Annotated in this window: 51 protein-coding genes and 1 other RNA gene (2 of these 52 running past the window's edge); 42 read left to right on the top strand and 10 right to left on the bottom strand. The window is 45.5% G+C overall.

The genetic code is table 11. The features are described from left to right. Both ACG3M1_RS11375 and ACG3M1_RS11380 read right to left on the bottom strand, forming a co-directional pair. On the bottom strand, positions 1-1068 hold the 5' portion of the coding sequence (locus ACG3M1_RS11375; RefSeq protein WP_008817383.1) for a glutamate synthase-related protein. Its footprint begins 438 nt before the window's first position; 1068 of the gene's 1506 nt are visible here — the first part of the coding sequence; the start codon lies at positions 1066-1068; its stop codon lies beyond the left edge, outside the window. Continuing rightward, a complete protein-coding gene (locus tag ACG3M1_RS11380; protein ID WP_008817382.1) occupies positions 1059-2162 on the bottom strand; it encodes a class II glutamine amidotransferase in 1104 nt (367 codons plus the stop codon). Before ACG3M1_RS11380 ends, ACG3M1_RS11375 begins: the two co-directional genes overlap by 10 nt. 303 nt (positions 2163-2465) lie before the next feature. Here ACG3M1_RS11380 and gdhA point away from each other — a divergent pair, with 303 nt between their 5' ends. The 11 genes from gdhA to sigK all read left to right on the top strand — a co-directional run bounded on the left by gdhA (position 2466) and on the right by sigK (position 15925). Continuing rightward, positions 2466-3800 carry an NADP-specific glutamate dehydrogenase gene (gdhA, locus tag ACG3M1_RS11385; protein ID WP_008817381.1) on the top strand — a complete coding sequence of 445 codons (1335 nt, stop codon included), beginning with the start codon at positions 2466-2468 and terminating at the stop codon, positions 3798-3800. A 114-nt stretch (positions 3801-3914) separates the two neighbouring features. Further along, the gene (locus ACG3M1_RS11390; protein ID WP_008817380.1) at positions 3915-6011 is read left to right on the top strand and encodes a glutamine synthetase III; all 2097 of its coding nucleotides are present in this window, start codon (positions 3915-3917) and stop codon (positions 6009-6011) included. Between the two features lie 14 nt (positions 6012-6025). Beyond that, a complete protein-coding gene (locus tag ACG3M1_RS11395; RefSeq protein WP_247230830.1) occupies positions 6026-7747 on the top strand; it encodes an ammonium transporter in 1722 nt (573 codons plus the stop codon). 268 nt (positions 7748-8015) lie between these two features. Next, complete coding sequence (gene asnB, locus ACG3M1_RS11400) at positions 8016-9596, top strand: asparagine synthase B (protein ID WP_008817378.1); 1581 nt, start codon at positions 8016-8018, stop codon at positions 9594-9596. Between the two features lie 47 nt (positions 9597-9643). After that, positions 9644-11071 (top strand): amidophosphoribosyltransferase, encoded by a 1428-nt coding sequence (gene purF, locus ACG3M1_RS11405; protein WP_008817377.1) that lies wholly within the window; start codon positions 9644-9646, stop codon positions 11069-11071. A 560-nt stretch (positions 11072-11631) separates the two neighbouring features. Next, the gene (locus ACG3M1_RS11410) at positions 11632-11949 is read left to right on the top strand and encodes an anti-sigma factor antagonist (protein ID WP_002608860.1); all 318 of its coding nucleotides are present in this window, start codon (positions 11632-11634) and stop codon (positions 11947-11949) included. Then, the gene (spoIIAB, locus tag ACG3M1_RS11415) at positions 11946-12383 is read left to right on the top strand and encodes an anti-sigma F factor (RefSeq protein WP_008817376.1); all 438 of its coding nucleotides are present in this window, start codon (positions 11946-11948) and stop codon (positions 12381-12383) included. The genes ACG3M1_RS11410 and spoIIAB overlap by 4 nt, the downstream gene beginning before the upstream one ends. Beyond that, a complete protein-coding gene (locus tag ACG3M1_RS11420) occupies positions 12361-13086 on the top strand; it encodes a SigB/SigF/SigG family RNA polymerase sigma factor (RefSeq protein ID WP_002608862.1) in 726 nt (241 codons plus the stop codon). The genes spoIIAB and ACG3M1_RS11420 overlap by 23 nt, the downstream gene beginning before the upstream one ends. 147 nt (positions 13087-13233) lie before the next feature. Next, entirely contained in the window at positions 13234-13887 is a 654-nt protein-coding gene (locus tag ACG3M1_RS11425; protein ID WP_008817375.1) for a GNAT family N-acetyltransferase, read from the top strand. Continuing rightward, positions 13880-14932 (top strand): hypothetical protein, encoded by a 1053-nt coding sequence (locus tag ACG3M1_RS11430; protein ID WP_008817374.1) that lies wholly within the window; start codon positions 13880-13882, stop codon positions 14930-14932. Before ACG3M1_RS11425 ends, ACG3M1_RS11430 begins: the two co-directional genes overlap by 8 nt. Before the next feature lie 264 nt (positions 14933-15196). Beyond that, positions 15197-15925, top strand: coding sequence for an RNA polymerase sporulation sigma factor SigK (gene sigK / locus ACG3M1_RS11435; RefSeq protein WP_002608865.1), 729 nt, complete (start codon positions 15197-15199; stop codon positions 15923-15925). Positions 15926-16128: 203 nt separating this feature from the next. Here the strand turns inward: sigK and ACG3M1_RS11440 are convergent, their stop codons facing one another. The 3 genes from ACG3M1_RS11440 to ACG3M1_RS11450 form a co-directional block, all read right to left on the bottom strand. After that, positions 16129-17169, bottom strand: a complete 1041-nt coding sequence (locus tag ACG3M1_RS11440; protein ID WP_008817372.1) for a M20/M25/M40 family metallo-hydrolase — start codon at positions 17167-17169, stop codon at positions 16129-16131. A gap of 21 nt (positions 17170-17190) precedes the next feature. Next, on the bottom strand, positions 17191-18447 hold the full coding sequence (locus ACG3M1_RS11445) for an MFS transporter (protein WP_008817371.1): 1257 nt from the start codon (positions 18445-18447) through the stop codon (positions 17191-17193). 65 nt (positions 18448-18512) lie between these two features. Next, positions 18513-19169: a TetR/AcrR family transcriptional regulator gene (locus tag ACG3M1_RS11450; RefSeq protein ID WP_008817370.1), complete on the bottom strand. Its 657-nt coding sequence runs from the start codon at positions 19167-19169 to the stop codon at positions 18513-18515. A 151-nt stretch (positions 19170-19320) separates the two neighbouring features. On the opposite strand from ACG3M1_RS11450, the gene ACG3M1_RS11455 reads away from it, so the two are divergent. The 10 genes from ACG3M1_RS11455 (at position 19321) to nth (ending at position 25802) form a co-directional block, all read left to right on the top strand. Next, positions 19321-19845, top strand: coding sequence for a YqeG family HAD IIIA-type phosphatase (locus ACG3M1_RS11455; RefSeq protein WP_002608869.1), 525 nt, complete (start codon positions 19321-19323; stop codon positions 19843-19845). Then, positions 19838-20920, top strand: coding sequence for a GTPase (locus tag ACG3M1_RS11460; protein WP_008817369.1), 1083 nt, complete (start codon positions 19838-19840; stop codon positions 20918-20920). Before ACG3M1_RS11455 ends, ACG3M1_RS11460 begins: the two co-directional genes overlap by 8 nt. Continuing rightward, positions 20920-21204 carry a ribosome assembly RNA-binding protein YhbY gene (gene yhbY, locus ACG3M1_RS11465; protein WP_002608871.1) on the top strand — a complete coding sequence of 95 codons (285 nt, stop codon included), beginning with the start codon at positions 20920-20922 and terminating at the stop codon, positions 21202-21204. The genes ACG3M1_RS11460 and yhbY overlap by 1 nt, the downstream gene beginning before the upstream one ends. A 3-nt stretch (positions 21205-21207) precedes the next feature. Next, complete coding sequence (gene nadD, locus ACG3M1_RS11470; RefSeq protein WP_008817368.1) at positions 21208-22236, top strand: nicotinate (nicotinamide) nucleotide adenylyltransferase; 1029 nt, start codon at positions 21208-21210, stop codon at positions 22234-22236. A 16-nt stretch (positions 22237-22252) separates the two neighbouring features. Further along, complete coding sequence (gene rsfS / locus ACG3M1_RS11475; RefSeq protein WP_008817367.1) at positions 22253-22591, top strand: ribosome silencing factor; 339 nt, start codon at positions 22253-22255, stop codon at positions 22589-22591. After that, positions 22588-23301: a class I SAM-dependent DNA methyltransferase gene (locus tag ACG3M1_RS11480; protein WP_008817366.1), complete on the top strand. Its 714-nt coding sequence runs from the start codon at positions 22588-22590 to the stop codon at positions 23299-23301. Before rsfS ends, ACG3M1_RS11480 begins: the two co-directional genes overlap by 4 nt. Beyond that, entirely contained in the window at positions 23298-23978 is a 681-nt protein-coding gene (locus ACG3M1_RS11485; RefSeq protein ID WP_008817365.1) for a 5'-methylthioadenosine/adenosylhomocysteine nucleosidase, read from the top strand. Before ACG3M1_RS11480 ends, ACG3M1_RS11485 begins: the two co-directional genes overlap by 4 nt. A gap of 180 nt (positions 23979-24158) precedes the next feature. Further along, positions 24159-24617, top strand: a complete 459-nt coding sequence (locus ACG3M1_RS11490; RefSeq protein WP_008817364.1) for a hypothetical protein — start codon at positions 24159-24161, stop codon at positions 24615-24617. A 1-nt stretch (position 24618) separates the two neighbouring features. After that, on the top strand, positions 24619-25155 hold the full coding sequence (locus ACG3M1_RS11495) for a DnaD domain-containing protein (protein ID WP_008817363.1): 537 nt from the start codon (positions 24619-24621) through the stop codon (positions 25153-25155). Continuing rightward, entirely contained in the window at positions 25155-25802 is a 648-nt protein-coding gene (nth, locus tag ACG3M1_RS11500) for an endonuclease III (RefSeq protein WP_009269183.1), read from the top strand. Before ACG3M1_RS11495 ends, nth begins: the two co-directional genes overlap by 1 nt. A gap of 223 nt (positions 25803-26025) precedes the next feature. Here nth and ACG3M1_RS11505 read toward each other — a convergent pair whose 3' ends face one another. The 4 genes from ACG3M1_RS11505 to ACG3M1_RS11520 all read right to left on the bottom strand — a co-directional run bounded on the left by ACG3M1_RS11505 (position 26026) and on the right by ACG3M1_RS11520 (position 32957). Continuing rightward, positions 26026-29589, bottom strand: a complete 3564-nt coding sequence (locus ACG3M1_RS11505; protein WP_022300707.1) for a transglycosylase domain-containing protein — start codon at positions 29587-29589, stop codon at positions 26026-26028. Then, the gene (gene recU, locus ACG3M1_RS11510) at positions 29558-30148 is read right to left on the bottom strand and encodes a Holliday junction resolvase RecU (protein ID WP_074748109.1); all 591 of its coding nucleotides are present in this window, start codon (positions 30146-30148) and stop codon (positions 29558-29560) included. Before recU ends, ACG3M1_RS11505 begins: the two co-directional genes overlap by 32 nt. A 158-nt stretch (positions 30149-30306) precedes the next feature. Beyond that, positions 30307-32601 (bottom strand): transglycosylase domain-containing protein, encoded by a 2295-nt coding sequence (locus ACG3M1_RS11515; RefSeq protein ID WP_395815450.1) that lies wholly within the window; start codon positions 32599-32601, stop codon positions 30307-30309. Continuing rightward, positions 32577-32957 (bottom strand): hypothetical protein, encoded by a 381-nt coding sequence (locus tag ACG3M1_RS11520; RefSeq protein WP_395814177.1) that lies wholly within the window; start codon positions 32955-32957, stop codon positions 32577-32579. The genes ACG3M1_RS11515 and ACG3M1_RS11520 overlap by 25 nt, the downstream gene beginning before the upstream one ends. A 312-nt stretch (positions 32958-33269) precedes the next feature. On the opposite strand from ACG3M1_RS11520, the gene ACG3M1_RS11525 reads away from it, so the two are divergent. The 19 genes from ACG3M1_RS11525 (at position 33270) to ACG3M1_RS11615 (ending at position 54095) form a co-directional block, all read left to right on the top strand. Next, positions 33270-33593, top strand: coding sequence for a DivIVA domain-containing protein (locus ACG3M1_RS11525; RefSeq protein WP_008817359.1), 324 nt, complete (start codon positions 33270-33272; stop codon positions 33591-33593). 7 nt (positions 33594-33600) lie between these two features. Then, an RNA gene (gene rnpB / locus ACG3M1_RS11530) (RNase P RNA component class B) lies at positions 33601-33943 on the top strand. 315 nt (positions 33944-34258) lie between these two features. Beyond that, positions 34259-35203, top strand: a complete 945-nt coding sequence (locus ACG3M1_RS11535; protein WP_008817358.1) for a helix-turn-helix domain-containing protein — start codon at positions 34259-34261, stop codon at positions 35201-35203. Further along, positions 35187-35777 carry a CDP-diacylglycerol--glycerol-3-phosphate 3-phosphatidyltransferase gene (gene pgsA, locus ACG3M1_RS11540; RefSeq protein WP_009589082.1) on the top strand — a complete coding sequence of 197 codons (591 nt, stop codon included), beginning with the start codon at positions 35187-35189 and terminating at the stop codon, positions 35775-35777. Before ACG3M1_RS11535 ends, pgsA begins: the two co-directional genes overlap by 17 nt. 2 nt (positions 35778-35779) lie before the next feature. Next, positions 35780-36241, top strand: coding sequence for a CinA family protein (locus tag ACG3M1_RS11545; RefSeq protein ID WP_009269180.1), 462 nt, complete (start codon positions 35780-35782; stop codon positions 36239-36241). A gap of 33 nt (positions 36242-36274) precedes the next feature. Next, positions 36275-37327, top strand: coding sequence for a recombinase RecA (recA, locus tag ACG3M1_RS11550; protein WP_008817355.1), 1053 nt, complete (start codon positions 36275-36277; stop codon positions 37325-37327). 152 nt (positions 37328-37479) lie between these two features. Continuing rightward, a complete protein-coding gene (gene rny / locus ACG3M1_RS11555) occupies positions 37480-39033 on the top strand; it encodes a ribonuclease Y (RefSeq protein WP_002608887.1) in 1554 nt (517 codons plus the stop codon). A gap of 1 nt (position 39034) precedes the next feature. Further along, positions 39035-39820 carry a TIGR00282 family metallophosphoesterase gene (locus ACG3M1_RS11560; RefSeq protein WP_002608888.1) on the top strand — a complete coding sequence of 262 codons (786 nt, stop codon included), beginning with the start codon at positions 39035-39037 and terminating at the stop codon, positions 39818-39820. Between the two features lie 149 nt (positions 39821-39969). Next, the gene (locus ACG3M1_RS11565; protein ID WP_002608889.1) at positions 39970-40143 is read left to right on the top strand and encodes a 4Fe-4S binding protein; all 174 of its coding nucleotides are present in this window, start codon (positions 39970-39972) and stop codon (positions 40141-40143) included. 73 nt (positions 40144-40216) lie between these two features. Further along, on the top strand, positions 40217-41653 hold the full coding sequence (miaB, locus tag ACG3M1_RS11570; RefSeq protein ID WP_008817353.1) for a tRNA (N6-isopentenyl adenosine(37)-C2)-methylthiotransferase MiaB: 1437 nt from the start codon (positions 40217-40219) through the stop codon (positions 41651-41653). 201 nt (positions 41654-41854) lie between these two features. Continuing rightward, the gene (locus ACG3M1_RS11575) at positions 41855-43513 is read left to right on the top strand and encodes a ribonuclease J (protein ID WP_008817352.1); all 1659 of its coding nucleotides are present in this window, start codon (positions 41855-41857) and stop codon (positions 43511-43513) included. A gap of 30 nt (positions 43514-43543) precedes the next feature. Continuing rightward, positions 43544-45904, top strand: coding sequence for a DNA translocase FtsK (locus ACG3M1_RS11580; RefSeq protein WP_074748744.1), 2361 nt, complete (start codon positions 43544-43546; stop codon positions 45902-45904). A 139-nt stretch (positions 45905-46043) separates the two neighbouring features. Continuing rightward, the gene (locus ACG3M1_RS11585; protein WP_008817350.1) at positions 46044-47147 is read left to right on the top strand and encodes a BMP family ABC transporter substrate-binding protein; all 1104 of its coding nucleotides are present in this window, start codon (positions 46044-46046) and stop codon (positions 47145-47147) included. Between the two features lie 213 nt (positions 47148-47360). After that, positions 47361-48902 (top strand): ABC transporter ATP-binding protein, encoded by a 1542-nt coding sequence (locus ACG3M1_RS11590; protein ID WP_009269178.1) that lies wholly within the window; start codon positions 47361-47363, stop codon positions 48900-48902. Further along, positions 48880-49977 carry an ABC transporter permease gene (locus tag ACG3M1_RS11595; protein WP_009269177.1) on the top strand — a complete coding sequence of 366 codons (1098 nt, stop codon included), beginning with the start codon at positions 48880-48882 and terminating at the stop codon, positions 49975-49977. Before ACG3M1_RS11590 ends, ACG3M1_RS11595 begins: the two co-directional genes overlap by 23 nt. A gap of 3 nt (positions 49978-49980) precedes the next feature. Continuing rightward, the gene (locus ACG3M1_RS11600; protein WP_008817347.1) at positions 49981-50934 is read left to right on the top strand and encodes an ABC transporter permease; all 954 of its coding nucleotides are present in this window, start codon (positions 49981-49983) and stop codon (positions 50932-50934) included. Positions 50935-51051: 117 nt separating this feature from the next. Next, a complete protein-coding gene (yfmF, locus tag ACG3M1_RS11605) occupies positions 51052-52308 on the top strand; it encodes an EF-P 5-aminopentanol modification-associated protein YfmF (RefSeq protein WP_008817346.1) in 1257 nt (418 codons plus the stop codon). Then, on the top strand, positions 52289-53572 hold the full coding sequence (yfmH, locus tag ACG3M1_RS11610; protein ID WP_395814180.1) for an EF-P 5-aminopentanol modification-associated protein YfmH: 1284 nt from the start codon (positions 52289-52291) through the stop codon (positions 53570-53572). Before yfmF ends, yfmH begins: the two co-directional genes overlap by 20 nt. A gap of 202 nt (positions 53573-53774) precedes the next feature. Next, entirely contained in the window at positions 53775-54095 is a 321-nt protein-coding gene (locus ACG3M1_RS11615; RefSeq protein WP_002608899.1) for a single-stranded DNA-binding protein, read from the top strand. Positions 54096-54184: 89 nt separating this feature from the next. Here the strand turns inward: ACG3M1_RS11615 and rpsD are convergent, their stop codons facing one another. Continuing rightward, entirely contained in the window at positions 54185-54787 is a 603-nt protein-coding gene (gene rpsD, locus ACG3M1_RS11620; RefSeq protein WP_002608900.1) for a 30S ribosomal protein S4, read from the bottom strand. A gap of 535 nt (positions 54788-55322) precedes the next feature. On the opposite strand from rpsD, the gene ACG3M1_RS11625 reads away from it, so the two are divergent. Continuing rightward, the gene (locus ACG3M1_RS11625; RefSeq protein ID WP_008817344.1) at positions 55323-57077 is read left to right on the top strand and encodes a septation ring formation regulator EzrA; all 1755 of its coding nucleotides are present in this window, start codon (positions 55323-55325) and stop codon (positions 57075-57077) included. A gap of 1 nt (position 57078) precedes the next feature. Further along, on the top strand, positions 57079-57671 hold the 5' portion of the coding sequence (locus tag ACG3M1_RS11630; protein WP_009269175.1) for a cysteine desulfurase family protein. Its footprint extends 538 nt past the window's final position; 593 of the gene's 1131 nt are visible here — the first part of the coding sequence; its start codon is at positions 57079-57081; its stop codon lies beyond the right edge, outside the window.

Consider the following 57671-nt stretch of genomic DNA (forward strand, 5'->3'; position numbering starts at 1 on the left):
GATTGGAATACCTACACTGTCACGTACTCTGGTTGGAGCGGCACCTGTACCGCCACGGAATCCGTCAATGGCAATGATATCTGCACCACTACGGGCAATACCACTGGCAATAGCGGCAATATTATGCACAGCAGCTACTTTAACGATAATAGGTTTTTTATACGCTGTGGCTTCTTTTAGGGAAAAAACAAGTTGTCTTAAATCTTCAATTGAGTAGATGTCATGGTGGGGAGCCGGAGAAATGGCATCAGAGCCTTCAGGTATCATTCGAGTACGAGATACATCACCGACAATTTTGGTTCCAGGCAAATGTCCACCGATTCCCGGTTTAGCACCCTGTCCCATTTTAATTTCAATTGCAGCTCCTGTATTCAGAAATTGTTCGTGTACACCAAAACGTCCGGATGCCACTTGGACAATTGTATGCTCGCCATAGCAATAAAAATCTTCATGCAAACCACCTTCTCCGGTATTATATAAAATGCCAAGCTCTGTAGCAGCAAGAGCAAGTGATTTATGAGCATTGTAGCTGATGGAGCCATAACTCATTGCAGAAAACAGTAACGGCATGGATAGCTCTAGTTGCGGCGGTAATTTACAAGAGAGCTTGCCATTTGAAAGACGCTTGATCTTTTCCGGCTTTTTACCAAGATAAACCCGTGTCTCCATTGGTTCACGCAGAGGGTCAATGGAGGGGTTTGTGACTTGAGAAGCGTTCATAAGTATATTGTCCCAAAAAACAGGAAGTGGCTTTGGATTACCCATGGAGGACAGAAGAACACCTCCGCTATTTGCTTGTTTGTAAATTTCTTTTATAACATCATTTTGCCAGTTGGCGTTTTCACGTAAAGTACAATTGGTTTTTACAATTTTTAAAGCTCTAGTAGGGCAGAGGCTAACACAGCGCTGGCAATTTACGCAATTCGTGTCATCACATTTCATCATGCTTTTTTCTTCGTCAAAATAGTGAACCTCATTCGCACATTGTTGTTCACATATACGGCAATGGGTACATCTGGTTTCATCTCTGACAACTTCAAATTCAGGATATATAAATTCTAAGCCCATTCATTTGCACCTTCCTTCACTTTAACGATAACTGGTTCTCCGCCATCAGGTGCCCAAATGTTTTCTGCATGGGGCTCCATCATGCGTATTGCTGCCTCCTCACTGGCAATCAACACTTTATCGTCTTTTTCGCCAACAACCATCGAGCGTAGTTTAAGACGATCATTAAGAGCCATCAATCCTCCGTTAAAACCGAAAACAATAGAAAACGGACCTGTTATCAAGAGACTGGAAAAGATGGTTCTCAGGTATTTTAATTTATCACGTAGTTCTAAGTTGCTTTCAGTAAAAATGGTGCTCCAAAAAGGTGCTGCAATCACATTGGCAACCTCTTCTAAAGTAAGTTCCTGTACGCGAAGAAGATAATCCATCATATATGTAATCACTTCTGTATCTGTCTGTAAGGTACATTTATATCCGAACATTTCAATAAAACGTCTATTTGCATCATAAGAGGATATTTCACCATTATGAACAATAGAATAATCAAGCAGAGTAAAGGGGTGTGCTCCTCCCCACCATCCAGGTGTATTTGTAGGATAGCGCCCATGAGCAATCCAGGAATATCCTTCATATTCTTCTAATTTATAAAACACACCCACATCTTCGGGAAAGCCGACAGCCTTAAATGTTCCCATATTTTTACCACTGGAAAAAACATGGGCACCGGGCATATCTGTATTGATTTTCATAACAGTTCTGGCTACGAATTCCTTCTCGTCTAATTGCATGGTTGTCATAACGGATTTCAGAGGATCAACAAAATATCGCCAAATAATAGGTTCATCTGTAATGGTAGGAATCTTACATGTGGGAATCAGTTCAGAATGAATAATTTCAAAGTGTTCCTTCAGAAAAGATTCACATTTTTTTCTCGTGGTTCTGCAGTCATAAAACATATGGAATGCATAAAAATCCTTATACTGAGGATAAATACCGTATCCGGTAAAACCGCCTCCTAACCCATTTGAACGCTCATGCATGGGTTTCATGGAATCTATAATCATTTCTCCGGACATTCTGTTTCCTTCTTTGGAAATGACAGCAGCAATAGCACATCCGGACGGGATTCGTATTTGACCTTCTTTCTTCATAGAACTACATCCTTCCTTTCAAATATAACAAAAAAACAAAGACGCTCATTTAAACAGAAACTTACCTGTTCTTTAAATGAACGCCTTTGCTCACTTAAAAAATTTATACACCTGTTTACAGTTTTTGTCAACAAAAAGATTTGTTTTCAGAAAATGAATGAAAAAAGGTGATTGACAAATGAAAAAAACGGGTGTATAGTCTGTAAGCGTAAAGGCAATGGTGTCTTTGAGGAATATACCTTGAAGAATCTTTGCCTTTTTTATTTTAGGAGACAAAGTAGTGTAAGAGAGGAGAAACATGGTATGACATATGTTGATGAAGTGATTGAACACGTAGTAAAAAAGAATCCTGCTGAGCCGGAATTCCATCAGGCTGTGAAAGAGGTACTGGAGTCTTTAAGAGTTGTGGTAGATGCAAATGAAGAAAAGTATCGAAAGGATGCCCTACTTGAGCGTCTGGTTCATCCCGAGAGACAGATTATATTCAGAGTACCTTGGATAGATGATAAGGGACAAGTTCAAGTTAATACCGGGTACCGTGTTCAGTTTAATAGTGCAATCGGACCATATAAAGGAGGTCTTAGACTGCATCGTTCTGTAAACTTAAGTATCATTAAGTTTCTGGGATTTGAACAAATTTTCAAAAATGCACTTACAGGTTTACCGATTGGTGGTGGTAAGGGTGGTTCTGATTTTGATCCTAAGGGGAAGTCAGATCGAGAAATCATGGCATTTTGTCAGAGTTTTATGACAGAGCTTTGCAAGTACATAGGCGCAGATACGGATGTTCCGGCAGGGGATATCGGTACCGGTGCGAGAGAAATCGGTTATTTGTTTGGTCAGTATAAGAAAATTCGCGGAGTATATGAGGGGGTTCTTACTGGAAAAGGTTTAAGCTATGGTGGATCTTTGGCAAGAAGCGAAGCTACAGGTTATGGTTTATTATATTTGACTGAGGAATTGTTGAAGCTAAATGGCATTTCACTTAAAGGAAAGACAGTTGCGGTTTCCGGTTCAGGAAATGTTGCAATCTATGCTATAGAAAAAGCGCTGCAATTAGGGGCGAAGGTCGTGACAGTAAGTGATTCTACCGGATGGGTATATGATGCCGACGGGATTGATGTTAGAGTTCTTAAGGAAATCAAGGAAGTTAAGAGAGCAAGACTATCGGAATATAAGAGTTATCGCCCGAATTCAGAATACCATGAAGGTCGTGGTGTATGGTCTGTAAAGGTAGATTTGGCACTACCGTGTGCAACTCAGAATGAACTTACGTTGGAAGATGCAAAACAGTTGGTAGCAAATGGCTGTTTAGCTGTATGTGAAGGTGCAAATATGCCTACCACACTAAAAGCTACTCAATATTTACAGAATAATGATGTTATTTTTGCCCCGGGTAAGGCAGCGAATGCTGGCGGTGTTGCAACATCTGCTTTGGAGATGTCTCAAAACAGTATGAGAATGAGCTGGTCATTTGAAGAAGTGGACTCTAAATTAAAAGATATCATGGTAACCATATGTCATAATATATCGGATGCTGCAGAAAGATATGGAGCAAAGGGGAATTATGTATTAGGCGCGAATATTGCCGGATTTGAAAGAGTTGCAGATGCCATGAGTGCACAAGGTATTGTATAAATTATATAAGAAGTAAAGGCAAAGGCGTCTTTCATGCATATACAGCATGTAAGACGCCTTTCTTTTATGATAAATAGTATAAAAGAAGGACAGATAGAAAAGGAGGAAAACATTATGAAGAATGTTTCGGAGTATTTTGGTAGTCTGGTGTTTGATGATAGGGTAATGAAAGCAACTTTATCTGCAGAAGTATATCAGTCATTGAAGAAAACGATTGATGGAGGAGAACGGTTGGATATCAGCGTGGCAAATGCGGTAGCTGACGCCATGAAAGATTGGGCAGTGGCAAATGGAGCTACTCATTACACACACTGGTTTCAGCCTCTCACCGGAATTACCGCAGAAAAGCATGATAGCTTTATAAGTCCTTCACCGGATGGTGGAGTTATTATGGAATTTTCAGGAAAAGAAATGATTAAGGGAGAGCCTGATGCATCATCGTTTCCATCCGGAGGACTTCGAGCAACTTTCGAAGCAAGAGGATATACTGCATGGGATCCTACATCTTATGCATTTATTAAGGGTAAGACATTATGTATTCCTACTGCATTCTGTTCTTATGGTGGGGAAGCCTTGGATAAGAAAACTCCATTACTTCGTTCTATGGAAGCACTGAATAAGCAGGCTCTTCGGATTTTACGTTTATTCGGAAATGAGGATGTAAAATATGTGCGTACTTCGGTAGGGCCGGAACAGGAATATTTCTTGATTACTAAGGAGATGTTTGATAAGCGCCCGGATCTTCAATATACAGGTAGAACACTTTTCGGTGTAAAGCCTCCAAAGGGACAGGAAATGGATGACCACTACTTTGGTGTCATTAAGCCGAAGGTTGCGGCATTCATGGAGGATTTAAATGATGAACTATGGAAGTTGGGAATTCTCGCAAAGACCGAACATAATGAAGTGGCTCCGGCACAGCATGAATTAGCGCCTATTTATACTACAACAAACATTGCTACTGATCACAATCAGCTTACCATGGAGATTATGCAAAAGGTTGCTATCAGACATGGTTTGGTTTGTTTACTTCATGAAAAGCCTTTTGCAGGAGTGAATGGCTCCGGTAAGCATAATAACTGGTCCCTTGCAACAGATACCGGTGTGAATCTTCTTTCACCGGGGGAAACGCCATATGAAAATGCACAATTCCTATTATTTCTATGTGCAGTTATCAAGGCAGTCGATGATTATCAGGATTTACTTCGTATTTCTGTCGCAACAGCGGAAAACGATCACAGATTAGGCGCCAATGAGGCTCCTCCTGCTGTAGTATCGATGTTTTTAGGTGATGAACTGAATGCGATTTTAGAAGCAATCGAAACAGATGCACCATATATAGCAGCCGGAAAAACGAAGATGAAACTGGGAGTAAGTGTACTTCCTAGATTTACAAAAGATACGACAGATCGTAATCGAACATCACCATTTGCCTTTACCGGTAATAAATTCGAATTCCGTATGCTTGGCTCATCAAACAGCATAGCTTGTGCAAATATTATGTTGAATGCGGCAGTCGCGGAGTCTTTGAAGATTTATGCGGACCGATTAGAAGGTGTAGAAGATTTTGAATCAGCACTTCATGAAATGATTAAGAAAACCATTAAGGATCACAAGAGAATCATCTTCAATGGCAATGGATATGATGACAATTGGATCAAGGAAGCTACAGAAAAGAGAGGACTTTTGAATTACTGTACAACAGCGGATTGCATGCCACATTTAATGGATAAAAAAAATGTGGATATGCTTATATCTCATAAAGTATTTACTGAAAGAGAATTGGAATCAAGAATGGAAATCATGCTTGATAACTACTGTAAGACCGTTATTATTGAGGCAAACACTATGGTGGTAATGGCAAAATGCTCCATTGCTCCGGCGGTTGAAAAATTTACCGCAAGTCTGGCGAAAAATGCTTCCATAAAGAAAAGTTTTGATGATTCTATTCCATGTGCATATGAAACAGGTTTAGTAAAAAAGTTATCTATCCTTACAGACAAGATTGACATGGCTGTTGATGAGCTAAAGACCTCTCTTGTGGAAATTCAGGATGTCAGAGGAATCATAGAAGAATCTGTCATGATTAGAGATGAGATACTAAGAAAGATGAGCGAGCTTAGGATTGCTTGTGATGAAGCGGAAATGCTTACATCAAAGGAATATTGGCCGTATCCTTCCTATGGGGATATTTTGTTTAGTGTGAAATAAATAAAGAAAGAGGGATGAAAATTATGTTATATAGTCCGGTGAACACGATTTGGGTACTTGTTGGAGCTGCATTGGTATTCTTTATGCAAGCGGGTTTTTCACTCTGTGAGGCAGGATTTACCAGAGCTAAAAATACAGGTAATATTCTTATGAAGAATTTAATGGATTTCTGTATAGGTACACCTGCATTTTGGTTAGTAGGATTTGGCATTATGTTTGGTGCAGGAAACGGTATCGTGGGATCATTTGATCCCCTTATCAAAGGAGATTACGGCCATATACTTCCATCGGGTGTGCCGCTTTGGGCTTTTGCAATTTTCCAGACCGTGTTCTGTGCAACATCTGCGACCATTGTTTCCGGAGCCATGGCAGAGAGAACAAAATTCAGTGCATATTGTATTTACTCTGCTGCCATTTCATTGTTGATTTATCCTGTTTCCGGACATTGGATCTGGGGTGGGGGATGGCTATCAGAGCTTGGATTCCATGATTTTGCAGGTTCAACCGCAGTCCATATGTTGGGGGGGGTCTGTGCAATGATCGGAGCTGCTATTCTAGGACCACGTATCGGTAAATATGATAAGAATGGTAAGCCAAAAGCAATCTTAGGACATAACATTACATTTGCGGCTCTTGGTGTATTTATTCTTTGGTTCTGTTGGTTTGGTTTCAATGGTGCATCTACTGCCGGTATGGATAGTGATGCATTAATGGAAACCGCAGGACGTGTATTTTTCAATACAAACATAGCCGCAGCAGTGGCTTGTTGTACTACTATGATTTTTACCTGGGTACGATATAAGAAACCGGATGTATCAATGACTTACAATGCAGCCCTTGCTGGTCTAGTTGGTGTAACTGCAGGTTGTGATGCCGTCTCCTCAGTGGGAGCAGCCGGTATCGGTATCGTATGTGGTATTTTAGTAGTATTATCAATAGAATTTTTTGATAAGGTTGTTAAAATTGATGATCCTGTTGGTGCGGTATCCGTTCATTGTGTCTGCGGAGCAGTGGGTACGGTTCTAACCGGATTATTCGCAACAGGCGTTACTACTGAAAAAGGTTTATTCTATGGAGGTGGTTTACATTTCTTTCAGGTTCAGACATTAGGTGTAATATCGGTAACAGCATATGTGGCAATTGTCATTACCATTGTGTTTCTTGTTATCAAACACACGCTTGGACTTAGAGCTGATAAAGAAGATGAGCTTACAGGTCTGGATATTTCAGAACATGGTTTGCTTACCGCCTATGCAGGATATGCAATGCTTCCTGATATAAGTGAAGAAGACGGTGATGAGCCGGTAATGGTGGCGCAAGGTGTTCCTGTTGCCGAGGCGGTTGAAGTAAAAAAGATGCCGAGTCTTCTTGATGGAATGCCTAAGATTACAAAAATTGCAATTATCTGTAAGGAACATAAGCTTGAGGCATTAAAGACATCTATGATGAACCTCGGTATTAAAGGAATGACAGTTTCCCATGTACTGGGATGTGGTGTACAGAAGGGGAAACCGGAATATTATAGAGGTGTTCAGGTAGAAACTACCCTACTTCCGAAGGTTCAAGTGGATATCGTAGTAAGTAAAATACCGGTAAGAAGTGTAATTGATGTAGCGAAAAAAGTACTTTATACAGGACACATCGGAGATGGTAAGATTTTTGTCTATGATGTAGAGAATGCTGTAAAGATTCGTACCGGTGAAGAAGGGGTCGATGCTCTTCAGGATATAGATTAAAAATAAATAAAAGCGTTTGAGAAAAGAGAAGTAACATAGGTGATTGCTCACAGCGAGTATGGGATAGTGAGAGCCATATAGTGGAGCCTATGCGAATAACACTTTTCGAGCTGCAATCTGAAAAGATATTCTTAGTAGGTGCGCCGTTTCGTTATGCGTAAAGGAACTAGTCTTGTTGAAGACTTGGAAAATGAGAAAAAATATAGGTGGCACAGCGAGTTCAGCACTTGCCCTATAGAATGCTGAAACTGATTTTGGAGGAAAAAATATGTGTTCTATAATGGGTTATTGCAGTCGCAGTGCTGCCTATGATACGTTTATGAAAGGATTTGAGGCAACGATTTCAAGGGGACCTGATGACAGTAGAGTGATTGATACCGGTAAGGGGTATTTGGGTTTTCACCGTTTGGCAATCATGGGGCTTCATGACGCCGGTATGCAGCCTTTTCAGTCAGATAAAAGTTACGCTGTTTGCAATGGAGAAATATATGGATTTGAGGAACTTAGAAGCAGGCTGTCAAGAAAGTATGAATTCAAGAGTGATTCAGATTGTGAAATAATTTTGCCCATGTACAAGGAATATGGTACGGCTATGTTTGCCATGCTGGATGCGGAATTTGCATGCATCATTTATGATGGGGAACGTGAAGAATATATCGCAGCAAGAGATCCGATCGGTATACGGCCATTATATTATGGTTATGATAAGCAGGAGGCTATTATCTTTGCCAGTGAGCCAAAGAATTTAGTGGGTATAGTTGAAAATATCATGCCGTTTCCTCCCGGTCACTATTATAAGGATGGGAAATTTATATGTTACCTGGATATTTCAACAGCTGCAAAAGTTTGTGAAGATGATTTGGAAAAAGTATGTAGAAATATTCGTAAAAAGTTAGTTTCAGGTGTGGAAAAACGTCTTGTAGCAGATGCAAAAGTTGGTTTTTTACTTTCAGGGGGACTGGATTCTTCCTTAGTTTGTGCAATTGCAGCTAAAAAAAGGAAAGATGCAATCAAGACTTTTGCAATAGGCATGCGTGAAGATGCTATAGACCTGAGATATGCAAAGCAGGTGGCAAATCATATCGGAAGTGATCATACTGAGATTTTTATGACACCGGATGATGTAATTGCATCGCTTAGAACCGTGATATATGTATTGGGTACTTTTGATATTACTACGATTCGGGCTTCGATAGGAATGTATCTGATATGTAAAGCGATTCATGAAAAGACGGATATCAGAGTTTTATTAACAGGTGAAATTTCAGATGAATTATTCGGATACAAATATACAGATTTTGCGCCAGATGAGGAAGCTTTTCAACTAGAATCACAGAAGAGAATAAAAGAACTCCACATGTATGATGTGCTCCGAGCTGATCGCTGTATCTCTGTGAATTCTCTGGAAGCAAGGGTCCCGTTTGGGGATATAGATTTTGTAAAGTATGTAATGTCTATCGATCCCAAGCTGAAAATGAATCGATATGGAAAGGGAAAATATTTGCTTCGTCATGCTTTCGAAGATGGAGATTATCTTCCTGATGAAATCCTGTGGCGAGAAAAAGCTGCATTTTCAGATGCGGTAGGACACTCTATGGTTGATTACCTGAAAGCATATGCTGAAGAAATATATACAGATACAGAGTTTAAGGACAAGTGTAAGAACTATGATCATGCGCAGCCATTCACAAAAGAATCTTTACTATACCGTGAGATATTTGAAGAGTATTATACGGGACAAAGCAAAATGATCGTAGACTTTTGGATGCCGAATAAAGAATGGGACGGCTGTCATGTAAATGATCCATCGGCAAGAGTTCTTTCTAACTATGGTGATAGCGGAATTTAGAAAAAGACAGATATGATGTGCGCTTATAGAAATAAGGAGATGAATGAATGGCGATACATGAGGAATGTGGCGTGTTTGGAATCTTTGGCACTAAAAGGGAAAATGTTGCAAACATTGCTTATTATGGTTTATATGCACTACAGCATCGGGGGCAGGAAAGCTGTGGGATTGTTGTAAATGACGACGGTGTATTTTCATCATATAAGGATTTGGGACTTGTGAGTGAGGTATTTTCGAAAGATACACTATCAAGTTTATCGAAAGGAAATATGGCGGTCGGCCATGTAAGATATGGAACAACAGGAGGAACTACCCGTAGTAATACTCAACCCATGGAAGTAAATCATCAGAGGGGAAAAATGGCGATAGCACATAATGGAAATCTGAGCAATTCATTGGAACTTCGAGATAAATTAGAACTATCCGGTGCAATTTTTAATACCACAAGTGATACTGAGACAATTGCTTATGTTATTACAAGAGAAAGACTTAAGGTTTCCAGTATAGAAGAAGCGGTAAGTAAAGCAATGAATTCTTTGGAAGGTGCTTATTCATTGGTGCTAATGTCTTCTACCAAATTAATTGCGGCAAGAGATCCACATGGATTCAGACCGTTATGCTATGGAAAGATGATGGATGGGAGGTATGTAGTTGCTTCAGAGAGCTGTGCATTATCTGCAGTAGGAGCAGTCTTCATAAGAGATGTTCTCCCAGGAGAAATTGTTGTTTTTAGTAAGGAAAATGTCGTATCTCGAAAAGAACACTGCAATAAAGAAAAGAGAAAGACCTGTATCTTTGAATATATTTATTTTGCCAGACCGGACTCTGTAATAGATACTATTTCGGTATCATTGTCAAGGTGTAAAGCCGGTGAATTATTGGCAGAAAGTTATCCTGTAGATGCAGATGTTGTGATCGGAGTTCCTGATAGTGGCATGGAGGCAGCATTAGGTTATGCAAATGCATCTAAAATACCATATGGAATCGGTTTAATAAAAAACAAATATATTGGTAGAACCTTTATTTCTCCGGGTCAGGATGAACGTCTAGATCAAGTAAGAATAAAATTAAGCCCCGTTAAAAATGTTATAGAAGGTAAAAGAGTTGTATTGATTGATGATTCCATTGTCAGAGGTACAACCAGTAAACGTATTGTAAAACTACTCAAAGATGCCGGCGCAAAAGAAATACATATGAGAATTTCCGCACCGCCATTTTTACATCCCTGCTATTATGGTACAGATATTGATTCAGAAGAGAATCTGATTGCCTGTCATCATAACATACGGGAAATAGAGGAAATCCTAGGTGTAGATTCTCTTGGATACTTACCGATTGAAAAATTAGGCAGATTGGTAGAGGGAACTGAATATTGTGCAGCATGCTTTAATGGAGAGTATCCGACAAATATACCGAAGGATCTTCGAAAAGATCGTTTTGAAGGAAAGTTATCAGAAAAAATCTGTTCCGGATAGGGAAAGGAACAGTTTGCATTCATAACAAGGATAGCTGATATTGATACTGCGTAATGCATGGTTTAGGGAATGACTACCTATACTATTATGGAGAATGAAAGTATTCATCAGAGTGGGAATTATAATCATGGAACCTGCTTATCTGGCCAGTGTAGATGCCGATGTTATTGCAGGCAATCGTATATTCAAAAGGTGCTGCAGCTGTTTTTACAGAGGAAGGACAGAAACAGATTCTTAAGCAACATAACAATTTACAAGTAAGATTCAGCTTGTTTAATGAACGCATTGGATATGTTGGGGTTTTGATAGCATGGAGATAAAAATGCATTCTATTTTTCTAATACATTTCTCTTATCTATGTAACTTAATGACATCGGGGCTTTAGCATATCTGTTTTGTGAAATGGCAGAAATGATTCTCGATAAAGGCTTCCTGTAAACAGCAAGCTTCGTCCTTATGCACGAAGGATAAAGTTTATTCTGTCGAACCTCCGGATGCTTTGTCGAATATCCCCAAAGGCAAATGAAAACGTGGTAAGATGATGGCCGGAGGGATGAAACATGAAACATCAGTATATTGACGGTATCCTTTACTTTTATTTTTACGGGGATCTGGATAACCTTACCGTTTGCAATCTCAAGCAGATCTGCATCGACCTGATAGAAAAATATCAGCCCAAAACGGTAAAGCTTGATTTTGAAGAGGTCACCTTTGTGGACAGCACCGGCATCGGCTTTGTCCTGGCACGCTACAAGCAGCTGCAGAAGCTGCATGCCCAGCTTATTTTATGCAATCTGTCCAGAGTGAACCAGACGCTGTTTAAGATGTCCGGGATCTTCCAGATCATGAAACATGAGAGAAATGAGGTAAAGCTATGAATACGATGAAACTGGAATTTGTAAGCAGACTGGAAAATGAGGCATTTGCCAGAACGAGTGCGGTAGCTTTCCTGATGCCGCTGAATCTGGATATGGAAGCGATTATGGAAATCAAGACGATGCTGGCAGAGGCAATTGTCAATGCCATGATACACGGCTATGAGAGCAGAGAGAACGGAACAATCGTATTACAGATATCCTATGATGAGGAATTCATACATATGACGGTTCAGGATGAGGGCTGCGGCATTGATGATCTGCAGCTGGCAATGCAGCCATTATATACGAGTAAAAAGCATATGGAGCGAAGCGGCATGGGAATGACGATCATGCAGACCTTTGCGGATGATTTCCATATTGAATCAGAAAAGGGAAAGGGAACGCTTGTCACGATAAAGAAAAGAATCCATCATGGAAAAGACAGCGAGCAATGAGGAGCTGATTGAACGGATCCGATTGGGGGATGAAGAAGCGAAAAGCTGCTTTGTTCAACAGAACAGCGCGCTTGTCTATTCGATTATCCGACGGTTTTCCCGACAGCGGATATCGAATGAGGATCTGTTTCAGATCGGCTGTGTCGGTCTGATGAAGGCGTTAAATAATTTCGATACCAGCTATGAGGTGAAATTTTCCACCTATGCGGTTCCCATTATCATGGGAGAAATCAAGCGGTTTTTCCGTGATGACGGCAGTATCCGTATTTCCAGAAGTCTGAAGGAAGGCTATCTGCAAATGGTGAAAGCCAAGGAGGTTTTGCTGCAGAAGCTGAATCATGAGCCGACCTATCAGGAGATTGCCGATGCAATGGAGCTGGATGTGGCGGATGTCATACTGGCCTTTGAAGCAAACCAGTTCATTTATTCACTGGATGAAACGATCTATGAAAATGACGGCTCTCCGATTCTGCTGGAGGACAAGGTTTCCAATAAAAAGGAAGAGGATGTCGTCATGAAGGTTTCTCTGCGTGATGAAATTCAGAAGCTGGATCAGCGGGAACAGCTGCTGCTGCATTATCGCTATGATCTGTCCATGAAGCAGGAGGAGATAGCACGGAAGCTGAATATTTCTCAGGTCCAGGTCAGCAGGCTGGAAAAAAAGATTATCAAGAAGCTGAAGGAGCGTCTGGCAGTTGCCTGATGCTTTTTTATAGCACAGAATTGTTTAAATCTGCCGGTGGAAATCAAATGCTTCACTCTGCATTCCTGCCTGTACGCTTCTACTTTCTTGTGCCGTGTGAAAAAACATGCTATAATATGAGTTCGAAAAAAGAATGGATGTGTAAGTATGCCGTTATCTGAATTTTATCTGATGAATGACGAGCAGATTGCTTCGCTGCATGAGCAGCTTGCAGAAAATTTTTACGACGACGATTTATATAAGACGGTATTCATGGATGACAGAACCCGTTTAAAGACCTTGCGCTACCTGTTTCGCCACTATGTAAAGGCATTGAAGCCATACTGTCATTTTCTGGCGGATAGTGCAGAATGCAGAAGTGTCATGGTGGTATGGGATTCCACTCTGGAACAGCCGCTGCAGTATCATCTGCAGCTGCTCTGGCTGAATTTGAAAATGATTCCCATGCTGGCAGGACTGCGGTCTGTAAAAAGCATACGGCATGTCATCGAATGCTGGGATATGTTTACCAGCCGCTGGATTCAGGAATTCGTACAGGGTGATTACCTGCATCTGGATTTGTTTTTCACAGCAAAAGAGCTGCGCGGAACCGGCATCGGCTCTGCCATGCTGAAAGCGCTGCTTGTTCATGCGCAGGAAATCGGCAAGGATGTCACAATGGAAACGCATCATGCGGAAAACCTTTCCCTTTACTATAGGGCGGGCTTTGTGCTGATGAGTGAAATCACACATCCCGATCATGACATCCATCAGTATAATCTTATGCGAAAATGCATTCGAGAGGAGAATCTGAATGAATAGTAAACATCGTGTGCACAATTTCTGGAGCTATTTTCTGACAATCCAGCAGCCGCTGGAAACCGCTTTACGTGAGCAGGACCGTCATGAATATGAGCATCTGCTCAATGATATTAATGAACAGCTGAAGACCGTATGCGGCTGTAAGCTGGAAGTGGAAATGAGTGAAACCGGTTTTTTTGAGATGACATTTGCAACCGGCGGCGATAAAACCGCACAGCTTTGCAGCGCACTGCTAAAAAAGGATGCTCCGCAGCAGCTCAGTGAAAACTGGATCATCAATGCCTTCCGTCCGCCTTTGAGTGAGCGTGCATTGAACAGTTATCTGCAGCTGAACGGCCAAACAGTTCGCGGTGCGGATTTTAAGGTATATTATACAATTGAAGAGGAATCTAAAACAGTAGAGCTGAAGGTTTACTGTGCAGCGCTACAGGGACTGGAGGAAACCAATAAGGAAAGCATTGTTGCCTATATGCTGGAGCTGTTTATCGGAGAGCTGGAATTTGAAGCACGTATTTCCCGCGTAGAAATCCTGGATGCGGAAATCGATGAGGAAAATGTCTGCCTGCTGCCCAATCTCTATGAGGATCTCTGTGATATTATCATCGATCAGGAGTGGATGGAATATCATGATCCCTTATCCATCTATATGGCCTATAAGCTGGATGAAAAGCCGGTTAGTGAAACTCTGCGCCGGGATATGAAGCTGATTGTCACCACCAATCCGCAGCTGCAGGAGGAGGTCCTGAATAAGGAGTATGCGACCTGCAAGGATTTTGCCGATAAGGGTGGAGAATACGGCTATCTGTATTATGAAAAGCTGTATGAGGATGAAAAGGAAGCTCTTGTCCGGCAGCAGCTGGAAAAAGAAATCAATGACCTTCTGTATCCGATGTCCATTGCGCGTACGATGGGCGGTGCCATCGGTATGTATTATTCCTATATTGATCTTGCGGTGTTCGACCGTGACGGCTTTGCGATTGCATTGGAAAAAATCAATGAAAAGATGAAGTTTAAAATTTATTATCATTCCTTTTTGGAAGACTAGGTCCCACAGGGGACCTTTTTTGAAGCCTTGGGGATGTATTGTATGCTTTTACAGTTATGGCACAGGTTAAAGCGGTTATGCAGGATTGCAGGGTCTGAAAACATCACGTGAGGAAATACGGGACAGAAGCTGGCAGTATGAAAGGCATATAGAAATCACTGCTTTTTCAAGCTGTCGGGTAGGAGGACAGGTGCCGGTTTTCCTTCCGTCACTTTCTTAACATAAAACAGCGTCTGCTTCCATATACTGGTAACAGGTGATCGTATGTTTACAACAATATTTGAAGTGCTTTCCAATGCGTTATGCTATGTGGGCTACATCCGCAGCAATTCCTTTCAGCAGCCGCTGGACAAGGAGGAGGAGGCGCGCTGTATCTCCTTGCTGAGTGAGCGCGATGAGGAAGCCAGAAACAAGCTGATTGAACACAATCTGCGTCTGGTTGCTCACATCGTAAAGAAATATGATATCAAAAAGGAACAAACGGAGGATCTGATCAGCATCGGTACCATCGGACTCATTAAGGCAGTGGATTCCTTTAAGCCGGAGAAGGGACATAAGCTGACAACCTATGCCTCCAAATGTATTGAAAATGAAATCCTGATGTATCTGCGCAGCAGTAAAAACTATTTTCAAAACGTTTCATTAAACGAACCGATTGCCACAGACAAGGATGGCAGTGAGATAACTCTGATTGATGCCATTTCCTCACCGGAGGATAGCAGCATTATCGATGATATGATCGTGGAGGATAACATCGCGCGTTTAAAACGTTATATCCATGTTCTGGATGCAAGAGAGCTTGAAATTATCACCAAGCGCTTTGGTCTGTACGGGCAGGAGGAGGAAACACAGCGGGAAATCGCCAGACAGCTGCATATCTCACGCTCCTATGTTTCCCGAATCGAAAAGCGTGCCTTTATGAAAATTTACCGGGAGTTTCAAAAGGAAGAAAAACGCAAGGAGCGTCTGCGTCAAAACAAGGAGAAGGAGTAGGTCAAAACAGCTTCTGATTCTTCGCTATCTGAGGCTGCTGCAAGAACTGGCGGATGCACTGGATCATGTGCACGCATTGCAGCGAAACGGTATGCAGTATTAAAAAAATTGCAGGCAGGGACGCATAGTAGTCTGCTGTCGGATGTATACAAAAAGCAATGCTGTGCGCATTGCTTTTTTTCTTTTGAGAGGAACTTTGCTTTCTATTTACTCAGCAGATAGGCATACAGCAGCTTAGCCGTCTGCACAACGCTTTGAATATGACAGCGCTCCATGCCGTGGGATGCAAAGCAGCCCATACCGAATGCTGCAGCATACACATTGTTCCCTGCACGTATCGCCGCACTGGCATCGGTGCCATAATGATAAAACACATCCACACTGTAATCCAGCTTCTGATCCCCTGCAAGGTGAATCAGCTTTGTTGTCAGTGCTCTATCATAGGGGGTGTAGTTATCCTTTGCACAGATACTCACCTTGGTTTCACTGCCGCAGTAATCCGGACCGATCAGGCCGATATCCAATGCGACATACTCACTGACCTCCTGTGGCAGATAGGCGCCGCCGTGCCCGATTTCCTCATACAGCGGGAAAGCGAACAACGTGGTATACTGCGGCTTTCTGCCGGTTTTCTGTAAATCCTCCAGCACTGCAAACACGGCTGCCACTGCCGCCTTGTCATCGATGAAGCGGGACTTGATGAAGCCGCTTTTTGTAAATCGATAATCCGGATCGATGGAAATGATGTCTCCATGCTCAATCCCCAGTGCGCGCACCTCATCACTGCTGTGTACCAGCTCATCCAGAATGACCATCATATTGGATTCCTCGCGAACGGCGCTTCTCGCATCATCAAACACATGGGTGGAATGCGATGTGCAGGCAAGCAGACCGGTGATCGTGTTTCCATCCCGTGTATGCACCTGAACGCTGCAGCCTTCAATATTGTTGTAGTTGATGCCTCCCAGATTGCGTAAAGCCAGTGTTCCGTTATCGTTGATATGGCGAACCATCAGGCCGATGGTATCCAGGTGAGCACCGACACAAACCGTTTTTGTCGTATCCTCTCCCTCCACCCGGATATAAGCGGTGCGCTTGCGGTCATACGTAAGTGTATGTCCATACTTCTTTGCAAGGCGTTCCATCAGCGGATGAATTTCCTCATAATAGCTGACCGGACTCGGTGTTTCAATCAGCATCCTTGTCAGTGCCTCTATCGTTGTTTCTTCTACATGATATTCCATGATATGCCTCCTTAAACGTTTTTATTGTATCAGGACAGCCTCCTTTTCACAATCATTTCCAATCGTTTTTAATGCATTTCTGCTGAGGAGAGAAATGATCAGGGAGGCAATGCAGGCAAACAGGATCAGAAGATCCACTCTTGTCGCAAAGGTTTCCAGCAGAATGCCGTACAGGGACTGACCGATCGGGTAGGAGCACATGACGACCATGGTGACCATGGATGCCACCTTTCCCAGAAGCTGATTCGGTGTGGATTTCTGCAGGAAGGTCTGCGCGTAGATATTGAATAAGGCCGCAAACAGCATGATGCAGATGCTGGATGCAAAGATGCAGGCATATGCGATATATACCGGGGTATGCAGGAATAAAACCAGCGCCATCGGGAGCAGAAACAGACTGCCGCTCAAAAGAAAGCGCCATGCACCGGACATATCCACCCGCTTTAAAAAGAACGGAAGTGCAATGCTGCCGGCAATGGAGCCGATACCGGTTGCGGCTTCCAGCCAGCCATAGAAGGTTGGCGGAAGCTGCAGGGTGATATTGGAAATGACAGGCAGACCGACGGTGATAAAGCTGGAAAGAACCAGATTCAATCCCGCTAAGAGCAGTAACAGATGAAGGAGGGTCGGATTATCATGCCGCAGAAAGTGCAGGCTCTGGCGACAGTCACTGCGTATGATGGAGAGCATGGATCCATCTGTTGCCACACGCTGAAAGGGGATACGCATGATGCATTCCAGGATGGCGGATAGAAAGAAGGCAGTTCCGGAAATATTCAGTAACAGGGAAAACGGCAGGAAGGAAAACAGAAAGCCGCCCAAAATAGGTCCGAGCAGGGTTGCCAGTGCATTGATCTGTACAACAATGCCGTTTGCCTGCATCAGCTGATTCTCAGAAACAAGCAGCGGAATGCTTGCCTGTACGGAGGGCTGATAGAATGCCTGTATGATAGACAATGAGATCATGAGTATGGCAACCAGCACAATACTGAACCCCCTTGTGCTTACCATGGAAAAGCCGAAGATGAGGAAGGAGGTCAGAAAATCAAGACTGAGCATGATGCTTCTTCTGCTTACACGATCCGCCAGAATACCGCCGAAGGGGGATAGCAGAATGGTCGGAAGTATGGAAACCGCCAGTATGGTCGCAAATATGGATGCACTGCCGGTAACCTGCAATACATAGAGAGACAAGGAAAAACGCAGAATTGCGTTGCCGAACAGGGAAATGATCTGTCCGATGATCATGAGTATAAAATTACGATTGAAAGCTTTCATAAGGGAACATCCTTTCTTTATGATACCAAACGACGGTATGTATGTTGATTAAGAGAAACTACCCGTCAGGGTAGCTCATGCATGGATTGTGCAAGGATGCGGAAATAGCTTGTCAGCTCCTGCTCGAGAGGCTCATCGATGACCGGTATGCCCATGGAATCACACAGCGTGCGGAAGTAGGCGACCTTTGCCGGTATCGCATCCAGCTCCTTTAAAACGATGGGGGAACAGATCCAGTAATTCAACAGCAGCATCAGCACCTGTGCGGCACACAGCGGATCCTGACTGCGAATACTGCCATCCTCCATTCCTTCCTTCAGAATGCGTTCCACAATCTGGGAATTGACACTCAAATTCTCTGCCATACCGCTCATGAAAATTTTCGGATTCTTCCAGAGATTGATGGATATGGTGTCAATCTGCTTCTTTTCTTCATTTTGAATCTGTCGGTAAATAATGGCACGAAGCTTTTCGATGCCGGTCTTATCACTGGCATTTCGGAGCAGCTCCATCTGGGCATCTCCATGATAGCAGCGCTCACTCAGTGCTTCGATAATTTCATCCTTGGATTTAAAGTGATGATAGATGGCGCCCTTGCTCATACCGAGGGCATTGACGATGTCCTGTATCGTTGTTTTCTCATAGCCCTTCTCATTGAAGAGCGCCAGAGAAACCTCCAGAATTTTCTCCACGGTTCTCTGCGGGTATTTATTGCGTGCCATAGCTCCTCCTTTATCATACATACGTTTGGTATGTATATATCCTATCATATCGGAAGTGACATGTAAAGCCTGCATGAGAAAAATCAGTTTGAAGTGAGAGGGAAATATGATAAAATAGATATGATTTATGCGAAAGATAGGAGAAATGAGGATGTTGAAGCTGTTTACTCCCGATTATTATATCCATAGCTTTTCGGCTCTGCGCCCGGAGTATCTGTTGGAGCATGGTATTCGCCTGCTCGTCTGTGATATCGACAATACGCTGGTGCCGCATGATGTGGCACTACCCGATGAAAAGGCTGTACAGTTTATACGCGGCATGCAGGAGGCGGGAATCCGGGTCGTGTTTATCAGTAACAACGTGGAGGAACGCGTTGAAACCTTTGCGAAGGGACTGCAGGCGGACTGTTATCCGTTCGCTATGAAGCCGCTGCCGAAAACCTACCGGAGAATGCTGAAGGAGCAGGGCGTTGATAAGAAGGAGGTCGCTGTGGTTGGGGACCAGCTGATGACGGATATTCTGGGAGCCAATCTGATGGGGCTGCATACGGTTCTGACAGCACCTGTGGTGACCAGGGATTTGTCATTCACAAAGTTTAATCGTTTTTTTGAAAATATCGTATTTCGGCTGCTGCAAATAACAGGGCGGCTTCGTAAAGGAGAGTATGATGAGTAATAAGATATGTAAGGGCTGCGGTGTCGTATTGCAGAGCAGTGATGCCGCCGCAATCGGATATACACCGAAAATGGAGGCAGACTATTGTCAGCGCTGCTTCCGTATCCGGCATTATGATGATGTGGTCATCAGTATGAAGCAGGGCATTGACAGTGATGCTGTACTGCAGAAGATCAACGCCATGGATGCGCTTGTGGTCTGGGTGGTTGATCTGTTTGATTTTGAATCCAATCTGCTGCCGGGTATCAACCGCCATCTGCTGGGTAAGGATATCCTTATGGTGGCGACCAAGCGCGATCTGCTTCCTGCAACTCTGGGCAATGAGAAGCTTTCACAGTTTTTGCTGCGCCGTTTAAAGGAAGAGGGAATCCTTGTTCAGGGAATTGTGGTCTGCGGAGATCTGGCTGCACATGCCCGGCGTGAGGATAATGCATCCGTCGATGAGGTGTGTGCGGCGATTGCACATTACCGTAAGGGGCGTGATGTTGTTGTCATGGGCATGGCGAATGCCGGAAAGAGCACTCTGCTGAATGCCATCTGTGATGGAGTTGATCTGACAACCTCACGGCATCCGGGTACTACGCTGGATTTCAATTCCATTGCGATGGAGGGCTATCAGCTTTATGACACACCGGGACTGACCCGTATGGATTCCCTGCTGACGCATGTGGATGATGGGCTGCTGAAAACGGTGATTCCGTTAAAGCCCTTAAAGGCCAGAGGCTATCAGCTGAAGGGCAATCAGACACTGTCGCTGGGCGGTCTTGTCCGACTGGATCTGATCGGGTGTGAACAGGTCAGCTGTGTTGCCTATTTTTCGGAAAGGCTGCCGCTGCACCGCAGCAAGCAGGAAAAAGCGGATGTATTGTGGGCACAGCATTATGATGAAATCCTTACTCCGGTGATTGGAGAAAGAGAGCATATGAAAAAATTTTCGTATGGACATGTGCAGGAGCATAAGCTGGATGTCGTAATCCATGGCTTAGGCTGGTTCTGTATCCGTGGTGATGTGGCTTCCGTGGATGTCTATGTGGCACAGCAGGGCAATGTAACGTTTAGAAAGGCGATGATATAATGTTAACAGGAAAACAGAAAAGTGAGCTGCGCGGGATTGCGCAGACAAGAAAACCACTCTTCCAGATGGGGAAGGATGCAATCAGTGAAAATCTGATCAAGACGATATCCGATTCACTGGAGGCGCATGAGCTGGTCAAGGTATCGCTTTTAAAGACCTGTGCGATAACGGCAAATGAAGCTGCCGTTACCATCAGTGCTGCAACACACAGCGAGGTGGTGCAGGTGATCGGGCGTACCTTTACGCTGTATCGGCGAAGCAAGAAAAATAAGCTGGGGTTATAGTATATGCGGATCGCGGTACTGGGCGGAGCCTTTGATCCGATACATAACGGACATCTGCAGATTGCAAAGCAGGCACTGAAGCAGCTGCGCGTGGATGAGGTGTGGTTTATGCCGAGTGCAGCAACGCCGTTAAAGCAAACGCAGGCTGCCTCCTTTTCGGATCGTGCGGCTATGGTAGCTCTTGCCATCAGGCCATACCGGCATATGAAGCTGTGCACGCTGGAGCATGAGCTTGAGGGTGTCTCCTATTCCATACGTACGGTGAAGGAGCTGAAAAAGCGCTATCCAAAGCATTCCTTCTGCTGGCTGATCGGGGATGATCAGGCAAGGCAGTTTGACCGATGGAAAGACAGTGAGGATCTGAAGCAGCAGCTGCCCTTTTATGTGTTTTCAAGAGAGCAGCACACTGAACAACTGCCCGCTGGTCTTCAGCGGGTCGTCATGCAGCTGATTCCGGTATCCAGCAGCGAAATCCGCAAGGGGCATAAGCTGTATCAGGTACCCGAAGCGGTTCGTGCGTATATGGGGCTGCATGCGCTGTATCTGGAAAGCATGGTGAAAGAGCAAATGAACGAGCATCGCTATCTTCACAGCCAATCGGTCGCACAGCTGTGTGTCGAATTGGCGCAGGCTCATGGTCTGGATACCAGGGCTGCCTATATTATGGGAATTGCACACGATGTATGCAAGCAGCTTCCGTATGAGAAAGCGAAGGCCTGGATGCGTGCACATATGCCGGATCACCTGGAGGAAGCAGCCGCTATATGGCATGGCTATATCGGAGCGGATTATGTAAATAAGGTGTTTCATATCCGTGACCGCCGTATCCTGCAGGCGATATATCATCATGTGAAGGGAAGGAATCGTACGGATTTTGACCGTATTCTGTTTATCGCCGATAAGCTGGATCCCTCGCGCGGTTATGATTCCCGTCGGGAAATAGAAATCAGCAGGAAAAGTCTGCGGGAGGGCTACCGTGTTGTGAAGCAGCAGCAGGAGGCTTATCTGAGAAAAGAAGGCACATTGAAATAAGGTAAGGAGCTACTATATGGATGAATTATTAAGTATTGTACAAAAGGCAATTGATGAAAAAAAGGGGGAGAGGGCGCTGTTATATGATTTCCACGAGCTGAATCCCTTTATTGATCACGTTGTGATCTGCAGTGCGCCGAGTGTACGGCAGACACATGCGATTGCCGATAATATCAAGGACCGTGTTCGTGAAAACGGATACGAAATTCGTGCGATGGAAGGAAACAGTGAATCCCGCTGGGTGCTGGTGGATTTGAACAGCATCGTCGTTCATGTATTCATGAATGAGGAGCGTGACCATTTTCAGCTGGAGAAGCTGTATGCCGATCTGCCGCATGAGGATTTCTCCCTATGATGTATGAGCTGCTGGCACATGTCTATGATGCGCTGGTTAAGGATGATGAGGCAACTGCCTGCTGGGTGGAGCTGATCAAGGCGCATATCAGGGGGACAGAGCTGCTGGAGCTGGCCTGCGGGAGCGGGGAAATTACAATCGCTCTTGCACAGGAGGGCTACCACGTTGATGCGAGTGATCTTTCTGCTGCCATGATTGAAGAAGCAAAGAAGAAGGATGGCAGCGAGCAGGTGTCATGGAGTGTCATGGATATGTGTGATCTGCATACGGATAAAAGCTATGACGGTATCCTTTGTCTGTGCGACAGCTTCAATTATCTATTAAAGGACGAGCAGGTGCGTGCGTTGTTTCAGGGCGCTTACCGGCATCTGCGTGATAACGGTGTTTTTCTTGTAGATATGCATTCCATGGATCGCCTGGAGGAATTTGCAGAGGAATACAATGAAGCAGGACATGTTAAGGATTTGGAGTACCAGTGGACCATTGCCAGTGAGGATGACCGGATCTATCAGAATTTTGCTTTTTATGACAGCGAGGGTCGTGTGACACTGGAGCAGCATGAGCAAAGAGTTTATGAGCCTGCCTGGATTCTTGCGGAATTGAAAAACGCCGGTTTTCAGGTGGAGGTCTATACGGATTTTACACAGGCGGGAATCTGTGAGGGAGAAAAGCAGTTTTATATCTGCAGGAAAGCGGGAGGTATACAATGATTGCAGTGATTGCAGCAATGGATAAGGAAGTAGATGCAATCGTATCCATTATGGAAAGTCATGAGCATCTGATGAAAAGCGGAATTGACTTTGATAAGGGAATACTGGCGGGCAAAGAGCTGCTTGTGATGAAAAGCGGTGTCGGTAAAGGAAATGCCGGTATGGCAACGACGATTCTGCTGGAGAATTTTTCAATCGATTGTATCGTCAACATCGGGACGGCCGGAGGTCTGCAGGTGCAGCAGAATATTCTGGATGCCGTTATCAGTACACAGGTCGTTCAGCACGATTACGATACGAGTCCTGTGGATGGAGCTGATGGAATCGGTCTGTATTTTGAAGCGGACCAGGATCTTGGTGACATGTGCGAGCAGGCATTGAACAAGCTGGGCGTTGTGGTGCATCGCGGTCTGGTGGCAAGTGGAGATCAGTTCGTTGCCCGGGAAGCGCAGCTGCAACGGCTGAACGAGCTGTTTCCGGATGCAGTCTGTGCGGAGATGGAAGCCGGTGCGATTGCTCAGGTATGCGCTCATTATCATATCCCCTTTGTCGTCCTGCGCTCACTTTCCGATGTAGCACACAGTAAGGACTCCCATATGGATTTCATGACCTATGTAGAGCATGCCTCCTCACGCAGTGCAAGCTTCTGCAGGGAGCTGATGAAGTGCATGGCATAAGACGGAAAACCCGTCTTTTTTCTTACAATTTTATCCGTTGCGTGGGCATAGATTGCGATTTCTGATATAATGATAAGGCGGAGTGAGTTTGCAGCTGTTTCTAAATCTGCAAAGGTTTTTTCAAGACAAATCCTCTAAAATTGTGTATAATAAAAGACAGAAGTGTAAAGGAGGTACGCAATGAAAATCAATGGAAAATCGCTGGCGGTAAGTATTGGTTTGCTTGCTGTACTGCTGATTGTACTGCTTGTGGAATCCTCGATCTTTATCAGTGGACCATCGCGTAAATACGAAGAAAAAATTGATGAACAGATGAGTGCCATCCGCGATACTTATAAGGAAATAAAAAACCTGCATCGTGATGCCTTCTATTACATTACCTATGTGGGAGAGGATGCGGATAATTATGTCTGGTTTAATGATAAGGGGAAGGCGATCGTATCCAGAAAAAAGGATACGGATCAGACGGATAAGGTAAAGCAGGAGGTGCAGAAGCGCTATGGTGCAAAGGATATACAGGTTGCACTGGGATATGGATATGATAATCCGGTGTATGCTGTAGAATGCTCTGCAGGACAGATTCTGCTGGATTATGACAGTCTGAAGGAAGTGTATTTTCTGAAAAAGGGAGAGGCTTAATATGGAGAAGTGGTGGAATGAACGCTTTATTAACCGCAGGGACTGGATTCTGGATCATTTAAAGGATTTGAGTCTAACCATTGAGGAGACGATGGTGGTGCTGATGATTGATTTTATGAATGAGCATCAGATACCGATCACACACGGTATTCTGGCAGATAAGCTGAAGAAGGATTCCGATGAAATTGATGATATCCTTTCTCATTTAAGTGCCAAGGGGTATCTGGCTCTGCAGTTTCAGAATGGGAAAATCCTGTTTAATATCGATGGCGTTTTTGCGGATAACAGTGAAAAAAGTCTGGCGTTTGATCAGTCCTTATTCGATCTGTTTGAATCGGAGTTTGGCAGACCGCTGTCACAGATGGAGCTGCAGCGCATGGCCGACTGGCTGAAGGACTATGAGCAGAAGCTGATCTGTTATGCGCTGCGCGAAGCGCTGACCTACGATCACAAAAGCTTTGATTACATAGAGCGTATACTGGTGGAATGGAAAAACCGCGGTATGACTGCTGAGAAATACGAAGGGGGAGAGCGCTGATGACAACGGACGAAATTCTGGATATTCTGGAAGAGATGTTCCCCGATGCCCATTGTGAGCTGGAGCACAGGAATGCATTTGAATTGCTGGTAGCTGTTGTATTGTCAGCACAGACGACAGACGCTGCAGTCAATAAAGTAACGCCCGCCCTGTTTGAAGCCTTTAAAACGCCGCAGGCAATGGCGGAGGCAGATATACATGACATTGAGGATAAGATTCGCAGAATCGGCTTGTACCGCAACAAGGCGCGCTCTATTCAGAACCTCAGCAGATCACTGCTGGAATCCTTTAACGGCGTTGTGCCGGAAAGCATGAAGGAGCTGACCTCTCTGGCAGGGGTTGGTCGTAAGACTGCCAATGTTGTTCGCAGCGTCTGCTTTGATATCCCCAGCATTGCGGTGGATACGCATGTGGAACGTATTTCCAAGCGACTGGGGCTTGCCAAGGTGCAGGACAGTGTGGAGGTCGTAGAACAGAAGCTGAAGCGTAAGCTGAAGCGGGAACGCTGGAACCGGGCACATCATCTGTTTATCTTCTTCGGACGATATTTCTGTACGGCACGAAATCCGAAATGCGAGGAATGTCCGTTTAAGGAGTTTTGTAAAAAGGATAAGCTGGAAGCATATCGAAATTCCAAAAAGTCATAAAACGATCCATTGCGGGTCGTTTTTTTGAATAAGATGAAATACTATGGAAGTATAATGAGACATGGCAAGCTAACGGCATTGCTGCTCTGATCTTGGATGCAGGTGGATTAAACGCTGTGTGTCCCAGACAAGCATGGTGTACGCGTTATGCATTTCTGTTTGAAAGCAGAAAGAAAAGGATGATTCCACATGAGAATCACCCTTTTTTAAACATTATCTGCATTTATTGTGCAGGCTTTAAAACCTCTGTCAGGGCAGCGTTTACTTTAGCTGTCTGTTCATCGATCTGTGCCTGTGTGGCATTTGCATCCCCATATACTGTTTTTGCGACATTTAATATACTTTCAAATTGTAGAATACTTTCTACCGTATAGGAGTTGCGGTTGATGGCGTTTCCTTTGTTGATTGCTTCATTTAATGCATCACGACTGATTACCGGCTTCTGTACCAGCGTGTTGATGGCATTGTTCACGGCAGAGGTTTGTGCATCAATTTGTGCCTGTGTGGATTTTTTATTGTCATAGACTGATTTTGCGCTGTTTACAGCAGCGTTTAATGCATGGATGCTCTCTGGTGTATACAGAGAGGTATTGATGCCTGCCGCCTTGGTAAGGGCAGCATTCAGACTGCTCTTATTTGCGCTGGATACCAGACCGTTCAAGGCTGCCTGCAAATCTGCCTTCGCCTTATCAATATCCTCCTGTGGAGCCATATCATCCTTTAGAATTTTTTCCGCAGCTGCAATTGCCGCCTGCAGCTTGCTGTAGGTTTCCGCCGTATAATCAGAAGATTTCATACCCTTGGCAGAGCTTACTGCAGATTTCAATGCCTTATTGTTTGTTTTGGAATTAGCGATTGTTAATGGATTGTTCTGCTTGGCAGTTGCCAGCCATTCGGACTTGATCATACCGCCGCCATAGCTGCTGATGCCGCCCGGACTGGATATCATATGCTCATTTCCGGTTGCGATGCTGTCCAGCATATATTTGTTGATCCAGCCCGGAATATTGGCATTCAGTATTTCTTCGCTGATATATGTAGGCTTGCCCTCAATACCGCTGTCAAAGCCGCTCCACGTAGCGATGGTGTATTCGCTTGTGTAATTGATCATCCATTCATCCTTCATAGGGCCGCCATACTTCCAGGCATCATCCGCCCAGTCACTCGTTCCGGTCTTTCCATATACCGGATAGGCACCAAAGCCTAAACGGCTCATTAAATTCCAACCACTGTCTTTCCCGAAAATTGCACGGTAAAGCAGATCGCTGGTCATGTAGGCAGCCTGCGGAGATAGCGGCTGATGTGTTTGAACCTTTGCCTTGATGGTTTTATCTTCGTTTTTGTATACGATTTTCCGTACCATATGCGCCTCATTGTAGGTGCCGCCATTTGCTAGTGTCGCATAAGCCGCTGCCATTTCGGTAGGGGAGGCCATCATACCGGAAGCCCCTATGGAATACTGAATATCCATGTTCTTTGCGACATCCGGATCAAAGCCCATTTTCTTGGCATAGCTGATCATTTCATCATAGCCAACGCGATTTAACAGGGCATCAAAGGTTTGTACAGCAGGGGTGTTCAAAGACTGTGCAATCGCACGCTCCATGGATACCTTGCCATTGTATGAACCGTTTGCATTGATAACATTCCAGTTACCGAAGCTGATTGCCTTGTCTACAAATACACGGGAGGTACAGTAACCAATCTTATCAAAGGATGGAGCGTAATCAAAGATCGGTTTGATACTGGAACCAGGCTGATGCGGCTCACGGAAACGGAAATGCACCTGACCGTCTGCGGATTTGATGTCGGTTCTGCCTGCACTCACAGCGATAACTTCACCGTTTTTGTTATTCAGAACAGTAAAGCCGATTTGATAATACTTGTTATCGGTTAAGCCGACGACCTTTCCGCTGGATGCCTTGTTCGCGGCCTTTTGTGCATTGATGTCCAGTGCTGTGTATACCTTCATTGGCGTGGTAGCCGGATCAACCCCGTATTTATCGATGATTTCATCCGCCGCCGCACGCACGTAGTCCTTATAAGGGTCCAGTTCAGCAGCATCCGGCTCTCCGGCAACCTGAAACGCCAGCTTTGTTGCTTTTGCCAGCTTGTATTCTGTCTCTGTTATGTAGCCGTGATTCAGCATCTGATACAGTGTTTCATCCCGCCGCTTCATTGCCTGCTGATAGTAATTGTCACCATCGATGATGCCGTTGTAGGGATTGTTGCTGTTTGGCGCATTGATAACGCCGGCGAGGAAAGCACTTTCCGACAGGTTCAGATCCTCTACATTTTTGCCAAAGTAATATTGTGCACCTTTTTGGATTCCACGGGTATGCTGCCCGAAGTTGATCTGATTCAGGTATCTTGTCATGATGTCTTCCTTGCTCAATTCGTCATCCAGACACATGCTCAGATAAATTTCCTGAATTTTGCGTTCGATTTTTTCCTTGGTGCTGAAATATTTTCCTTCCTTCTGCATCTTGTCTTCCACAGGCTTCATGATGAAATTGTCGACCGTCTGCATGGTCAGCGTAGAGCCTCCCTGTGAAAGGTCACCGGATTTCATATTGTTGAATGCGCTGGAGATAAAACGGGGAAGGTCAAATCCGTTATGAGAATAAAAACGGGAATCCTCAATAGCCAGAAAAGCATCAATTGTTGATTGCGGAACCTGTTCATAGGTGATGTTTTCGCGGCTTTCTTCTCCCAGCTCTCCGATGATTGTCTTTCCGTCACTTGCATAGAATACAGACGGCTCGTCACTTTTCATCTTTTCTACCATTCCATCAGGATCAGCCTTATGTGCGATGTGGTAAAGCAGATAAGCACCTGTCCCGCTGCCAAGTAAGGCGATTGTCAGAAAAGCAATGATAATGCCGTTGACGATTTTACGCCCTCTGCTTAGCTTGCCTTTGTTTTTCTCAGGCTTCTTTTTACGATTGGCAGAGTCTGCTTCCTCAGCATCCTCACTGACAAGCATTTCCTCATTCAGTATGTCCGTGTTGACAGCTTCTGCCGAAACAGGCTCCTGCACAGCTTGCTCTGATAAAGGTTCGTCCTCAGAAGCGACGTCTTCTTCCAGGCTTGCTTCTGGAGTGTCCTCTGCAGGGATAGCTTCTTCATTCAATATATCCGTTTCGACAGCTGCTGCCGAAACAGGCTCCTGCACAGCTTGCTCTGATAAAGGTTCATCTTCAGAAGCGACGTCTTCTTCCAGGCTTGCTTCTGGAGAGTCTTCTGCAGGGAAAGCTTTTCCATTCAGTATGTCTGTGTCGACAGCTTCTGCTGAAACAGGCTCCTGCACAGCTTGCTCTGAAAAAGTCTCATCCTCAGAAGAGGCGTTTTCTAGGCTTGCTTTTGGAGAGTTTTCTGCAGGGATAGCCTCCTCAGAAACGGCTGTATCTGCAGAAGCATTCTCTGCGGTGTTGAAATCAGACGGCATTCCTTCTGCACCAGCTTCTGTCTTTGCAGCTGCTGTATCGGATACTTCTGTTGTGGCTGACGTTTTTTCTTCATCAGTATCATTTTCCGTCGCTTCAGCTTTCGTATCAGCGTCAACTGGGGCTTTTTCTGTATCCTGTGCAGGTTCAGTCTCCAATGCTGTCTCAACCGGTACTGCTTCCTTTTCCTGTGAAGCTGACGTATCAGCTTCCGTGGAGCCTTCCATTTTCACAGAAGCCTGTGAATCCATGTCATCTGTTGTTTCTAAGGTGTCCTTTGCTTCTGGTTGCTGCGGTGATGCATTCACATCAACCGTTTCCTCGTTTGGATTTTGTTCCATATGATTTTTCCTCCTTGAAGTACAGGGCATCGACGTTATCAAGATAACATAATCTCGGTGTCAGACCCATACGGATAAGGGAACCTACTTCCTTCACTTTCATGTAAGATATCGATTTGCGTTCTCCCTCATAGTACATGTCAATCAGTATTGCGGCATCGATCAGATAGGTTTCTTCGAAGCAGGTGAAACGGATAATGAAAAATCCGATTCCTCCATGCTGTATCACCTTTTTTAAATGCTCAATCTGATGTGGATGAATGCTTTTGAAGGGGAACGAGGTCTTCTGCCTTGTTTCCTTTGCTTCAAAATCGATAGCTCTTCCACGATAGATACCGTTGTAATCTGTTGTACTTGGTGTTTTATAATAGGCTTCCGTAATTTTGGCGGCACTGCGCTCAGGGTAATCAACCTTGACAACCTGTATCGGTGTCGGCTTCTTATGTATCAATGCACGATCGCAGCTGCAGTAATATGCATTGGAATCATTCAAATCATTCTCCAACGACATCCCTCTTCCCATGTGGTTATCCTGGGCTTTAACGGCTGGTGTCGGCATCACTTTTCTATTTGGATATCCTATCACATTTATCACCTTTTTCTATTATATACAAATTTCCTTCTTATTTCTACTTTTGCGGGCAATGTTGTTGGAAAAATTTACTTTTATAAAGGTAAAGAATAAAAGACAGGATCATAAATCGATCCTGTCCTGCTTTATGGTGCCGGTGTTTGATTATTCTGGTTGTTCTGGGTGTTGTCCGAAGGAGGTGTTGTACCGTTGCCGTTGTTTGCGTCGCCACCGGTATCCGGCGGTGGTGTGGTTTGCACAGGGGAGCTGATACAATTCTGCACAGCTGTATTGATGGCAGCGGTCGCCGCATCAATCTGTTCCTGCGTACTGTCCTTATTCGCAAGCACACTGTTACCGCTGCTGATTGCACTTTGCAAAGCCGCAACCTTATCGCTTTGATATTTGGTGGTATCCACATAGCCCTGCGCACTGTTCAGGGCCGAGCTCAGTGCCGAGGTATCCGTCTTCGGTGTTTCCTCTTTCTTTACAAGTCCCTGCATGGCGGCTTCCAATGCACTTCGTGCCGCATCGATTTCCTCCTGTGTTGCCGCAGAGTTCGCCATCACTTTTCGTGCCGCATCCAGAGCTTCCTTCAGCTTGGCATAGCTTTCCGCCGTATAATCATCTGCATTCATGCCTGCAGCACTGGATATTGCCGCTTCCAGCTTGCTGTTGGTGACATTCGCATTTTGTTCTGTCATCGGGTTGTTCTTTGCTGCCGAAGAGAGCCATTCGGTCTTGATCAGACCGCCGCCATAGGAGCTGATGCCATCCGGCTGTTGAATACGAACAGCGTTGGAGCTGATGGTATCCAGCATGGATTTGTTGATCCAGCCGGGGATATTTGCGTTAATCATATCCATTGTGAAATATGCGCCTTCCTTTGCTGCATCAAAGCCTGACCAGGTCGCGATTGTGTATTCGCTTGTATAATTTATCATCCATTCATCCTTCATTGCGAGAACGGGAATACCGTATGCCACACCCAAGTCGGCCCAGTCACTGGTACCTGTCTTACCATAGACAGGATAGGCGCCGAAGCCAAGGGAACCCATCAGGTTTTCACCCTTTGTTTTGCCGTTTACTGCCTTGTACAGCAGATCACTCATCATATAAGCTGCCTGCTCGGACATGACGCGCGTTTTCTTCGGCTTGTTGTCGAAGGTTCTGGATTCATCCTTATATTCCACCTTTGTGACCATGTGCGGTTCAATATAATAGCCGCCATTAGCCAGGGCTGCATAGGCAGCTGCCATTTGCGTCGTGGAGCCCTTCATTTCCGCACCACCGATGGAATACTGAAGACTGAAGGCATCGGCAACCGAATCACTGAAGCCTAAATTCTTTAGATACTGAATCATTGCATCCTGCCCTTCACTCTCCAGAAGAGCCTGCAGGGATTGCACGGCAATCGTATTCAGGGACTTGGATACAGCACGCTCCAGGCTGACCTTTCCATAGAAATTGCCATCGGAGTTCTGTACAGACCATCCGGTAATATTCAGCGGCTTATCCTCCATGACACGGGAGGTAGCCCATCCCAGCTTATCAAAGGTTGGCGCATAATCCAGCAGCGGCTTGATGGTGGAGCCAACACTCTTCGGCTCTGTATAGCGATTCAAATAGGTCTTGGATTCCACATCGCCGCGGCCTCCGGAAACGGCGACGATTTCGCCGGTCTGATTGTTTAAAACAGTGAATCCGATTTGGAAATTGCTGTCCGAGAAGAATTCGACAGACCTACCGCTGGATAATTCATTGGCATGATCCTGTGCATGGATATCCAGGGATGTATAGATTTTCATGGGAACAAGTGCAGGATCCTCTCCGGTAAGCGCCTGTACTTCCTTCGCAGCTTCATATACATAGTCGTAATATTTATCAGAGCCGGCAGATGATTTTTTCTTCTCTCCGGTCAGCTGGAATGCCAGCTTTGTGCTTTTTGCCAGCTTGTATTCGGTTTCCGTAATATAGCCGTGCTTCAGCATCAGATTCAGTGTTTCATCTCTACGCTCACTCGCATACTGATAGAAGTTATCACCGGTGCTCTTGTCGTAGCCACGGTAGGGATTATAGCTGTTTGGTGCGTTGATGACACCGGCCAGAAAGGCACTTTCCGTCAGATTTAATTCCTCAACATTCTTACCAAAATAATATTCAGCACCCTTTTGAATACCGCGGGCACTGTCACCGAAATTGATTTCATTCAGATACTTCGTAATGATTTCTTCCTTGGACAGGTCCTTTTCCAGACTCATACTCATGTAGATTTCCTGTACCTTACGTTCTACTTTTTCCAACGCGGAATATGTCTTGCCCTCTTTTTCGGCCTTTTCCTCTTCCGGCTTCATGATGAAGTTGTCGATGGTCTGCATGGTCAGTGTGGAACCGCCCTGTGCAAAGCTTCCGGACTTTACATTGAATAAAGCACTGGAAATGAAGCGGGGAAGGTCGAATCCGTTATGGGAAAAGTAACGGAATCCTCGATTGCCAGAAAGGCATCGATCGTAGACTGGGGAATTTGCTTGTAGGTGACATTTTCCCGGCTGACACCGCCCCATTCATAAATTTTCGTACCGTCTGCCGCATAAAATGTCGATGGCTCCCGATTGACGATTTTATCCGCCATATCATCCGTATCCACAGAGCCGACAATCGTGCTCAGCATGAAGAATACGGAAACCCCTCCGACCAGTACCAGTGCCAGGAAAACGATGACAATGCTGCGGAATATCCTTCCACCGCCCTGGCCTGACTTCCTGCGGACTGCCTTTGGCTGTTGCTTTTTATCCATATGATGTTTCCTCCTTGTCGTATCGAATGCACACGATCAGTGTGTCAGATATTTAAAGTTATGATTGTGTCATTTACACATCCTATATCATAATCTACTATAAACAATTTTACAAACGATTTCCACCGCTTTAAGAAAATCGTTTGAATTTTCACATAGAAATCACATCGTCCCACGCTTCCACAGTGTGCCTGCGGCAACCTTATAATAATACACGTGTATGTCGAAACGTAGGAAAGTGTGCGTTTGTGTAATTTTCACTTGCTTTTTTCTGGAAATTCTGAGAAACTATGTAAGTGGAAGGTGAAATTCATGGAAAAAAGATTCAAGCTAAAAGTGGAAGATGTATTGAATAAACAGTTTAATATAGATTTCAAGGGATATTCATCCGTAGAAGTGGATGAGTTTCTGGATCTTGTCATCAATGATTATCAGGAATACGATGCCATGATTGAGAATCTGGGGGAGCGTCTGCAGGAATATGAAAAGCAGATTGCTGCCATGAAGGCGAAAATCATCGAGCTGGAAGGGAAACAGGGAGCTGTTCAGGAGGAAAGCGCTGCTGCAAATGGCAATGTGGATATTCTGAAGCGTCTGACCCGGCTGGAAAACGCGGTATTTGCCAGTAAAAAATAAACTGCTTCTTCTGCGGCAGTCGCTGGCCGTAAGGTCAGAGGAAAGTCCATGCTCGCACATTCTGTGATGGATGTAGTGTTTGTGCTGGATGAAACGATAAATCCAGGCAGCGTAAGCTGACGGCTGGAGAAGGCCTGTGGTGAAAGCTATGGCGGACTCCTTTAAAAGTGCCACAGAGACGAGCTTTTCGGGAAACCGGAAAGATGGAACGGGTAAACCCCGCAAGCGAGAAACCCAAATTTGGTAGGGGAATCTGATCACGGCGAAACGAAGCCAGTGATCGGAACGTGGAAACACGTAGATAAATGACTGCCACTTTCGCAAGAGAGTACAGAACATGGCTTATGCAGTGGAAGCAAGCAGCGAAGGCGCGTCCTTCGCTTTTTCATTTCTCTGAGTATTCGTATGCAGGAAAAATGTCTTTTACAGGCCTGCATAAACAAGCAAAGCGCATGCTGGATAAAGCGTACGATGATGAGATATTTCCATGTATCCTTTTTTCGTGATTCCGGTATGAAAATGAGAGATTTATGGGATAAAAAAGTGAAAGACGAATTTTGTGAACGTTTCATTTACATTAAAGAATTTGGCTGATATAATAATAGAGATTATGAAAACTGTTCATACTGATATGTGACAGATTGATATATATAAAGAGGTGCTCTATGGAAGAAATCGGTAGACTGTTAAAAGAGAAAAGATTAGAGCTGGGCCTGACCATCGAAGAGGTGAGTGATCAGACACGCCTGACTCAGAAACATATAAAAGCGCTGGAGGAAGGAAACATCAGCTTTTTTCATGATGATCTGTCTTATCTGCGCTTCTTTGTAAAGTCCTATTGTGATGTGCTCGGACTGGATTTTGAGGATATCAAGGATGAACTGCGGAAGGATGTCAATGACTATACCATGACCTTTACGACTTCGGCACAGATCAACCATGAGGAAATTGAAAAGAATATTGCAAAGTCGGAAAAGCTGAGCAAGGTTTCCACAGCGAATGTAAAAACGAGGCAGAAGCGACGGTTTCGCAAGCCGGATATGTCTCTGGTATCCCTGATTGCCATTGTGGCAGTCGTGGCAATCGTAATCATGTTTGCGTTTGTCGTATTTCTGAAATCGGATGCCGGTAAGGGGAAAACAGCGAATAATGCGCAGCCAACTGCACCGGAGCAGACGGAAAACGGTACGAATAAGTATCCGAGCAGCGACGAAAAGAAAGAGGAAGAGGGACAGCAGAAGGAAGAGGAAAAGGAAATCAGTATATCCAAAACCGATGCGACCCATTACACCATTGAAAATCTGAAGGACGGGGAGGATCTGAAGTTTGAAGTAACCTTTGCAGGAAGCTCCTCCGGATTCAGCGCCAGTGTTGACGGCAAGGTGCTGGATGAGCCAAAGGCACAGGTATACGAATACAAATCCTCTGCAAAAGGAACAGTGAAGGCGAAAAAGGGCATGAAGCTGGAGCTTTATGTCGGCTATATGTATAATACACAGTTAAAGATCAATGACAAGAATGTAAAGCTGGATGATTCCATTGTGAATTCCAGCGGTGCCATCACACTGGAGTTTACGATTGCGGGTGACAGTGATGAATCTTCCAAATAAGCTGTCGATGTTTCGCATCGTACTGGTTCCGGTTATCGCCTGTATCTATCTGTTTACAGATTTGCCGGAGGCCTTTGGTGCTGATGTGAGCGGTGAGCATATTGCTGTCAGCATGACGGCACTGCTTGTACTGATTCTGTTTGCAATCGCGAGCTTTACCGATTACTTGGATGGACATATCGCAAGAAAGCACAATCTGATTACCTCCTTCGGGAAATTTATCGATCCGATTGCGGATAAGCTGCTGGTGAATACGATGTTCATCCTGTTTGCAGTGGACGGTGTGGTACCTGCGGTATTTGTGCTGATTATGATATGGCGGGATATGATTGTGGATGGACTGCGTATGAATGCCAGTGCCAAGGGCAAGGTGGTTGCTGCCGGTATGATGGGCAAGGCGAAAACGGTGCTGCAGATGTTCGCCATCATCTTTCTGCTGTTGAACAACCTGCCGTTTGCGTTTGTATCCCTTCCTGTCGCTGATATTCTGTTTTATGCGGCAGTGGCGGTGTCGGTGGCAAGCGGAGCGGAGTATTTCCTGAAGCTGAAGGATATCGTCATGGAGACAATGTAAATATGAAGGCATTGATCGAACGCCTGAAAAAGGACAGGCTGACCATTGGCAGCTGTGAGAGTCTGACTGCCGGTCTGTTCGCAAGTACAATAGCAGAAGTCAGTGGTGCTTCTGCTGTTTTAAAAGGTGGTATTGTCACCTATTGGACCGAATGCAAGGTCAATGTTGTGCATGTGCGTGAAGAAATTGTAAAGAAATACGGGGTTGTCAGTGCACCCTGCGCAAAAGAGATGGCGGAAAAGGCAAGACTGCTGCTGGATGTCGATCTGTGTGTATCCTTTAGCGGTAATGCAGGGCCGGACACCATGGAGGGGAAGCCGGCAGGTCTGGTTTATTGTGCGATTGCAGACCGGCACCGCTGTGAGGTTTATGAATTTCATCTGACGATGGAGCGCAATGCATTGAGAAAAAAACTCGTTGAGGAAATGGGAAAGCAGGTCATCCGTTTTCTGGATGCATGCTGATTCCGTAAATATAATTGGAAAAAGGAGAAATGAATGGAAAAAGAGAAAAAGTCCCAGGATAAGGACACAAAGAAAAAGAATCTGCTGGATGATACATTAAAGCAGATTGAAAAACAGTTTGGAAAAGGCTCCATTATGAAGCTTGGAGATCGTGCTTCTGTGGAAATCGATGCTATATCCTCCGGGTCCATCAAGGTGGATGAGGCATTGGGAATCGGTGGATATCCGAAGGGGCGAATCGTGGAAATCTACGGTCCGGAGTCCAGTGGTAAGACAACGCTGGCTCTGCATGCCATTGCGGAGGTACAGAAAAAGGGCGGACGCGCAGCCTTTATCGATGCGGAAAATGCCATTGATCCCACCTACGCCAAGAATCTTGGTGTCAATATCGATGATTTGATTCTTTCCCAGCCGGACAGCGGAGAGCAGGCGCTGGATATTACAGAAATGCTGATCAAGAGCGGTGCAATCGATCTGGTTGTTGTCGATTCCGTTGCGGCACTGGTGCCGCAGGCTGAGCTGGACGGTGAGATGGGGGATGCAAATGTCGGCTTGCAGGCCCGTATGATGTCCAAGGCCATGCGGAAGCTGAGCGGTATTATGAACCGCAGTGAATGTACGGCTATCTTTATCAACCAGCTGCGAGAAAAGGTCGGCATCATGTTTGGAAATCCGGAAACGACGCCGGGGGGAAGAGCGCTGAAATTCTACTCCTCTGTACGTCTGGATATCCGACGCAGTGAGGCCATCAAGAACGGTACGGATATCATCGGTAACAAGGTGAACGTCAAGGTTGTAAAGAATAAGGTTGCACCTCCGTTTAAGGTTGCACAGATTGAAATTATGTATGGTGAGGGAATCTCGTATGTGGCAGAGCTGCTGGATCTTTGTGTGGATCATGATATCGTTATGAAAAGCGGAGCATGGTTCTCCTATAACGGCGAGAAAATCGGACAGGGCAAGGAAGCTGCCAAGACCTTTATCAAGAGCAACCCTGCACTGATGGAGGAGCTCGGCGCAAAGCTGCGAGAGAAAACCGCACCAAAGAAAGCTGAAGTAAGTGAGGAGAAAAAGGAGGAAGCATAGGCTTCTTCTTTTTCTGTAAATATGGAAACACTTACATAAATTCACGCATTTTTGTGAAAAGTGCGCTTTTTTGTTGAGAAAAATGTGAAAATTATGTACAATATAATACAGAGAGAAAACTCTCTGAGAAAGACGAATGGAGGAATTGTGGTATGGATAATCCACTTATCATCTTTTTGTCTGTGTTGACAGGTCTTGCCATTGGTGTGGTAATCATGGTGATTATCTCCAAGGCGGGTTTAAATAAAGATCAGCAAAAGGCATCCATGCTGTTGAAGGAAGCGGAAACAAAAGCCGATTCCATGGTAAAACAGGCAGTGCTGGATGGTCGTACACAAGCTCATGAATTAAAGATTGCGGCTGAGAAGGAAATTAAGGAACGCAAGCAGGAAGTGACCGATATGGAAAACAAACTGCTGCGCAGAGAAGACAACCTGAATTTCCGTGATGAAACGTTGACCAGCAAAGAAAAGCAGATCGATGTGAAGAGTGCGCAGTTAGCTGACAAAATGGCAATGCTAGATAAAAAAGATAAAGAATTACAGGAAAAAATTGATGTGCAGGTAGAGGAGCTGGAGCGTGTTGCTTCCCTGACAACTGCCGAAGCAAGAGAAGAACTGATGGCCATCACAGAAAAGCGTATGGAAAAAGAAACGATGGCATATATTAAAGAAAAGGAAGAGGAAGCGAAGTCCATTGCGGACGAAAAGGCACGCAATATCGTCGCCCTCAGTATTCAGCGGATTTCCTCTGATGAGGCGGTGGATCGCACCGTATCCGTCGTATCACTGCCAAGTGAGGAAATGAAGGGAAGAATCATCGGTCGTGAAGGTAGAAATATCAAGGCGATTGAACAGGCAACCGGTGTTGATCTGATCATTGATGATACTCCGGAAACAATTACCGTTTCCTGCTTTGACCCGATTCGAAGAGAGGTCGCAAGACTGGCTCTGGAGCATCTGATCAAGGACGGACGTATTCAGCCTGGACGCATTGAAGAGGTGGTACACAAAATCAAGAAGGAAATGGATACCAATATCATGAAGACCGGTGAGGATACCGTCTTCAAGCTTGGCATCGGCAGAATCGATCGAGAAATCATTCGTCTGATCGGACGTTTGAAGTATCGTTTCTCTTATGGACAAAATGCACTGCAGCACAGTATGGAGGTTGCCCACCTTACCGGTATGATGGCAGCAGAGCTGGGCTTGAACCAGCAGCTGGCAAAGCGTGCAGGTCTTCTGCATGATATCGGAAAGGCACTGGACTTTGAAGTCGAGGGCAGTCATATCGAGCTGGGCTACAAGTTCTGTAAGAAGCATGGGGAGCGTGAGGTTGTCTTGAATGCCATCCAGTCACACCATGGGGAAGTGGAACCGCAGTTCTTGATTTCCAATCTGGTTATCGCAGCGGATACGATTTCCGCAGCCCGTCCGGGTGCGCGCTATGAAGCCCTGCAGAATTACATCAACCGTCTGGAGGAGCTTGAGAAAATCACGAAGTCCTTCGATGGGGTAGACAGCGCCTATGCTATTCAGGCAGGACGCGAGGTTCGCGTAATGGCGGTGCCGGAGAAGATGGATGATCTGGGATGCCATAAGCTGGCCCGTGATATCAAGGATAAGATTGAAGCTGAGCTTACATACCCCGGACAGATCAAGGTGACGGTCATTCGTGAAACCAGAGCCTGCGAACTGGCGAAGTAGCATGAATATTCTGTTTCTTGGAGATATTGTCGGCTCCGTTGGAAGAGAGTGTGTGCGGGAGCAGCTGCCGCGGCTGAAGGAGCAGTATGAAATCGATTTGGTCGTTGCCAATGCTGAAAATTCGGCACATGGTAAGGGCATTACCAGAAAGATTTATCATCAGCTGCTTGCCATGGGCATTGATGTATGCACCATGGGAAATCATACCTTCTCTAAAAATGATATTTATCAGTTTATTGAGGAGGCAGACCGCATGGTTCGCCCAGCCAATATGGAGCCGCTGGAATATGGGCAGCATACCGTTGTTGTAAAGGTCAACGGCATGCGCGTTGCCATCACCAATCTTTGCGGTGAGGTCTGGATGAATAACGTTGTGGATTCTCCGTTCTTCTGCATGGAGGATATCCTGAATGATATTGATGCGGATATTTATCTGGTTGATCTGCATGCGGAAACAACCAGCGAGAAGATTGCCTTTACCTATCAGTTTGCCGGACGTGTGCAGGCGGTTGTGGGCACCCACACGCATGTTCAGACGGCAGACGAGCGTCTGGTATACGGAACAGCGGCCATCACCGATCTGGGGATGTGCGGTGCCTATACCAGTGTGCTGGGGCGGGATGTACAGGAAATACTGACACGCTTTACAACGAATGAGAAAACGAAGTTTAAAATAGCGGATGGTCCGGGAATTCTGTGTGGTGCCGTGGTTCGTATTGATGAGACCGCAAGAAAGGCAATACACATAGAACGTATCCAGATTCGTCCCGAACAAGCAGAATGCTAAAGCCGTGTAATTCACGGCTTTTTCTTTACCTGCGGTGTGTGATTCAACTGTGAAGGATGTAGAAAAATTCACATCTTTTTCATAGTGAAAAGCTTGCACTGCGACGGGTATATGGTATAATAGAGGAGGTTGTAAAGGAGGAATAAACAATGGCAGTTAAAGTAGATGTAGATACTTGCATCGGTTGTGGTGCATGTGTAGGTGTTTGCCCGGTTGGTGCTCTGAGCATGAACGATGATGGTAAATCCGTATGTGATGAAGGAACTTGTATTGACTGTGGATCATGCGTAAGCGCTTGTCCAGTTTCTGCAATCTCTCAGTAAACCAAGCCAATCAGCTTGGTTTTTTTAAGTAAGTCCGCCATCATGGATGGCTTATATAGATAGGAGTTTGATTATGAAAAAACAACCGGGATGGGCACTTCCCAATCTGAAGGATGCCCAGGTAAGAACAACCAAGGAAGCCGTCATTGAGAAATCGCTGTTTCAGATACCGGAGCAGATTCGATTGCTGGGACAGGGAAAGAAATATTATCTGCGTACGTATGGCTGTCAGGCGAATGAACGGGACAGTGAAACACTGGCGGGCATTCTGGAGGAGATGAATTTCACTGCGGTGGAGCATCCCGAGGATGCGGATCTGATTCTGATGAATACATGCGCTATCCGAAAAAATGCGGAGGATAAGGTACTGGGGGAAATCGGCTCCCTGAAGCGCTTGAAACGCAAGAAGCCGGACCTGCTGTTTGGACTGTGCGGATGCATGGCACAGGAGGAGGATGTTGTTGCCAAGCTGCTGGAAACGTATCGTCATGTGAATCTGATTTTCGGCACCCATAACATTCACCGTCTTCCGGAGCTGCTGTATGATGTCATGGTGAATGGAAATCGCAGTGTTGAGGTGCTTTCCAAAGAGGGGGATGTTATAGAAAATCTGCCGGTTCGCCGCTTTGGCAAGCATAAGGCATGGGTAAACATCATGTACGGTTGCGATAAGTTCTGTACATACTGCATTGTGCCATATACCCGGGGGAAGGAACGCTCCCGTATGATGGAGGATATTCTGGAGGAGGTACGCATTCTGAAAGCAGAGGGCTTCAAGGAAATCACGCTGCTTGGCCAGAATGTCAATTCCTATGGAAAGGATTTGCATATGGAAGGCGGTTTCGCAGGACTGCTGGAGGAAACGGCAAAGATAGGAATCGAGCGCATCCGCTTCACGACGAGTCACCCGTGGGACTTTACGGATGAGATGATAGATGTGATTGCACGCTATGAAAACATCATGCCGTTTATTCATCTGCCGGTACAAAGCGGGGACAGCGATATCCTGAAAATCATGGGAAGACGCTATACCAGAGAACAGTATCTGACGTTATTCCACAAAATTAAGGAACGGATTCCACATTGTGCGATCTCTACCGATATCATCGTCGGCTTTCCAAATGAAACAGAGGAGCAGTTTCAAAACACGTTGTCTCTGGTGGACGAATGCCGGTTTGATAATGCCTTTACCTTTATCTATTCGCCGCGGGAGGGGACGCCTGCGGCATCCATGGCGGATAATGTTGAGCTAGCGGTTAAGCAGCGCCGTCTGCAGGAGCTGAATGAGCGCTGGAACCTGTATGCGCGTGAAAAGAACGAGGAATATCTGGGAAGTGTTGTCAAGGTACTGGTGGATGGTGCAAGCAAGAAGAATCCGGAAGTGTTCAGCGGTTACACGGAAACCAATAAGCTGGTGAATTTCAGGCGGACGACTGCACAGAGCGGGGATATCGTTTCAGTGAAAATTACGGCCTGCAAAACATTTTCGCTGGATGGAGAACAGATATAAAAGTGAGAAATCACTTTTTTTCTTGTCAAAATATGATAAAATAGGTCGTATGGGCGTAATTTTCTTATGAGAAGGGCATATTTTTGTTTTTTTTCATGGAACTAATGGTATAATAGGAATAGTTTATCATGGGGTTCAATATTCCTTATTGCATAGAAATACGATCATCATAATAACAATAAAAACGGAGGTATTTAGATTATGGATCAAGTACGCATTTTTGCGCTTGGCGGACTTGACGAAAACGGCAAGAACATGTACGTTGTCGAAGTCAATGAAGCCATATTTATTATTGAAGCCGGATTGAAGTATCCGGAATCGGATCAGCTGGGAGTGGAATTCATCATACCGGATTTCTCCTATCTGATTCAAAACAAGGACAGGATCAAAGGGATTTTTATCACGCATGCGCATGATGATGTCGTAGCGGCTCTGCCGTATCTGCTGAAGCAGATCAATGTTCCGGTGTATACTGGAAATCTGACGGCAAACATCATTCACGATATGCTGAAAAAGGAAGGCATTAAGAACGTTAAGATTCACCGTATGAAACGTGCAAGCAAGCAGACGATTGGCGGAGTGAAGGTGCGCACCTTCCCAATGACGCATGCCTTTCCCGATAATTTCGGACTGGCTATCGCAACGGATCAGGGCTATATCGTTTACACCGGTGAGTTCATTATCGATTACGATATGCTGCAGCAGGAGTATTTGTGTGATCTGAATGAGCTGAGCGATATCGGAAAACGCGGTGTGCTCTGTCTGCTTTCGGAATCACAATCCGCAGACCGCATCGGTCATACGGCACCAAAGCATCGTATCACCAATCTGATTGAGCCGATTTTTGAAGCGAGTCACAGCCGTATCCTCATTTCATCGTACTCACAAAGTCTGTTTCGCATTATTGAGATTATCGAGCTGGCGAAGAAATATAACCGAAAAATATTCTTCCACGATAAAGGGATGCGCGAGCTGCTCCATCAGCTGGAGCTGGTGAAATACTACCATGTTCCAAGAGAGATGGAAGTAAAAGAAAAGGACTTTAAAGACGATATGGAGGATGTTGTAGTTCTGATTACGGGAAATGGAAAGAATCTGTTCCGTACCATGTCCAACATCGCCAATCATGAGGATAAGTTTGTAAGCTTCCGCAAGACGGATACAATCATTGTCGCATCACCGATTGTCAGTGGTACCGAGCTGGATGCGAACAGCATGGAAAATGAAATTTACAAGGAAGGCGGCAGAATTTTTACGCTGGATTCCAAGACGGTGCTGTCCATGCATCCAAGCAGTGAGGATTTGAAGATGATGCTGTATCTGTTCCAGCCGAAATATTATATTCCGGTCAAGGGTGAATACCGTCACCTGTTTGTGAATGCCAATCTGGCAAGCAAGATGGGCTACTCCCCGGACCGTATCCTGATTCTGGAAAACGGACAGGTTGCCCAGTTTGAGGAGAAAATTTTAAAGAGTGTCGCAGAGCATCTGGAGCTGGAGGATACCCTGATTGACGGTAAAGAAAACTGGGATGTCACCGGTGTGGTGTTGAAGGATCGTGAGGTGCTGTCCACGGATGGTGTCATGATTATCGGTGTCGGTGTCAGTCATAAGACAAAGGAAGTTATCAACGGACCGGATGTGCAGACGCGTGGTCTGATCTACCTGAAGGATGCGGATTACATCATCAAGGAGGTCGGCAATATCATGGAGAAATGCATTGAAACGGCAGTCAAGGAAAAACGCTATGACAATCTGACCGTGCGCGGAGAGGCCCGTGAGAAAATAAGCAAGTATCTTTCAAAGGAAACCGGTAAACGGCCGATGGTGCTGCCGGTGATTCTGGAAATCAATATATAGGACGATAAAAGAAGGGGATAGGAGGCGCTTATGGCAAAATCGAAAACAAGAAAATCGCAGAAACAGAAGCAGATGGTAGAAAATGAAGTCCTTGTCTACATTTATTCTCTTGTCCTGATTACCTTGTCGATTATCGGAGGTTTGCAGATTGGCTTTATCGGAGAACTGACGACGAGCATTATCAAATATGTGTTTGGAAATCTGTATGGGGTAATCTATGGTGTGATCATCGTGCTCTGTGTCATGATGATGCTGAAGAAATCCGTACGGGATGTCCCGATGAAATATCTGATCGGCATCGGCGTACTGCTGTGTGCCTGGATCATAGCAGCCAGCATTCCACAGAATGAAACGCTGAAGGGGATGGATATCCTGTCGCGTTATCTGCAGGATTCCATGCTGATCTTTCGAGGGGAAATTGCAGCCAAGGGAGGCCTGATCGGTGCCTTCCTGGTTTCTTTATGTACGTTTCTTTTTGATTATAAGGGAACGTGGATCATTGTCATAGCCCTTCTGATACTGGCACTGATCCTGCTGCTGAGCGGCTCCGGCTTTGCAAGGCTGAAGGCGGGCGCAGCCTCTCTGGCAGCACCGTTTGTCTCCATGCGTAAGAACCATGCGGCAAAGGGGGATGCCCGAAGGGAACGCAAGCAGCAGGCGAAAAAGGTGAAGAAAGAGCAGGAGGCGGAGCCGAAGGAAGCCAAAAGCATGTTCGGCAAGATCAATATTGATGAGCGTGTGCGCCCCGGACAGGTGTCGTTTCTGGATGTGGATGATGATTTTGATATTCAAAGTGACGGAAGAAGCACTGCATTTCTGGCGGATAAGGAGCATGCGCTGGAAGAGGAATCGGATGTGCTGGATAAGCAGGCGTTTAAGGAAGCGGAAAACAAGCGAATCATTGAGGATACCATCGGCGGTGAGGATACCTTTGTGTCCAGCTTCCAGGAGGACTGGAGCAAGTACAAGCTGCCACGTTTAACCCTGTTAAAGGACGCCGGTAAAAAAAGCCGTTCAACAGCGAATGTGAGTGCGGCAAATGACGCCGGACGGCAGCTGATTGAAATTCTGGATCAGTTTGGTGTCAAGGCTACCCTTGTGGCTACCCATATCGGACCTGCGGTCACAAAATTCGAAGTTAAGCCGGATCTCGGTGTCCGGGTCAATAAAATCAGCAACCTTCAATACGATATCAAAATGGCACTTGCTGCCAAGGATATTCGCATTGAGGCACCAATTCCCGGAAAATCGGCAGTCGGTATCGAAATTCCGAATGTAGAAAAAACAAGCGTCAGCATGAAGGAGCTGATGAAAAATATTCCGGATAAGCTTGCACAGAGTAAGATGCTGTTTGCCCTTGGTAAGGATCTGATGGGAAACTGTGTCTATGGAGAATTGAACCGCATGCCGCATTTACTGATTGCCGGTGCGACAGGGAGTGGAAAGTCGGTCTGTGTCAATTCCATCATCACCTCGATTTTGATGCGCGCCAGACCGGATGAGGTCAAGCTGCTGCTGGTCGACCCGAAGAAGGTGGAGTTCACACCGTATAAGGAGATACCGCATCTGCTGGGACCGGTGATAACGGATGGGGATGAGGCAAACCGCGCATTGAAGGTCATTGTCACAATGATGGACAACCGCTATGAGCTGTTCTCTATGGCCGGTGTACGGAATATCGCCGGCTATAATGCCTACATAGAAGCACATCCGGAAGAGGGGCTGAGTCCGCTTCCATGGGTTGTCGTCATTATCGACGAGCTGGCGGACCTGATGCTGGTAGCTGCCAAAGAGGTAGAAGCAAGCATTCAGCGTATCACCCAGCTGGCTCGTGCTGCGGGCATTCATCTCATCGTTGCGACACAGCGCCCGAGTGTGGATGTTATCACCGGGATCATCAAGGCGAATATTCCATCCCGTATCGCATTTGCGGTCAGCAGTGCAGTGGATTCCCGTACCATACTGGATCAGATGGGGGCGGAAAAGCTTTTGGGATACGGAGATATGCTGTATGTCCCAGTCGGTGAAACTGTGGCAACCCGTGTGCAGGGTGTGTTTGTCAGCGATGATGAGGTCTCGGATATCTGTGAATTTGTATCCCGTCAGGGAAAACCGAAATTCGACGACGCCTTTGTACGGCTGGAGCTGCTGGATGGCGGTGTAGGGCCGACGAGCAGTGAGACCGGTGACCCATTATATGATGAGGTAAAGGAATTTATTATCTCGACACGCAAGGCAAGTACATCCTTGATTCAGCGTAAATTCAGTATCGGCTATGCACGGGCTGCACGTTTGATCGATACGCTGGAGGATAATGGCATCATCGGGCCTGCAAGAGGCAGTAAGCCGCGCGAGGTGTATGCGAAGAGCGAGCAGGCAGAAGAAGAATGAGGACGGTTACATAATGTAACCGTTTTTATTTTTGCCGAAATCCAGCAAAAATGCGATTATTCCATTTACAAACGTAAGGAAAAACGCTAAAATAAATATGTAATGAAGAAGCTTCATACAATAAGGAGGAAATGCAAAAATGAAAAAGTTTCTATGCGTTGCCGCATCGTTGCTGATGGCAGCATCTCTGACTGCCTGCGGAAGCAAGGATGAAGGGAAGAAGGATGATGGGAAAGCATCTGAATCCAAGGCCGATGTTGTCATGATTACCGATGTGGGTACCATTGATGACAAATCATTCAACCAGGGTACATGGGAAGGTGTCAAAGCCTATGGTGAAGAAACCGGTAAAAAAGTTGAGTACATCAAACCGACAGAGAAATCAGACAATGCCTACAAGGAAGCTATCGATCAGGCTGTTAACAAATACAAAGCGAAGGTTATCGTAACGCCGGGCTACCTGTTTGAACCATCAATCTATGAAAAGCAGGATACATATCCGGATGTTAAATTCATTCTGATTGACGGTTATCCAAATGACGGCGCTCAGGAAAACGCAAAATTCAAAACTGCAAAGAATACCGTAGGTATCAAGTATTCTGAAAACGAAGCCGGCTATATGGCTGGTTATGCCATCGTTAAGGAAGGCAAGACAAAGCTTGGCTTCATGGGCGGAATCGCTGTTCCTGCAGTTGTAAACTTCGGTTACGGCTTCGTACAGGGAGCACAGGACGCTGCCAAGGAAATGAATGTCGAAATCGAAATGAAATACAAATATACCGGAACCTTCAATCCAAGTGCTGAAATTCAGTCTGAGGCAGCATCCTGGTATAAGAACGGAACACAGGTGATCTTCTCCTGCGGTGGTGGTATCGGAAACTCCGTTATGGCTGCTGCTGAAGCAAACAAGGGTCTTGTAATCGGTGTCGATGTTGACCAGTCCAACGAAAGCAGTACAGTTATCACTTCTGCTTACAAGCAGCTGGCTGTTTCTGTAACGAAGGAACTGAAAGCAATCGATGATGGAACCTTCCCGGGTGGAGAAAATATCGTTCTTGGTGCAAAAGACGACTCTGTAGGTCTGCCGATGAAGACCAGCAAGTTTGAAAAATTCACACAGAAGGAATATGATGCACTGTATGCTAAAATCAAAGAAGGCAAAATCACCATCAAGACAAATGAAGACTTCAAGGATCCTACACAGATCAAGGCTTCCAAGGTAAAACTGGATTATATCAAATAACATAATCATACGCAGGACAAGGCTGTCTACAATCGTAGGCAGCTTTTCTGATTTTTTTTCATCTTCCTGTTTGCGAACAGGTAGAAAAAAAGGTATAATAAAATAGGACAAAAGCTTGTAAAGGGTATAGTGAAATAATCGTATGCATAGATGCGGTATCAGTACAGATACTATTTTCACAATGCTCAACAGGCATATGATTGGAGTGAAACCATGGAATACATCATTGAAATGTGTAATATCACAAAGGAGTTTCCGGGCATTATTGCCAATGATGACATTACACTGCAGCTGAAAAAAGGAGAAATCCATGCTTTGCTGGGAGAAAACGGTGCCGGCAAATCCACCCTCATGAGCGTTCTGTTCGGTATGTATCAGCCGGAAAAGGGATGTATCAAAATGAATGGGGAGGTTGTCAGTATCAATAATCCCAATGACGCCAACCGTCTTGGCATCGGAATGGTGCATCAGCATTTTAAGCTGGTTCATAATTTCACAGTGCTGGAAAACATCATTCTGGGTGCAGAGGATGTAAAGAACGGACTGCTGACGATGGTCGAAGCAAGAAAAAAGGTTGTCGATCTGAGTGAGAAGTATCATTTGAATGTCGATGTGGATGCCATCACCAGTGAGATTACCGTCGGTATGCAGCAGCGTGTGGAAATATTGAAAATGCTGTACCGTGACAACGAAATTCTGATTTTTGATGAGCCTACGGCGGTGCTGACACCGCAGGAAATCGATGAGCTGATGGGGATCATGAAGGATCTGACAACGGAAGGTAAATCGATTCTGTTTATCACACATAAGCTGAATGAAATCAAGGCGGTCGCCGATCGCTGCAGTGTCCTGCGCAAGGGGAAATATATCGGAACCATTGACGTAAAGGATACAAGCAAGGAAGAAATGTCGGAGATGATGGTTGGCCGAAAGGTCAATTTCAACGTGGAGAAGCAGCCCGCACAGCCGAAGGATGTCATGCTGGATGTCCGGAATCTGAGTGTTGCCAAGAAGGGCCATCAGGACGTTGTAAAAAATGTGAGCTTTCAGGTACATGAGGGGGAAATTGTCTGTATTGCCGGAATTGACGGTAACGGACAATCGGAGCTGGTCTATGCCTTAAGCGGTCTGATGGATGTCAAGGAAGGCAGCATCCGTCTTGGGGAAAAGGATATCACAAAGACTAGTATCCGTAAGCGTAATCTGGAGGGGCTCGGGCACATTCCGGAGGACCGTCACCGCTATGGTCTGGTTCTGGATTATCCACTTTCCTTCAATATGGTGCTGAAGTCGTATTTTACGAAGAAATTCAGCAAGCACGGCTTTTTGAAATTTGCGGATATTACAAGGTATTCGGATCAGCTGATTGAAAAATACGATGTCCGCAGCGGACAGGGCAGCAGAACAACGGCCAGAAGCATGAGCGGCGGTAACCAGCAGAAGGCGATTATCGCCAGAGAAATTGAGAATGATCCAAAGCTCCTGCTGGCTGTCCAGCCAACCCGCGGTTTGGATGTCGGTGCGATTGAATACATACATTCCCAGCTGGTCAAGGAGCGGGACGAGGGACGTGCAATCCTTCTGATATCCCTGGAGCTGGATGAGGTTATGAATCTTGCGGATCGTATCCTTGTCATGTACGAGGGTGAGATCGTTGCAGAGCTGGATCCGAAATCGACGACGATTCAGGAGCTTGGTTTATATATGGCAGGATCAAAGAGAGGGGCAGAATATGAAAAAGCTATTACAGAGTGATGCATTCAAAAACTTCGGCTCTTCCGCTATCGCGATCCTGATTGGATTACTGATCGGAGCTGTTGTTATCTTTATTTCCAATTCCAGTGAGGCACTGGATGGTCTTCGCACCCTGCTTGCCGGTCCGGTTGAGGACGGTATGCTAGGAATCGGACGGGTGCTGTATTATGCGGTACCGATCATCATGACCGGTTTATCTGTCGGATTTGCATTTAAAACGGGATTGTTTAATATCGGAACACCGGGACAGTTCATCATAGGTGCCTTTGCGGCTGTCTACGTCGGTGTGAAGTGGACCTTCCTGCCAGGTAGTATTCACTGGCTGGTTGCAATTCTCGCCGCCTTTGCAGCAGGTGGTCTGTGGGCAGTCATACCGGGAGTCATGAAGGCCTATTTGAATGTGAACGAGGTTATTTCCTCAATCATGATGAACTATATCGGCATGTATCTGGTCAATTATTCCGTCAGTCTGGTACTGTTTGACGCACTGCGCAATCAGTCCCTGCCGGTCGCTACCACAGCGGTCATACCAAAAATGGGCTTTGATAAGATTTTTACCGGTTCGCCGGCAAACGGCGGCTTTGTTATCGCCATACTGTTCGTTATCCTGATATATATTATATTGAATAAGACAAGCTTCGGCTATGAAATGAAGGCCTGCGGCTTCAATAAGGATGCCAGCAAATATGCCGGAATCAATGAAAAGCGCAATATCATTCTTTCCATGGTCATTGCCGGCGCGCTTGCGGGTGTCGGCGGCGGGCTGCTGTATCTGAGCGGCTCCGGGAAATTCATCGAGGTTGTGGATGTGCTTCCTGCCGAGGGCTTCAACGGTATTCCGGTGGCGCTGCTGGGTCTTTCCAACCCGATCGGAGTTCTGTTTGCAGGATTGTTTATTGCCTATCTGAATGTCGGTGGAAATGCCATGCAGCAGTTTGGCTTCATACCGCAGATCGTTGATATCATCATTTCCTGCATCATCTACTGCTCTGCGCTCTCCCTGATGATTAAGGTGTGGCTGTCGAAGCGCAGGAAAACAAAAGAGCTGGGTACAGCGAAAAAGGAAGGTGAGTAAGCTATGGATACTATATTCTTTCTGGTACAGCAGACATGGTTCTTTGCCATTCCGCTGCTGGTCGTAGCGCTGGGCGGTCTGTTCTCTGAGCGAAGCGGTGTCATCAATATCGCTCTGGAAGGTATCATGCTTATCGGCGCCCTGTGCGGTATCGGGTTCATCCATATCTTCAATCACGCCATGCCGCCGCAACTGCTGCTTCTGTGTGCGGTGCTGGTTGCCGGTGCGGCAGGTATCGTCTTCTCTTTGTTCCATGCCTTTGCGGCAATTCATATGAAAGCGGATCAGGTCATCAGCGGTACGGCACTGAATACCTTTGCACCTGCATTCTGTATCTTCATCGCACGAACCTTCCAGCAGACACAGCAGATTCAGTTTGAGAATGTGTTCCGTATTGAATCCGTTCCTGTACTGGGATCGATTCCGATCATCGGGGACCTGCTGTTCAAGAATACCTACATAACAACCTATATCGGTTTATTGTTTCTGGTGCTGGCATGGGTGATCATTTACAAGACCCGTTTCGGTCTGCGCCTGCGTGCCTGCGGAGAGCTTCCTCAGGCTGCGGATTCTGCAGGTATCAGCGTTTACAAAATGCGCTATGCAGGCACTCTGATTTCCGGCTTTCTGGCCGGTATCGGCGGACTGATCTTCGTTGTTCCTACAAGCAATGTGTTTAATGCGGATGTTGCAGGGTATGGGTTCCTTGCACTGGCAGTGCTGATTTTCGGGCAGTGGAAGCCATTCCGCATCTTCTTTGCAGCGCTGTTCTTCGGCTTCATGAAGACCGTGGCGGCTACCTCCAGCGGAATTCCGTTTCTGGCAGGACTTAACATTCCTCCATACATCTATAAGATGGTGCCCTATATCGCAACGCTGATCGTGCTTGCCTTCGTTTCGAAGAATTCGGCAGCGCCGGCTGCAGAGGGGGAACCGTTCGATAAGGGAAAACGCTAAAACTGATCAACCTGATCAGTTTTTTTTCGTTGACAGATGTGGTACAATTAGAACCATGATGCATATAGGCATGGTAATTAAATGAAATATGCGCATACTACTACTGGAGGTATGATTATGCAGATAACAAACGGAGTACAGCTCCATTTTATGAAAACCGAAAAATTCAAGGATATCGGTATCAGCATACGTTTCCGCAGTGAGCTGGAGCCCAAGCTGGCGGCATCCCGCTCACTGCTTGCACTGATGCTGTGTGATCGATGTAAAACGTATGATACAAAGAAAAAGATGAGCGATTATCTTGATTTGCTGTATGGGGCAACGCTCAATGCACAAACGGCCGGCTATGGCAGTGCGCAGATCGTGGAAATCCGCAGCAAAATTATCAATCCCTGCTATGTGCAGGGAAAACAGCAGCTTTTGGAATCACTCTTTTCCTTTCTGCAGGAGGTTTTGTTTCAGCCGCTGCTGCAGGAGCATGTTCTGGAGGAATCCCGCAGTATATTGAAGGCGAAAATTGAGCGGATGGAGGATGATCCTGCACAATATGCCATCACACAGGGACTGAAGATTGCCGGAGAAGGGGATTATCTGGGAATATCCGCACTTGGCGATGTAAAGACACTGATGCAGCTTACGCTGGATGATGTGAAGGCTGCATATCAGCGCATGCTGGAGAAGGATGTTATTGATATTTTGATTTGCGGCGCGTTTGATGATACGCAGATGGAGCAGCTCGTTAAAGCGCACCTACCCTTTGCGGCTCGTAAGCAGGAAATAAAAACCTTTTATAAGGTACAGAATCAGCTGCACGATGAAAGAAAAACCGAATACCGAAACATTACGCAGAGCAGCATTATGATGGTATGGTTTACAAATACAGCAATCAATGATCCGGATTATTATGCACTGCGTGTTGCAAATGCGATGTTTGGACAATACTCCACCTCGCTGCTGTTTCAGGAGGTGCGTGAGAAAAACAGTCTGTGCTATTCCATTTACTCCAATCTGATTTCCTATGATGCGGCGCTGGGAGTCACCACCGGCGTGGAGAAGGAGCACATCGATAAGACGATTTCATTGATACGCAAGCAGTTTCAGCGCATTTGTGAGGGCGATTTCGCTTCAGATCTGCTGGAGGTATCCAAACAGATGATTGTCAATTCATTAAAGGCCAGCAAGGACTCCATGAATTCCCTGATAGCACTGCAGTATCAAAATGTACTGCTGGACCGCCAGTGGGACACCGAGGATATCATTGAGCGGATTCAGGCTGTCAAGCGTGAGGATATTCTTCATGCGATGCAGGCATGTGAACTGAAGATGACTTTTGTTCTGACAAAGGAGGATGCGGATGAAAACAATCACGAATAAGCGCTATGGGGAAAGCTATGTGGAGGAAACTCTGGAAAATGGACTGCATGTTGTTCTCTGGCAGAAGCCGGATTATGAAAAATCGCTCTTCATGATGGCAACTCCGCTGGGTGCCATGGATATGAAGCAGGTGGATGAACAGGGGAAGGAATTGCATTTTCCTGCAGGAATTGCTCATTTTCTGGAGCATAAGATGTTTGAAATGGGGGACAGTGATGTCATGGAGCTGTTTTCCCGCATGGGTGCCAGCGTAAATGCCTTTACCTCCTATACAGAAACAGCATATTACTTTTCAACGACATCCGATGTAAAGGAACCGCTGAATCTGCTTCTGGATTTTGTACAGGAGCTGGATATCAGTGAGGAATCCGTGGAAAAGGAAAAGGGAATCATCATACAGGAACTGCATATGTATAAGGAAATGAGTGATTCCCGACTGCTCATGGAAACCTTTTCCTCCCTCTATCAGCAGCCTCCGCTTCGTTATGATATCGGCGGCGATGATGAAAGTGTAAATAGTATCACACTGCAGCAGCTGCAGGACTGCTACGCGATGAATTATCATCCGGCGTCTATGATTCTGGTTGGTGTCAGCAAGGAGGATCCAAAAAAGCTGCTTGCACTGATTAAGGAAAATCAGAAGAAAAAGACATTTTCGCCGATATCCAGCGTCCGGCGTCTGGCTTATACGGAGCCTGAGCAGCCCGCAAGGGACAGCTTTTCCTTCACTATGGATGTCAGCGTGCCGAAGCTGTCGTATGCCTGCAAGCTGCAGGGAATGGAAGATGTATACGCCCGTACCAAGGCGGAGTGGTGTATCAAAATCATGCTGGATGCTGTGTTCAGTTCATTGAATCCGGATTTTCAGCAGTGGCTGGATGAAGGAATCATCAATGACTATGTCGGCAGTGAGGTCGATCTGGGAAAGGATTACGGCATGGTGATGTTCTATGCGGAAACGACGAAGAAGGAAGCGTTTCTTGCAGTTGTCAAAGAAGTGCTTGCCCGTATCAGCAGTGCCGATATTACACAGGAGCTGCTGGATCAGCTGAAAAACCGCTATTTCGGACAGTCTGTGCGCAGTTTGAACAGCTTTGATGATATTGCCATCACGTATGTTCGCAGTTATTTTGATCAGGCGGATTTCTTCCGACTGCTGGATGTGCTGTATGAAATTACACTGGAGGACATTCAACAGGTCTGTGCAGCCCTGCAGGACGCACCAGGCACACTGGTGGAGCTGCTGCCGGAAAACTGCTCGTAAAAATTACCTTATTTGTCAGAGAAAGCAGTGAATACGCTCTCACAGGAGCATTCACTGCTTTTTTTATGCGATAGCTTTTCGCAAGGAGCAAATAATGCGGTTTGCGCAAATATAGGGAAACAGCGATAATATAGGGGAGCTTGGGAGGGATGTTCATGCGGTGAGGAATAGCATTTTAGAAAAAAGAAAGGATGGTACACATATGAACGTGATAGCTTTTGTAGGTGAACTGACGGAACTGTCAGAAATCCGTACATCGGCAGCCGGGAATCGTTTTGCGACTATGATGATTCGTGTTCAGCGCCCCTTTGCGAACAGCGAGGGTGTTTATGAATATGACAATCTGAATATCATGCTCTGGAAGGGCATTGCGGAAACGGCGATGGCGGCAGCGCAGGTGGGAGATCATGTGTCTGTAAAGGGACGCATGCAGTCACATACCTTTGAAGGGCAGGACGGCAAGCTGCATCGCAGCTATGATCTGATTGCGGAGCACGTTTCCTTTATCAAAAAGGAACGCTGAAAAAAGCGAAGAGGGAACAGCTCCCTCTTCACTGCATTGGCTGTCATGGTAATATTATAAAAAAATCCGGATATCCGGATTTTTTAACATTATCTGTTGTAGAATTCTACTACCAGCAGTTCGTTGAACTCGGAATTCAGCTCACTGCGCTCTGGCAGACGAAGGTAGGTACCCTTCTTTGCATCTTTATCAACATCGATGAATGCTACGGTATTCAGTGTTGCTTCCAGTGCCTCGTTGATTGCCTTCATATCTCTGGATTTCTCCTTGATTTCCACAACCATACCTGGCTTTGCGATAAAGCTAGGGATATCAACTTTCTTACCGTTAACCAGAATGTGTCCGTGGTTAACCAGCTGACGAGCAGCACGGCGAGTGCGGGCAAAGCCCATACGGTAAACCAGGTTATCCAGACGGGATTCCAGCAGACCCAGGAAGTTGTCACCAGTTACACCCTTCATCTTGCTTGCTTTGATGAAAGTGTTGTAGAACTGACGCTCGTTCAATCCATACATGTAACGGATTTTCTGCTTTTCACGCAGCTGCTGTCCGTAGTTTGTTAATTTTACACGTTTCGTAGGTCCGTGCTGACCTGGTGCATACGCACGTTTCTGAAGCTCTTCTCCGGTTTCCAGAATAGAGAAACCAAGACGGCGGGATGTTTTCCAAACCGGTCCATTGATTCTTGACATGAAAATCCTCCTTATTGTTTTATGGCTATAAAACAATAACAGGTACAAATCATTTTTACATGGTGTTCATACTCACGGTATCTTCGCTCAGCAGTAAGTTACGCAATACCCCGCAGAAATCTGCGTCATGAACGCTATATGTAAAGCATTTGCATTCTGCTATCCATTTTACGCCACTTTACTATAACAGAACGAGGAATGGATGTCAAACAGAATTTATTTTTATGACTCAATTTTTCAGATAGTCCTATCGTTAGCATATTGTGGAATGCTCGTCATCCCTGCATATACAAACCTGTTAAAGATAATACCTTGAAGCTTTGATTTCTAAAAGCTCGACGGACAGAGAAACATGCGTTGTTTATCTATAAATGCTATCCTTTCCATGAGGAGTGATAAATGTGTGATGCGGCATTGTGTGAAAGAAAAATAAGACACGCATCATTTCTTCTAGAATAAGCATAATTTCTGATTTCTTAATCGTATAAATTATGATACAATATACCTAGTGAATTCGAATGGAAGAGGTGTCTGTATGGAGAATTTTATCAACAATGTCAAAAATGTTGTTTCCCTTGATGTTTTAATCTATATAGTGATTGCGCTGGTCGCCATCGTCATACTTACGATCATCATGATGGTCCTGCGTCAGAAGCAGGCAAGAAAGCAATTGGATGAACTGGAGCTGAGCTACAACTCGCTGAAGGGAATTCCACTTGCTTTTAAATTGAACAAGGCTGTGGCACTGTCACGGGTCAATGAGGAAATGAGTCAGCGTGTGGAAAGCTGCCGTACGGATTTTGACAATATTCAGGAGCAGCTGAAGGAATGCAGCGTTACCCTGGCCGAGGCGGATGATCTGATCTATGTTCATAAAGCCAAGGCTGCAAAGCGGCGCATGGAGAAGCTGCGGGAACAGATGGCAGAGCTGGAGGGTGTCGCAAAGGATGTCAATCAGGCACTGGACAGCATTTTGGAGCAGGAAAACGAGCAGCGTGTACATATCAATAAGCTGAAGGATGATTTTCGTATCATCAAGCGCAATATCAATGAGAACCGTGCTTCCTTCTCCCAGAGCTATGAATATCTGGAAATGGAGATCGCAGCTATTGAAAAGATGTTTTCAGCCTTTGAGGAATGGATGTTTGCGTCCGAATTCAACAAGGCTGCTGATCAGCAGAAGGAAATACGGGAATCTGTCGCTCATTTAAAGGAGCTGGTGGATGTCCTGCCTTCCATGTATGAACGTGCCAGAGGTGTTCTTCCGCGAGCAATCGATGAAGTCGGTTATCAGTATGCACAGGCGAAAAACAAGGGTGTGTATACCGAGCATCTGGAGGTTCGCAAGAATCTGGATATCATCAGCGATATGCTGAAAAATGATTTGAATAAGCTTCGCAATGGAAATCCGAAGGACGTTCATGAGGATCTCAACGATTGTGAAAAACGCATTTCCCAGCTTGCCGAACAGCTGAGCAGGGAAGAGGCTGCCTTCGATGAGGTCAGCGACAATGTCGACATCCTCTTTGATACGATTCGCAGCATCAATATGGATGTGGAAGCTATCGAGGAGCTGTATAACCGCGTATATGAACGGTTTGGCTTTGAAAACTGGACCCAACGGCTGCAGGAGGTGCATGAGCGCCTTTCCGTATTAAACGACATGCAGCGCAAGCTGGAAGCGGTCATCGCACAAAACAAGGTGCCATACTCCACAATACTGATTGCATATAAGGAGCTGGAGCAGAGTGCGGCTGCCTTCACCAATGAGGTTGGTGAAATGAAGCAGAAGCTCGACAATGCCTGCAGTGATGAGGAGCGGGCAAAGAAACAGCTGATCAAGCTGCAGCTGATTGTGAATGAAATTCGTGTGAAAATGTCCAAGCACCGGCTGCCGAGTGTTTCACAAAAATATGAGGATGACCTGCATAAAGGGGAAATCATGATCAAGGACATTCAGGTGATTCTGGATAATTCTCCGCTGGATGTCAAACGCCTGAACGCCGAGCTGCGCAGTGCGATTGATTATATTTATACATTATATAACAGTGTGAATAATCTGGTGGGAATGGCAATTATGGTGGAAAATACGATTGTGTTTGGAAACCGGTATCGCTCCTCCTTTCCGGATATCGACAGTGAGCTGACAAGAGCAGAGCTGTGCTTTCGAAACGGGCAGTATACCAAGGCATTGAAAATCGGCATCCAGTGCATTGAGAAAATGCATCCGGGAGCTTATGAAAAACTGATCAACAAGAAGGATCCAAGTATCCTGAATGCGGGGGAGTAGCATGATTTATCTGGATTATGCCTCCACCACGCCGATTTGCCCGGAAATTTTAAAAACCTATACCAGGCTTTTGGAGAAGCATTACGGCAACAGTGATTCTCTGCATGAGCTGGGAAGGGAAACCGGTAAATTGATGGAACAAAGCCGTGCACAGATTGCACAGCTTTTGCACGTTTATAAGGATGAGATTCTGTTTACCTCCTGTGCCAGCGAATCCAACAATGCGGCAATCAAGGGGGCAGCCTGGAAATATGCCAATCGCGGCAAGCATCTGATTACCACCTGCGTGGAGCATTCTAGCATTCATAATGCCATGGAACAGCTGCAGGAGGTTTTTGGATATGAGGTGACCTATCTTCCCGTGAATGCGAAGGGTTGCGTGGAAGTAGAAGATTTGAAGCAAGCATTACGAAAGGATACTGTTCTGGTATCCATGATGATGGTGAATAATGAAACCGGGGCAGTGAATGCGATTCGTGAATGTGCCCAGTACGTGCACGCCAATTCCAGGGCACTCTTTCACATGGATGGTGTACAGGCGCTGGGAAAGCTGGAGGTCGATCTTTCCTGTGTTGATCTGGCAACCTTTTCCGC

It is taken from the genome of Clostridium sp. 10cd* (assembly GCF_044336395.1).
Taxonomy (GTDB): domain Bacteria; phylum Bacillota_I; class Bacilli_A; order Erysipelotrichales; family Erysipelotrichaceae; genus Clostridium_AQ; species Clostridium_AQ innocuum.

Coding starts and splice junctions, on each gene's coding strand:
- ACG3M1_RS11380 (WP_008817382.1), bottom strand. CDS start 2,162: ATGAAGAAAGAAGGTCAAATACGAATCCCGTCCGGATGTGCTATTGCT.
- gdhA (WP_008817381.1), top strand. CDS start 2,466: ATGACATATGTTGATGAAGTGATTGAACACGTAGTAAAAAAGAATCCT.
- ACG3M1_RS11390 (WP_008817380.1), top strand. CDS start 3,915: ATGAAGAATGTTTCGGAGTATTTTGGTAGTCTGGTGTTTGATGATAGG.
- ACG3M1_RS11395 (WP_247230830.1), top strand. CDS start 6,026: ATGAAAATTATGTTATATAGTCCGGTGAACACGATTTGGGTACTTGTT.
- asnB (WP_008817378.1), top strand. CDS start 8,016: ATGTGTTCTATAATGGGTTATTGCAGTCGCAGTGCTGCCTATGATACG.
- purF (WP_008817377.1), top strand. CDS start 9,644: ATGGCGATACATGAGGAATGTGGCGTGTTTGGAATCTTTGGCACTAAA.
- ACG3M1_RS11410 (WP_002608860.1), top strand. CDS start 11,632: ATGAAACATCAGTATATTGACGGTATCCTTTACTTTTATTTTTACGGG.
- spoIIAB (WP_008817376.1), top strand. CDS start 11,946: ATGAATACGATGAAACTGGAATTTGTAAGCAGACTGGAAAATGAGGCA.
- ACG3M1_RS11420 (WP_002608862.1), top strand. CDS start 12,361: ATGGAAAAGACAGCGAGCAATGAGGAGCTGATTGAACGGATCCGATTG.
- ACG3M1_RS11425 (WP_008817375.1), top strand. CDS start 13,234: ATGCCGTTATCTGAATTTTATCTGATGAATGACGAGCAGATTGCTTCG.
- ACG3M1_RS11430 (WP_008817374.1), top strand. CDS start 13,880: ATGAATAGTAAACATCGTGTGCACAATTTCTGGAGCTATTTTCTGACA.
- sigK (WP_002608865.1), top strand. CDS start 15,197: ATGTTTACAACAATATTTGAAGTGCTTTCCAATGCGTTATGCTATGTG.
- ACG3M1_RS11440 (WP_008817372.1), bottom strand. CDS start 17,169: ATGGAATATCATGTAGAAGAAACAACGATAGAGGCACTGACAAGGATG.
- ACG3M1_RS11445 (WP_008817371.1), bottom strand. CDS start 18,447: ATGAAAGCTTTCAATCGTAATTTTATACTCATGATCATCGGACAGATC.
- ACG3M1_RS11450 (WP_008817370.1), bottom strand. CDS start 19,169: ATGGCACGCAATAAATACCCGCAGAGAACCGTGGAGAAAATTCTGGAG.
- ACG3M1_RS11455 (WP_002608869.1), top strand. CDS start 19,321: ATGTTGAAGCTGTTTACTCCCGATTATTATATCCATAGCTTTTCGGCT.
- ACG3M1_RS11460 (WP_008817369.1), top strand. CDS start 19,838: ATGAGTAATAAGATATGTAAGGGCTGCGGTGTCGTATTGCAGAGCAGT.
- yhbY (WP_002608871.1), top strand. CDS start 20,920: ATGTTAACAGGAAAACAGAAAAGTGAGCTGCGCGGGATTGCGCAGACA.
- nadD (WP_008817368.1), top strand. CDS start 21,208: ATGCGGATCGCGGTACTGGGCGGAGCCTTTGATCCGATACATAACGGA.
- rsfS (WP_008817367.1), top strand. CDS start 22,253: ATGGATGAATTATTAAGTATTGTACAAAAGGCAATTGATGAAAAAAAG.
- ACG3M1_RS11480 (WP_008817366.1), top strand. CDS start 22,588: ATGATGTATGAGCTGCTGGCACATGTCTATGATGCGCTGGTTAAGGAT.
- ACG3M1_RS11485 (WP_008817365.1), top strand. CDS start 23,298: ATGATTGCAGTGATTGCAGCAATGGATAAGGAAGTAGATGCAATCGTA.
- ACG3M1_RS11490 (WP_008817364.1), top strand. CDS start 24,159: ATGAAAATCAATGGAAAATCGCTGGCGGTAAGTATTGGTTTGCTTGCT.
- ACG3M1_RS11495 (WP_008817363.1), top strand. CDS start 24,619: ATGGAGAAGTGGTGGAATGAACGCTTTATTAACCGCAGGGACTGGATT.
- nth (WP_009269183.1), top strand. CDS start 25,155: ATGACAACGGACGAAATTCTGGATATTCTGGAAGAGATGTTCCCCGAT.
- ACG3M1_RS11505 (WP_022300707.1), bottom strand. CDS start 29,589: ATGGAACAAAATCCAAACGAGGAAACGGTTGATGTGAATGCATCACCG.
- recU (WP_074748109.1), bottom strand. CDS start 30,148: ATGCCGACACCAGCCGTTAAAGCCCAGGATAACCACATGGGAAGAGGG.
- ACG3M1_RS11520 (WP_395814177.1), bottom strand. CDS start 32,957: ATGGATAAAAAGCAACAGCCAAAGGCAGTCCGCAGGAAGTCAGGCCAG.
- ACG3M1_RS11525 (WP_008817359.1), top strand. CDS start 33,270: ATGGAAAAAAGATTCAAGCTAAAAGTGGAAGATGTATTGAATAAACAG.
- ACG3M1_RS11535 (WP_008817358.1), top strand. CDS start 34,259: ATGGAAGAAATCGGTAGACTGTTAAAAGAGAAAAGATTAGAGCTGGGC.
- pgsA (WP_009589082.1), top strand. CDS start 35,187: ATGAATCTTCCAAATAAGCTGTCGATGTTTCGCATCGTACTGGTTCCG.
- ACG3M1_RS11545 (WP_009269180.1), top strand. CDS start 35,780: ATGAAGGCATTGATCGAACGCCTGAAAAAGGACAGGCTGACCATTGGC.
- recA (WP_008817355.1), top strand. CDS start 36,275: ATGGAAAAAGAGAAAAAGTCCCAGGATAAGGACACAAAGAAAAAGAAT.
- rny (WP_002608887.1), top strand. CDS start 37,480: ATGGATAATCCACTTATCATCTTTTTGTCTGTGTTGACAGGTCTTGCC.
- ACG3M1_RS11560 (WP_002608888.1), top strand. CDS start 39,035: ATGAATATTCTGTTTCTTGGAGATATTGTCGGCTCCGTTGGAAGAGAG.
- ACG3M1_RS11565 (WP_002608889.1), top strand. CDS start 39,970: ATGGCAGTTAAAGTAGATGTAGATACTTGCATCGGTTGTGGTGCATGT.
- miaB (WP_008817353.1), top strand. CDS start 40,217: ATGAAAAAACAACCGGGATGGGCACTTCCCAATCTGAAGGATGCCCAG.
- ACG3M1_RS11575 (WP_008817352.1), top strand. CDS start 41,855: ATGGATCAAGTACGCATTTTTGCGCTTGGCGGACTTGACGAAAACGGC.
- ACG3M1_RS11580 (WP_074748744.1), top strand. CDS start 43,544: ATGGCAAAATCGAAAACAAGAAAATCGCAGAAACAGAAGCAGATGGTA.
- ACG3M1_RS11585 (WP_008817350.1), top strand. CDS start 46,044: ATGAAAAAGTTTCTATGCGTTGCCGCATCGTTGCTGATGGCAGCATCT.
- ACG3M1_RS11590 (WP_009269178.1), top strand. CDS start 47,361: ATGGAATACATCATTGAAATGTGTAATATCACAAAGGAGTTTCCGGGC.
- ACG3M1_RS11595 (WP_009269177.1), top strand. CDS start 48,880: ATGAAAAAGCTATTACAGAGTGATGCATTCAAAAACTTCGGCTCTTCC.
- ACG3M1_RS11600 (WP_008817347.1), top strand. CDS start 49,981: ATGGATACTATATTCTTTCTGGTACAGCAGACATGGTTCTTTGCCATT.
- yfmF (WP_008817346.1), top strand. CDS start 51,052: ATGCAGATAACAAACGGAGTACAGCTCCATTTTATGAAAACCGAAAAA.
- yfmH (WP_395814180.1), top strand. CDS start 52,289: ATGAAAACAATCACGAATAAGCGCTATGGGGAAAGCTATGTGGAGGAA.
- ACG3M1_RS11615 (WP_002608899.1), top strand. CDS start 53,775: ATGAACGTGATAGCTTTTGTAGGTGAACTGACGGAACTGTCAGAAATC.
- rpsD (WP_002608900.1), bottom strand. CDS start 54,787: ATGTCAAGAATCAATGGACCGGTTTGGAAAACATCCCGCCGTCTTGGT.
- ACG3M1_RS11625 (WP_008817344.1), top strand. CDS start 55,323: ATGGAGAATTTTATCAACAATGTCAAAAATGTTGTTTCCCTTGATGTT.